56 protein-coding genes, 1 tRNA gene and 1 pseudogene (2 of these 58 cut by a window edge) are annotated in these 57,671 nt (G+C 37.2%); 21 read left to right on the top strand and 37 right to left on the bottom strand.

The genetic code is table 11. The features are described from left to right. Positions 1 to 264, top strand: the 3' end of a protein-coding gene (locus tag GHC26_RS10145; RefSeq protein WP_163971152.1) for a LysE family transporter. 366 nt of this gene lie to the left of the window's left edge; the window shows 264 of its 630 coding nt (coding positions 367-630); the start codon falls outside the window, past its left edge; it ends in the stop codon at positions 262 to 264. Here GHC26_RS10145 and GHC26_RS10140 read toward each other — a convergent pair. The 3 genes from GHC26_RS10140 to GHC26_RS10130 all read right to left on the bottom strand — a co-directional run bounded on the left by GHC26_RS10140 (position 261) and on the right by GHC26_RS10130 (position 4,924). Further along, a complete protein-coding gene (locus tag GHC26_RS10140) occupies positions 261 to 1,592 on the bottom strand; it encodes an amino acid permease (RefSeq protein ID WP_163971151.1) in 1,332 nt (443 codons plus the stop codon). The genes GHC26_RS10145 and GHC26_RS10140 overlap by 4 nt on opposite strands. Positions 1,593 to 1,735: 143 nt before the next feature. Next, entirely contained in the window at positions 1,736 to 3,127 is a 1,392-nt protein-coding gene (locus tag GHC26_RS10135; protein WP_163971150.1) for an FAD-binding oxidoreductase, read from the bottom strand. Between the two features lie 162 nt (positions 3,128 to 3,289). Then, positions 3,290 to 4,924 (bottom strand): BCCT family transporter, encoded by a 1,635-nt coding sequence (locus GHC26_RS10130; RefSeq protein ID WP_163971149.1) that lies wholly within the window; start codon positions 4,922 to 4,924, stop codon positions 3,290 to 3,292. A 254-nt stretch (positions 4,925 to 5,178) separates the two neighbouring features. Between GHC26_RS10130 and GHC26_RS10125 the strand changes: the two genes are divergently transcribed. Beyond that, positions 5,179 to 5,655, top strand: a complete 477-nt coding sequence (locus GHC26_RS10125) for a YusW family protein (RefSeq protein WP_163971148.1) — start codon at positions 5,179 to 5,181, stop codon at positions 5,653 to 5,655. Between the two features lie 181 nt (positions 5,656 to 5,836). On the opposite strand, the gene glpK is transcribed toward GHC26_RS10125, so the two are convergent. From glpK to GHC26_RS10075, 10 genes and pseudogenes are all read right to left on the bottom strand, one after another. Further along, the gene (gene glpK / locus GHC26_RS10120; RefSeq protein ID WP_163971147.1) at positions 5,837 to 7,330 is read right to left on the bottom strand and encodes a glycerol kinase GlpK; all 1,494 of its coding nucleotides are present in this window, start codon (positions 7,328 to 7,330) and stop codon (positions 5,837 to 5,839) included. 62 nt (positions 7,331 to 7,392) lie between these two features. Next, positions 7,393 to 7,842, bottom strand: a pseudogene (locus GHC26_RS10115) (MIP/aquaporin family protein); the annotation flags it as partial. Between the two features lie 121 nt (positions 7,843 to 7,963). Beyond that, positions 7,964 to 10,948 (bottom strand): type III restriction-modification system endonuclease, encoded by a 2,985-nt coding sequence (locus GHC26_RS10110; protein ID WP_163971146.1) that lies wholly within the window; start codon positions 10,946 to 10,948, stop codon positions 7,964 to 7,966. Positions 10,949 to 10,962: 14 nt separating this feature from the next. Beyond that, the gene (locus GHC26_RS10105) at positions 10,963 to 12,858 is read right to left on the bottom strand and encodes a site-specific DNA-methyltransferase (protein ID WP_163971145.1); all 1,896 of its coding nucleotides are present in this window, start codon (positions 12,856 to 12,858) and stop codon (positions 10,963 to 10,965) included. 97 nt (positions 12,859 to 12,955) lie between these two features. Continuing rightward, the gene (locus tag GHC26_RS10100) at positions 12,956 to 14,830 is read right to left on the bottom strand and encodes a site-specific DNA-methyltransferase (RefSeq protein ID WP_163971144.1); all 1,875 of its coding nucleotides are present in this window, start codon (positions 14,828 to 14,830) and stop codon (positions 12,956 to 12,958) included. Between the two features lie 203 nt (positions 14,831 to 15,033). Further along, positions 15,034 to 15,127: transfer RNA gene (locus tag GHC26_RS10095), tRNA-Ser, on the bottom strand. 340 nt (positions 15,128 to 15,467) lie between these two features. Further along, complete coding sequence (locus GHC26_RS10090; RefSeq protein WP_163971143.1) at positions 15,468 to 16,067, bottom strand: thioredoxin family protein; 600 nt, start codon at positions 16,065 to 16,067, stop codon at positions 15,468 to 15,470. Between the two features lie 156 nt (positions 16,068 to 16,223). Next, positions 16,224 to 16,763, bottom strand: coding sequence for a GNAT family N-acetyltransferase (locus GHC26_RS10085; RefSeq protein WP_163971142.1), 540 nt, complete (start codon positions 16,761 to 16,763; stop codon positions 16,224 to 16,226). 261 nt (positions 16,764 to 17,024) lie between these two features. Then, positions 17,025 to 18,677, bottom strand: a complete 1,653-nt coding sequence (locus GHC26_RS10080) for an FAD-binding dehydrogenase (RefSeq protein ID WP_163971141.1) — start codon at positions 18,675 to 18,677, stop codon at positions 17,025 to 17,027. A gap of 231 nt (positions 18,678 to 18,908) precedes the next feature. Then, positions 18,909 to 19,061, bottom strand: coding sequence for a small acid-soluble spore protein P (locus GHC26_RS10075; RefSeq protein ID WP_163971140.1), 153 nt, complete (start codon positions 19,059 to 19,061; stop codon positions 18,909 to 18,911). A 174-nt stretch (positions 19,062 to 19,235) separates the two neighbouring features. On the opposite strand from GHC26_RS10075, the gene GHC26_RS10070 reads away from it, so the two are divergent. Continuing rightward, positions 19,236 to 20,033, top strand: coding sequence for a glycoside hydrolase domain-containing protein (locus GHC26_RS10070; RefSeq protein ID WP_163971139.1), 798 nt, complete (start codon positions 19,236 to 19,238; stop codon positions 20,031 to 20,033). 323 nt (positions 20,034 to 20,356) lie between these two features. Here GHC26_RS10070 and GHC26_RS10065 read toward each other — a convergent pair whose 3' ends face one another. The 3 genes from GHC26_RS10065 to GHC26_RS10055 all read right to left on the bottom strand — a co-directional run bounded on the left by GHC26_RS10065 (position 20,357) and on the right by GHC26_RS10055 (position 22,549). After that, positions 20,357 to 21,334: an NERD domain-containing protein gene (locus tag GHC26_RS10065; RefSeq protein WP_163971138.1), complete on the bottom strand. Its 978-nt coding sequence runs from the start codon at positions 21,332 to 21,334 to the stop codon at positions 20,357 to 20,359. Between the two features lie 205 nt (positions 21,335 to 21,539). Then, positions 21,540 to 22,091 carry an SLOG family protein gene (locus GHC26_RS10060; protein ID WP_163971137.1) on the bottom strand — a complete coding sequence of 184 codons (552 nt, stop codon included), beginning with the start codon at positions 22,089 to 22,091 and terminating at the stop codon, positions 21,540 to 21,542. Positions 22,092 to 22,210: 119 nt separating this feature from the next. Further along, a complete protein-coding gene (locus GHC26_RS10055; RefSeq protein ID WP_163971136.1) occupies positions 22,211 to 22,549 on the bottom strand; it encodes a CotD family spore coat protein in 339 nt (112 codons plus the stop codon). Positions 22,550 to 22,793: 244 nt separating this feature from the next. On the opposite strand from GHC26_RS10055, the gene GHC26_RS10050 reads away from it, so the two are divergent. From GHC26_RS10050 to menC, 4 genes are all read left to right on the top strand, one after another. Continuing rightward, the gene (locus tag GHC26_RS10050; RefSeq protein WP_163971135.1) at positions 22,794 to 23,636 is read left to right on the top strand and encodes a MurR/RpiR family transcriptional regulator; all 843 of its coding nucleotides are present in this window, start codon (positions 22,794 to 22,796) and stop codon (positions 23,634 to 23,636) included. Between the two features lie 335 nt (positions 23,637 to 23,971). Next, a complete protein-coding gene (locus GHC26_RS10045; protein WP_163971134.1) occupies positions 23,972 to 25,087 on the top strand; it encodes a M20 peptidase aminoacylase family protein in 1,116 nt (371 codons plus the stop codon). Positions 25,088 to 25,105: 18 nt separating this feature from the next. Further along, the gene (locus tag GHC26_RS10040) at positions 25,106 to 25,900 is read left to right on the top strand and encodes a GNAT family N-acetyltransferase (protein ID WP_163971133.1); all 795 of its coding nucleotides are present in this window, start codon (positions 25,106 to 25,108) and stop codon (positions 25,898 to 25,900) included. 19 nt (positions 25,901 to 25,919) lie between these two features. After that, positions 25,920 to 27,029, top strand: a complete 1,110-nt coding sequence (menC, locus tag GHC26_RS10035) for an o-succinylbenzoate synthase (RefSeq protein WP_163971194.1) — start codon at positions 25,920 to 25,922, stop codon at positions 27,027 to 27,029. Between the two features lie 862 nt (positions 27,030 to 27,891). Here menC and GHC26_RS10030 read toward each other — a convergent pair. Together GHC26_RS10030 and GHC26_RS10025 are read right to left on the bottom strand one after the other, a co-directional pair. Next, positions 27,892 to 28,821, bottom strand: a complete 930-nt coding sequence (locus tag GHC26_RS10030) for a manganese-dependent inorganic pyrophosphatase (RefSeq protein ID WP_163971132.1) — start codon at positions 28,819 to 28,821, stop codon at positions 27,892 to 27,894. Positions 28,822 to 28,891: 70 nt separating this feature from the next. Then, complete coding sequence (locus GHC26_RS10025) at positions 28,892 to 29,455, bottom strand: hypothetical protein (RefSeq protein WP_163971131.1); 564 nt, start codon at positions 29,453 to 29,455, stop codon at positions 28,892 to 28,894. Between the two features lie 224 nt (positions 29,456 to 29,679). Here GHC26_RS10025 and GHC26_RS10020 point away from each other — a divergent pair, with 224 nt between their 5' ends. Further along, complete coding sequence (locus GHC26_RS10020) at positions 29,680 to 30,795, top strand: NAD(P)/FAD-dependent oxidoreductase (protein ID WP_163971130.1); 1,116 nt, start codon at positions 29,680 to 29,682, stop codon at positions 30,793 to 30,795. 630 nt (positions 30,796 to 31,425) lie between these two features. Next, positions 31,426 to 31,866 carry a cell wall hydrolase gene (locus tag GHC26_RS10015; RefSeq protein ID WP_163971129.1) on the top strand — a complete coding sequence of 147 codons (441 nt, stop codon included), beginning with the start codon at positions 31,426 to 31,428 and terminating at the stop codon, positions 31,864 to 31,866. Positions 31,867 to 32,251: 385 nt separating this feature from the next. On the opposite strand, the gene GHC26_RS10010 is transcribed toward GHC26_RS10015, so the two are convergent. Then, entirely contained in the window at positions 32,252 to 32,416 is a 165-nt protein-coding gene (locus tag GHC26_RS10010; RefSeq protein WP_163971128.1) for a hypothetical protein, read from the bottom strand. Between the two features lie 170 nt (positions 32,417 to 32,586). Between GHC26_RS10010 and GHC26_RS10005 the strand changes: the two genes are divergently transcribed. Continuing rightward, the gene (locus GHC26_RS10005) at positions 32,587 to 33,279 is read left to right on the top strand and encodes a hypothetical protein (protein WP_205599214.1); all 693 of its coding nucleotides are present in this window, start codon (positions 32,587 to 32,589) and stop codon (positions 33,277 to 33,279) included. Between the two features lie 46 nt (positions 33,280 to 33,325). Here GHC26_RS10005 and GHC26_RS10000 read toward each other — a convergent pair whose 3' ends face one another. From GHC26_RS10000 to GHC26_RS09975, 6 genes are all read right to left on the bottom strand, one after another. Beyond that, complete coding sequence (locus GHC26_RS10000; RefSeq protein WP_163971127.1) at positions 33,326 to 33,724, bottom strand: VOC family protein; 399 nt, start codon at positions 33,722 to 33,724, stop codon at positions 33,326 to 33,328. 51 nt (positions 33,725 to 33,775) lie between these two features. Continuing rightward, entirely contained in the window at positions 33,776 to 34,204 is a 429-nt protein-coding gene (locus GHC26_RS09995) for an RDD family protein (protein WP_163971126.1), read from the bottom strand. Between the two features lie 34 nt (positions 34,205 to 34,238). Then, positions 34,239 to 34,625 carry a hypothetical protein gene (locus GHC26_RS09990; protein ID WP_163971125.1) on the bottom strand — a complete coding sequence of 129 codons (387 nt, stop codon included), beginning with the start codon at positions 34,623 to 34,625 and terminating at the stop codon, positions 34,239 to 34,241. Continuing rightward, positions 34,622 to 34,834 carry a helix-turn-helix transcriptional regulator gene (locus GHC26_RS09985; RefSeq protein ID WP_163971124.1) on the bottom strand — a complete coding sequence of 71 codons (213 nt, stop codon included), beginning with the start codon at positions 34,832 to 34,834 and terminating at the stop codon, positions 34,622 to 34,624. The genes GHC26_RS09990 and GHC26_RS09985 overlap by 4 nt, the downstream gene beginning before the upstream one ends. Positions 34,835 to 34,980: 146 nt before the next feature. Beyond that, positions 34,981 to 35,397 (bottom strand): universal stress protein, encoded by a 417-nt coding sequence (locus GHC26_RS09980; RefSeq protein WP_163971123.1) that lies wholly within the window; start codon positions 35,395 to 35,397, stop codon positions 34,981 to 34,983. A gap of 36 nt (positions 35,398 to 35,433) precedes the next feature. After that, entirely contained in the window at positions 35,434 to 36,894 is a 1,461-nt protein-coding gene (locus GHC26_RS09975; RefSeq protein ID WP_163971122.1) for a SulP family inorganic anion transporter, read from the bottom strand. 254 nt (positions 36,895 to 37,148) lie between these two features. Here GHC26_RS09975 and GHC26_RS09970 point away from each other — a divergent pair, with 254 nt between their 5' ends. After that, positions 37,149 to 37,289 carry a hypothetical protein gene (locus GHC26_RS09970; protein WP_163971121.1) on the top strand — a complete coding sequence of 47 codons (141 nt, stop codon included), beginning with the start codon at positions 37,149 to 37,151 and terminating at the stop codon, positions 37,287 to 37,289. A 363-nt stretch (positions 37,290 to 37,652) separates the two neighbouring features. On the opposite strand, the gene GHC26_RS09965 is transcribed toward GHC26_RS09970, so the two are convergent. Beyond that, positions 37,653 to 38,303 (bottom strand): YczE/YyaS/YitT family protein, encoded by a 651-nt coding sequence (locus GHC26_RS09965; protein ID WP_163971120.1) that lies wholly within the window; start codon positions 38,301 to 38,303, stop codon positions 37,653 to 37,655. Positions 38,304 to 39,256: 953 nt separating this feature from the next. On the opposite strand from GHC26_RS09965, the gene GHC26_RS09960 reads away from it, so the two are divergent. Further along, positions 39,257 to 40,423, top strand: coding sequence for a putative glycoside hydrolase (locus tag GHC26_RS09960; RefSeq protein WP_163971119.1), 1,167 nt, complete (start codon positions 39,257 to 39,259; stop codon positions 40,421 to 40,423). A gap of 299 nt (positions 40,424 to 40,722) precedes the next feature. Here the strand turns inward: GHC26_RS09960 and GHC26_RS09955 are convergent, their stop codons facing one another. The 3 genes from GHC26_RS09955 to GHC26_RS09945 all read right to left on the bottom strand — a co-directional run bounded on the left by GHC26_RS09955 (position 40,723) and on the right by GHC26_RS09945 (position 42,948). Next, entirely contained in the window at positions 40,723 to 41,736 is a 1,014-nt protein-coding gene (locus GHC26_RS09955; protein ID WP_163971118.1) for a DUF3231 family protein, read from the bottom strand. Positions 41,737 to 41,765: 29 nt separating this feature from the next. After that, positions 41,766 to 42,143: a hypothetical protein gene (locus GHC26_RS09950; protein ID WP_163971117.1), complete on the bottom strand. Its 378-nt coding sequence runs from the start codon at positions 42,141 to 42,143 to the stop codon at positions 41,766 to 41,768. A gap of 199 nt (positions 42,144 to 42,342) precedes the next feature. After that, complete coding sequence (locus GHC26_RS09945) at positions 42,343 to 42,948, bottom strand: hypothetical protein (RefSeq protein WP_163971116.1); 606 nt, start codon at positions 42,946 to 42,948, stop codon at positions 42,343 to 42,345. A 444-nt stretch (positions 42,949 to 43,392) separates the two neighbouring features. Between GHC26_RS09945 and GHC26_RS09940 the strand changes: the two genes are divergently transcribed. Next, the gene (locus GHC26_RS09940) at positions 43,393 to 43,974 is read left to right on the top strand and encodes a Maf family protein (RefSeq protein ID WP_163971115.1); all 582 of its coding nucleotides are present in this window, start codon (positions 43,393 to 43,395) and stop codon (positions 43,972 to 43,974) included. A 108-nt stretch (positions 43,975 to 44,082) separates the two neighbouring features. Here GHC26_RS09940 and GHC26_RS09935 read toward each other — a convergent pair whose 3' ends face one another. Continuing rightward, on the bottom strand, positions 44,083 to 44,229 hold the full coding sequence (locus GHC26_RS09935) for a hypothetical protein (RefSeq protein WP_163971114.1): 147 nt from the start codon (positions 44,227 to 44,229) through the stop codon (positions 44,083 to 44,085). 151 nt (positions 44,230 to 44,380) lie between these two features. Between GHC26_RS09935 and GHC26_RS09930 the strand changes: the two genes are divergently transcribed. Both GHC26_RS09930 and GHC26_RS09925 read left to right on the top strand, forming a co-directional pair. Then, positions 44,381 to 45,034, top strand: coding sequence for a spermine/spermidine synthase domain-containing protein (locus GHC26_RS09930; RefSeq protein WP_163971113.1), 654 nt, complete (start codon positions 44,381 to 44,383; stop codon positions 45,032 to 45,034). A 131-nt stretch (positions 45,035 to 45,165) separates the two neighbouring features. Beyond that, positions 45,166 to 45,624 carry a DinB family protein gene (locus tag GHC26_RS09925; RefSeq protein ID WP_163971112.1) on the top strand — a complete coding sequence of 153 codons (459 nt, stop codon included), beginning with the start codon at positions 45,166 to 45,168 and terminating at the stop codon, positions 45,622 to 45,624. 510 nt (positions 45,625 to 46,134) lie between these two features. Here the strand turns inward: GHC26_RS09925 and GHC26_RS09920 are convergent. The 3 genes from GHC26_RS09920 to GHC26_RS09910 form a co-directional block, all read right to left on the bottom strand. After that, positions 46,135 to 46,935 carry a serine/threonine protein kinase gene (locus GHC26_RS09920; RefSeq protein ID WP_163971111.1) on the bottom strand — a complete coding sequence of 267 codons (801 nt, stop codon included), beginning with the start codon at positions 46,933 to 46,935 and terminating at the stop codon, positions 46,135 to 46,137. Positions 46,936 to 47,100: 165 nt separating this feature from the next. Next, complete coding sequence (locus GHC26_RS09915; protein WP_163971192.1) at positions 47,101 to 47,646, bottom strand: DUF2651 family protein; 546 nt, start codon at positions 47,644 to 47,646, stop codon at positions 47,101 to 47,103. Beyond that, the gene (locus GHC26_RS09910) at positions 47,643 to 48,146 is read right to left on the bottom strand and encodes an RNA polymerase sigma factor (RefSeq protein ID WP_163971110.1); all 504 of its coding nucleotides are present in this window, start codon (positions 48,144 to 48,146) and stop codon (positions 47,643 to 47,645) included. The genes GHC26_RS09915 and GHC26_RS09910 overlap by 4 nt, the downstream gene beginning before the upstream one ends. A 278-nt stretch (positions 48,147 to 48,424) precedes the next feature. On the opposite strand from GHC26_RS09910, the gene GHC26_RS09905 reads away from it, so the two are divergent. From GHC26_RS09905 to GHC26_RS09885, 5 genes are all read left to right on the top strand, one after another. After that, a complete protein-coding gene (locus GHC26_RS09905) occupies positions 48,425 to 49,768 on the top strand; it encodes a YndJ family protein (RefSeq protein WP_163971109.1) in 1,344 nt (447 codons plus the stop codon). 76 nt (positions 49,769 to 49,844) lie between these two features. Next, the gene (locus tag GHC26_RS09900; RefSeq protein ID WP_163971108.1) at positions 49,845 to 50,102 is read left to right on the top strand and encodes a hypothetical protein; all 258 of its coding nucleotides are present in this window, start codon (positions 49,845 to 49,847) and stop codon (positions 50,100 to 50,102) included. A gap of 87 nt (positions 50,103 to 50,189) precedes the next feature. Then, positions 50,190 to 50,525 (top strand): hypothetical protein, encoded by a 336-nt coding sequence (locus GHC26_RS09895; protein WP_163971107.1) that lies wholly within the window; start codon positions 50,190 to 50,192, stop codon positions 50,523 to 50,525. A gap of 564 nt (positions 50,526 to 51,089) precedes the next feature. Next, the gene (locus GHC26_RS09890; RefSeq protein WP_163971106.1) at positions 51,090 to 51,371 is read left to right on the top strand and encodes a hypothetical protein; all 282 of its coding nucleotides are present in this window, start codon (positions 51,090 to 51,092) and stop codon (positions 51,369 to 51,371) included. 30 nt (positions 51,372 to 51,401) lie between these two features. Next, a complete protein-coding gene (locus GHC26_RS09885) occupies positions 51,402 to 51,662 on the top strand; it encodes a hypothetical protein (protein ID WP_163971105.1) in 261 nt (86 codons plus the stop codon). Positions 51,663 to 52,865: 1,203 nt separating this feature from the next. On the opposite strand, the gene GHC26_RS09880 is transcribed toward GHC26_RS09885, so the two are convergent. Together GHC26_RS09880 and GHC26_RS09875 are read right to left on the bottom strand one after the other, a co-directional pair. Beyond that, positions 52,866 to 53,633, bottom strand: a complete 768-nt coding sequence (locus tag GHC26_RS09880; protein WP_163971104.1) for a hypothetical protein — start codon at positions 53,631 to 53,633, stop codon at positions 52,866 to 52,868. Between the two features lie 438 nt (positions 53,634 to 54,071). Next, positions 54,072 to 54,728: a carboxymuconolactone decarboxylase family protein gene (locus GHC26_RS09875; protein WP_163971103.1), complete on the bottom strand. Its 657-nt coding sequence runs from the start codon at positions 54,726 to 54,728 to the stop codon at positions 54,072 to 54,074. Positions 54,729 to 54,992: 264 nt separating this feature from the next. Here GHC26_RS09875 and GHC26_RS09870 point away from each other — a divergent pair, with 264 nt between their 5' ends. Next, the gene (locus GHC26_RS09870) at positions 54,993 to 56,420 is read left to right on the top strand and encodes a hypothetical protein (protein ID WP_163971102.1); all 1,428 of its coding nucleotides are present in this window, start codon (positions 54,993 to 54,995) and stop codon (positions 56,418 to 56,420) included. A 290-nt stretch (positions 56,421 to 56,710) separates the two neighbouring features. Here GHC26_RS09870 and GHC26_RS09865 read toward each other — a convergent pair whose 3' ends face one another. Continuing rightward, positions 56,711 to 57,277 (bottom strand): NADPH-dependent FMN reductase, encoded by a 567-nt coding sequence (locus GHC26_RS09865; protein ID WP_163971101.1) that lies wholly within the window; start codon positions 57,275 to 57,277, stop codon positions 56,711 to 56,713. 14 nt (positions 57,278 to 57,291) lie between these two features. Further along, on the bottom strand, positions 57,292 to 57,671 hold the 3' end of the coding sequence (locus GHC26_RS09860) for an LLM class flavin-dependent oxidoreductase (protein WP_163971100.1). It continues 679 nt past the right edge of the window; 380 of the gene's 1,059 nt are visible here — the last part of the coding sequence; its start codon lies off the right edge, out of view; the stop codon is at positions 57,292 to 57,294.

Genomic DNA, 57,671 nt, shown 5'->3' with positions numbered 1-57,671 from the left:
ATTTTATTTTGGTTAGGAATTTATGGATCTGTTTTAGCAAAGACTGCAGCTACCTATGGTACACAAGCACTCATTTTTTATAGCGGTGCCATCTTTTTAGGATTATTAACATGGGATCTCTTCATGGCAGGTGTTTCCAGTGGGTTTCGTAAAATACTAAATGAAAAAGTACTTCATTTAATTGCCATCCTATCTGGTATCGTGCTAATCGGTTTCGGTATTTATTTTGGGTATCAAGGGATTGTACTATTACTAGATCATTAATGTTTGTCATTCTTTTTCCATTTTCGGCGCATGAACAAAACAACAATTCCAATAACTACTAGGATTCCAATACTGATAAAAAAGCCTGGGCGGTTTGTCTTATCTGAAATCGTCCCACTAACCCCCGCTAGGATTAAAACGATACCCGTCATATACTTTACGCGGTCTTTGATAGCGGGGTCTCGTAACTTTTGCGCCGACATAATGATAAACGACCAGTTATACAATAACATAAGGCCTGCGCCTGTAGTGATATAAGTGTAGATTTTCTCTGGTAAAGCAAGCGATAAAATAATCGATGCAATTAAACCAATGATCAATATGCCTAATGCTGGTAGTGGAATTGCTAATTTTCCCTGTTTGGCAAACACTTTTGGCGCATCACCATCTTCGGCTAATGATACAAGAATCGTGGTCACCCCATAAAACGACGCAACCATTGTGGAAAACCCCGCAATAATAATGGCACCATTAAAGAGATGAGGAATAAAATCCATATTAAAATCACCAAGTGCTACGACAAATGGACTTTCATCTGCTGTAAAATCATTCCAAGGGACTAATAGTAATGCAAGACCAAGAGATATAACATAAATGATAACTAATGTTAAGATCATGACTTTTCCCGATTTTGGTGCTTCTTTAGGATCCTTTAACTGAATAGCCATTAACCCCATTATTTCAATGCCACCAAACGCGTAAAATGCGAATATCAGAGCAGCCCAAAAACCAGTCCATCCAGTCGGAAAGAAATCTCCAATAGATTGTGGTGTATTTAATTCACCTACGCCACTAAAGAAACCAAATACATATAGAGCTGCAATCACAATAAACATAAGAATGGCTGCAAGTTTCATTACGGCAAATATATTTTCCAAACGGCTTAATGCCTTCGAACCGACCAATAAGACGATAATTCCTAACACTGCATAGCCTGCCGCAAATACCCATAATGGAATATGTGAAAACCAAAACCGAGAAAAAATCGATAATGCTGTCAATTGACTTCCCATAATTAATATTTCCGAAAACCAGTACATCCAGCCAATACTGAAACCAGCCCACTGTCCATAGGCTTGCTTCGCATACGTACGGAATGCACCTTTTTCTGGGTGGTCCGCTGTCAAATTAGCCAACGCATCGAAGACGATATACGTAGCGATCCCTGCGATAATAATCGCCAAAAGCATAGCTGGACCACCTAATTGAATCCCTAGACTAGTCCCTAGAAAGAAACCTGTACCAATTGTACACCCTACACCAAATAGGGATAATTGCCACCATTTCATATTATGGCTCGATTGACTAGAGTCTTTTGCTTGTCCCATACCTATATCCTCCTCACCTATCACATCTATCACATCATTTACATTCCCCTATATTAGGAAAAATAATGATGTTAATTTATGTGAAAAGGATGGGGAAATACAAAAAGAAAACCGTTCCATGATGGAGACGGTTTTCAAGAATTCTATTTATCCAGTTGTACTGCTTTATCCGCTACATTCACAATTTTAGATGGATTTAAGAGTGCTTTTGGATCTAATGCTTGTTTAATCCGTTCCATGATATTTAACGATGGACCATGTTCTTGTACTTGATATTTTTGTTTGCCAATTCCTACACCATGTTCACCCGTACACGTTCCTCCACGTTCTAATGCATAATATACAATTCGTTCATTTACTTTATTTGCCCGTTCTATTTCATCTGGATCATCTACATCAATCATTAGCAAAATATGATAATTACCATCTCCAACATGACCAACAATGCCTCCTGAGAGACCGGACTCCTCCACAGCTAGTCTGGCATCTTTGACAGCACCAGCAAGTTCAGAAATTGGTACACAAACATCAGTTACCATTTGTTTTCTTCCTGGATGACCGTGTATATAGGCATAAGCTACGTTGTGTCTTGCTTCCCATAACTGATTACGTGCTGCTGTTTCGGTTTCAAATTGGATATCACGACAATTGTAGTCCATCACAATCTCTTTCATAAACGCAACATCTTGTTCTAAACCTGCTTCATTTCCATGTAGTTCCAGAAATAATGTCGGTACTTCTGGATAGGTCGTTTCACTATAATGATTCATTTGTTTGAGAGAGGCTTCATCTACTAGTTCCACCCTTGCAACAGGAATCCCAGCTTGCATAAGCGCAATCACTGTCTCCACTGCATCATCAACCGTATCAAAAGAGGCTCTAGCTGCCATAACATGCTCTGGAATCCCATAAACATGTAGCGTTAACTCTGTAAAACAGCCTAATGTTCCTTCAGACCCAACAAACAGCCCGTTTAGGTGGTAACCTGAGGAGGATTTCGCTGCCATGTTACCTGTATGTATAACACTGCCATCTGCTAACACTACTTCTAAATCCCGAACTTGATCACGCATGATTCCGTAACGAACCGCTGTTGTCCCACTAGCATTGGTTGCTGCCATTCCACCAACTGTCGCATCAGCACCAGGATCCACTGAGAAAAATAACCCATACTTTTTTAACTCTTTATTGAGTTGTGTACGTGTAACACCTGGCTGAACTTTTACTAGGAAATCATCAGGTCGCACCTCTAGTACTTGATCCATATAGGAAAAATCAATTGTAATCCCACCTTTACTCGGTATGACACTTCCCTCAAGGCTGGAACCTAATCCATATGGGACAACTGGAACATTGGCATTATTAGCCAATCTCATTACCTTTCTCACTTCTCCCGTATTTTCTGGAAACACAACCACATCTGGTAAATGTGGTGTATGATAAGATTCATCTGAACTATGCTCCGTTAAAACAGTATGATTGGTCGTCACACGCTCCTTATCTAATTCATTAACTAGCTCCTCAAAAAGTTGCATTCTAAACGTCCCCTCTCCTATTCATTATGTTATTTTCTTTATTATAACAGAATCATTTGAATTTTTTCGCCAACATAAACGCGGGCATCCTGACAACGTCTACTAGCACGTCCTCGCAAACGAAAAGCATGTGAGAGTTGATTAACCCACATGCCTTTTCGTTTAACCATCTATATTTTTATCTTGTAACGCTTCCATAGCAGTACGTCTTCTCTTTCGCTTTAAGTGTTCCATATTTTCTTTACGATCAATAAAAATGGTTGGTGGTTCATAATTTTTGGATGCACGAATATCTTCATTTGATGCACGCATAAACGACCATGCAAGTAACAGCATAATAAAAATAACAGGAAACCCTGCAACAATACTAGCTGTCTGTAAGGTTTCTAAATCGCCGATATACATCAAAACTAGTGGTAAAAAGGATAAGGTGAATGCCCAAAATAGGCGATTCCATCGTAAAGGTTCAGACTGCACTTCTTTTTGAACGACTGCTGCCAAAATATAAGACGAAGAATCAAATGTTGTCGCTAAGAAAATAATCGCCAAAATCGTAAAGAGTGCTACAATTACATTCGCAAATGGGAGTTGTGTCAGAATGGCTATAATGGCTGCAGGTGCTCCATTTTCACCCATAAATCCTATGACATCAAAGCTACCTGTCAACTGTAAGTACAGACCAAAGTTACCTAAAATGCCAAAGAATAAAATACACCCAATGGTACCATATATCATCGTCCCTAAAATCATTTCGCGAATGGTTCGTCCACGCGAAATACGTGCAACAAAGAGTCCAACAAATGGTGCATATACAAGCCACCATGCCCAATAAAATACAGTCCATGCCTCTGGAAATCCTGTTTCTTGATAGGCACCAATTGTTCCTAATGGTTCTAGCCATGTAGCCATCTGGAAAAAGTTATCAAGTATAAGCCCAATACTCGTAAATGTTGTTTCACTAATAAATAATGTTGGCCCAACGAAGAAGACAAAACCAAGAATAAATAACGTCAACCATAAATTAATATCACTCAAAAATTTAATTCCTTTTTTTAATCCAGAATAAGCACTGAATGCAAAAATCCCTGTACAAATTAACATAACCGCTGTATTTAATCCAATAGTTGCGGGAATCCCTGTAATTTCATTGATGCCTTCCGATATCATTGGCGTTCCTAGCGCTAACGTGGTACCAGCACCACCCATTAGTCCAAACATAAATAAGACATCAATTATATTTCCTAAAGGACCGTCAACCAGTCGACCAAGAACAGGTCTTACTGCCTCACTAACTTTTAAAACGGGTTTTTTACGTACATAGTAAAAATAAGCAATTGGTAATGCTGGAAGTGTATAGATTGCCCATGCAATCGGCCCCCAATGGAAAATTCCATAAGTAGGTGCCCATTCGAGTGCTGCTTGTGATTCTGCTTGAAGACCAAAAGGAGGACCTTGATAATAGTAAGCCCACTCTATCATTCCCCAATATAAAATACTTGAACCAATCCCAGCGGCAAATAACATCGCCGCCCAAGAAAATGTACCAAATTCCCTATCCTCATTTTCTTCTCCAAGCTTTACGTGTCCATTCTTACTAAACGCCACAAATAAAAGAAATGCAAAGACTACAAGGCCCATAATTAAATATAAAACACCAAAGTTTCCCGTCATAAAATCATTTGCCATATTGACAACCGCTGCACCTTCTTCAGGAAAAATCATCAACGGTATTGTTACTAATAATAGTAACAAAAGCGCACCAATAAACGTTGGCCAATCAATTAAATTTGTTTTCATATAAGACTTCACCTCTTTTAACTAGCATTACAAGAAATAAATAGGTTATGCCTTATAGTAAAGGATAAAAATTTGGTAAATTTGTGGTTTAAATTGTTAAAATTGGTAATTTGCCTATTGGTAGTTTCGCTGACTTCAGCGACTTCCGCGATCATCTTTAGAACTACTTTTTGAAGTCACTTCCTCATCATGTTTATTTCCATACTTGTCTGGAAATAGTAAGAAATGAAGTTTTCTGGTTAGGAGTGATCCCGTTGGTTAATAAAATGAAGTGGACAGGATTAATACTGTTCTTCGTAACCCTTGTAGCCTGTGGAGAGGATGATAAAGTAGAGAATCCTCCACAAAATACAGCTGATACGGAGCAAGAAAATCCAAATGTTGAAAATTTAAGTTCGACCACCGATACAGAGACTGATTACATTTTTGTAGAATTTGAGCTGGAACTTAATTATAATAACGAAGATGATGATATCATGATTCACTATAAAAATGATGAGGATAGAATGGAAGCATCTTACGTTGACGAGACAAAAGATATTGATTTAGCTGGAGATTATGCAATGGAAGAATTACATGGCACTTTCACAACGTTTGATTTTAATAAACATACACCAGATAAAGTTGTTATAAGTGATGTTCTAGAGGCTTTCGATATTACAGAAGACACCGAAGAAGTAGAGCTAGAAATTACATTTCCAGATGGAACGGAAAAAGAATATCATCAATAAATAACGAATATACAACTACATTAGAAAAACTCGCATTCGCTCGTCCTTTAGCGAATGTGTTCGTTTTTCTTATACTTGGGACATTAAAATTTTAGCTACGTCGAGTCTACTTCTTAGCTAAAATTTTATACTTTCCTAACGTGCTAAAAAGCTATCCAAACTCGGATAGCTTTTTTGAAACTTATTTAAATGTTCTTGTTGCCTCGATAGCCTTTTTCCAGCCAGCATAAAGGTTATCGCGTTTTGTATCATCAATGTCTGCATTAAAGGTTTTATCAATTTTCCATTGGTTTGCAATTTCTTCTTTATCTTTCCAATAACCAACTGCTAACCCTGCTAAATAGGCTGTTCCAAGCGCTGTTGTTTCTTGTACCATAGGACGTTCAACTGGTACATCTAGCATGTCACTTTGAAACTGCATTAAAAAGTTATTTTTCACAGCTCCACCATCCACACGCAACTTCTTGACATCTATGCCAGAATCGGCAACCATTGCGTCTAATACATCTTTTGTTTGGTAAGCCAATGATTCTAATGTAGCGCGGATAAAATGATCCTTCGTTGTACCACGAGTCAAGCCAAATACTGCTCCACGTGCATCACTGTCCCAATAAGGTGTACCTAATCCTACAAAAGCTGGTACCATGTATACTCCATCTGTCGATTCTACATTTGTCGCAAATACTTCACTTTGTGGAGCATTATCCACTAGCTTTAATCCATCTCGAAGCCATTGAATAGCAGATCCTGCAATAAATATACTTCCCTCTAAAGCATATTCCACTTTACCGTCTACTCCCCATGCCAATGTCGTGAGGAGCCCGTGCTCTGATGCAACTCCTTCTTCGCCAGTATTCATTAACATGAAACAACCAGTTCCATATGTATTTTTTGCCATACCTTTTTCAAAACAAGCTTGCCCAAACAATGCTGCTTGTTGGTCCCCAGCAATACCTGCAATTGGGACTTCTTCCCCGAAAAAATGATAGTCAACTGTTTTCCCATACACCTCTGAGGATTGGTGAACTTCTGGTAGCATGCTCTTTGGCACCGTTAAGATGTCTAATAATTCGTCATCCCATTCTAAGTCATAAATGTTAAACATTAATGTTCTTGATGCATTCGAGTAATCGGTAATATGTGTTTTCCCACCAGTTAACTTATAAACTAACCATGTGTCAATTGTCCCAAACAAGAGTTCTCCGTTTTCGGCCTTCTCTCTAGCTCCTTCAACATGATCCAGAATCCATTTTACCTTTGTGCCTGAGAAATAAGGATCGATTAATAAACCTGTTTTTTCACGGAATAAATCGTTATAGCCTTGTTCTCTTAACGCTTTACAAATCGGATCTGTTTGTCGAGATTGCCACACAATTGCATGGTAAATTGGTTTATTTGTATGTTTATCCCACACAACCGTTGTTTCACGCTGATTTGTAATACCAATACCAGCAACTTGGTTTGCCTCAATATCTGCTTTTCGTAGTACTTCTGCAATACAGGAAAGTACAGACGTCCAAATCTCTTTTGCATCATGCTCGACCCAACCAGGCTTTGGAAAAAATTGTTCAAATTCTCGTTGTGCTGTTTTGACAACCTCCCCAGCCTGATTAAATAAAATAGCACGTGAACTTGTTGTACCTTGATCTAATGACAAAATGAATTTTTCACTCACGTAAATCGCCTCCTATGTAAACTTTTCTTCCACCTTTTCTGCTGTCAATTTATGCTTACTCAATAATCGTTCACACCGATAAACGTCAGTCCCATTAACAAGATAAATGTACCGATTTCTTCACTTACTAAGTTGGAAAAGGGACTTCGTATCGCAGGGTCCGTCGAAAATACTTTTCGCCGTCTTACCCTCTGTTTCCTTCTAGTGTTGTAAATAATTGAGGAAAACAACCACTGCTCCAATAAAAGCACCAATCATCTGTGCTAATATATATAATGGTACTTTTTCCCACGGGAACTCATCTGCTACTGCAAATCCTAATGTTACAGCATGATTAAGGTGTGCACCTGTAAAATTCCCAATAGCATATACTCCCATTGTAACACCAAGACCCCAGCCGACTGTAATGACGATCCAACCCGCACCTTCAGCTTTAGATATTCTTAAAACAACTCCGCCACCTAATATAATCCAAATCATCGCCCAATAATTACGGCTAAAAATTCGGACATTGTGCACAAATCCTCATTACATTTTCATAGTAAAATGGATGAGCACATTAGAAATTTATATACGTATAGAATTTATAGTAAAAAACACCTATTTCTGATGATGAATAGGTGTTTTTTATATTTAATATATTTCATCTTTAAAAGTGGAAAAGTCATTTGCTAGTTTGTAGTCCACTTCTGTATGTAACGCTTCAAAATGCTTGTGACCACATTTGATCTTATCTTGCTCGACAATCCGTAAATTTTCCCGATCCATAGTCCCTTTCGTCTCCACGACAAAATACAATCGTTCCACATTTTCTTTTTCAATTAATACCGCCCAGTCCGGATTATAATGACCTAGTGGGGTTTCAATATAAAAGGAAGATGGCAGCTTAACAAACAATTTCACATCCTCGTCGGCATTTAACTTTTCAGCAAACTCGCGCTCCACCGTAGAATCATAGCGAATATGATCAAATACAGATTTACGATTTGATACCTTTAACGCATTTACTTTCATATAGCCGATTAATTCTTCATTCTCGAATAAGGATTGCTCGTAATATGCATGGTCACCAATTCGTTCATACTTAATGCCATCCAGCATTAATTTTCGCTTCTCTTTATTAATAATTTTCATGACCGTTTCCATGAACGCTTGTGGATTTTTTTTAAAATCATCTAACCGTTTTGACTGAACTAATATGTCGACCAATGTACGACGCTTCAAATTCGTCTGCTCTTGTAAATAACGAAGAATGTCAGGTAATCGTTTTTGCTCTTCTAAAACTTCCTCTGTTCGCATTGTTTGGCCTTGGCCTGTTACACCAGATCGATCCACCTTGACATACGCATTTTCCCGCCGAATACGTCTAGCTCGAAATGGCTCTAGCTTCTTAATCTGTACTACAGAACGTTTGATCAATGTATCTGAATCAATTTCAACTGAATAGGTTGTCTTATGTTTGATTTGGTCCCATAATGCTTTGAAATCCTCACTTAACAATACTTCCTTATTCAATTGGATATCTACTGCATCTTTTTTATTGAAAACAGGGAGCTTTTTGACAGATCCTTTGACGACTTCTTCAATCTCTTCTTTCACTGCTTTATATTCCGCTGGGACCTCTAACTTCCCTTCTGCAACAGCTTCTTTTAATTTATCTGTAATTTTTCCCTTAGAAGTAAGGTATTCCTGATGTACAAAATAGTCATATAATACTTCCGATTTTTCATAGTTGTTTGCTGATGAATCTTGTGACTCATCTTCCCATATTGCAGAAAATGTGTGCTTTTCCAAATAACCAAACTTAAGGCCTGTCTCTTCTTCCATCTCTGTTTGTAATGTCGCAGCAAATTCCTCATATGATTCATTCGCCACAACAGTTAATACATTAATATTTTCATCATATATACGCTGTCCCTCTTGATTGACAGGTAAGCGCAGGCCACGGCCGATTTTTTGACGTTTTGTTAATATATCTTTTGTATCAACAAGGGTACAAATTTGAAATACATTTGGATTATCCCAACCTTCTTTTAAAGCAGAATGAGAAAAAATAAACCGTAATGGTGTATCAAAGCTTAATAAGCGTTCCTTCTCTTTCATAATCAATTGGAATGTAGATTCATCATCTTTATTCGCACGAAGGGTTCCCTCTTTAGTCGTTCGGCTATTTTTATAGTTTCCTTTCTTATCTTTGGAAAAATAACCATCATGGACTTCATCTGCTCGTTGATTTGCAATATAGGCATCTTCTTCAAATAATGTTTTGTATTTAGGTAAGCGAATTAAGGCATTGTACTCTTCTTCAAACATAAGAGCATATTTTCCTTTTTGCCACTCGCCATCTTTCGGATAAACCCGGTAATTCTCAACCCTATCCAAGAAAAATAACGTTAACACTTTGACCCCTTGATGAACGAGCTTTAATTCCTTATCAAGGTGTGCACGAATTGCCTCTCTAATTTGATACCGTTTTAATGTATCATCATCTAATCCTCCAATTACTTCGCCTACATGTAACACCTGTCCATTTTCAAATTCAATCGATTGATTGTCTGGATGGGCATCAATCCCAGCAACCACATAGCCACGGTAAAGGTCGCGCTCACCTGATAATGTATACAGATTCGTTTTCCCCTTCATATTAATCGTTTTGCGAGCTCGTTTGACTGTCCCATTTTTCTTTTGTTCATCAATTTCTACGGTCGCTTTGTAGCCATTTTTATTCGATACATCAAGTAGTTTAATATAAGGTGTATTAAAATCATCGTCAGAATTAATCGAGAGTACTTCAATTTTTTTGACAAGCTTTTTCTCATAGGCATCAACTGGATCTAGCTTATACATTAAATTATAACGGTCGCGATGAGTCGCAGAATATCGTAGTTTACATAATGGATGTAAAGACGCAATGGCTTCTTTTGCCTTGTCGGTATTATCGACACTTTGCGGCTCATCAATGATCACAATCGGATTCGTTTCTTGAATAAATTGGATCGGCTTTTTCCCATTCATGGAATCCCGCTCACGATGAATCAAGTTAGCTTTGCTTTCTTTCTTCGGATCATCAAAGCTTTTTCGAAAAGCATCAATATTGATAATCATCACTTCAATATTCGTACTAGTTGCATACTCTCTAACTTGTTCCAGCTTGGACGAATCATATTTAAAAAAGTGACAGTGTTGGCCTGGATATAATTCATTAAAGTGAGATTCCGTCATTTGAAACGATTTATAAACCCCTTCTCTTATCGCAACACTGGGAACAACAATAATGAACTTTGAAAACCCGTATTTCTTATTTAGTTCAAAAATAGTCCGTGTGTAGACATACGTTTTTCCAGTACCTGTTTCCATTTCTACCGTAAAATTCCAATCATGCAGGTGACTACTTTTTGGAAGATAGTTATTCATTTGGATGTTTTGGACATTTTCGAGCACTTCTTCTTCGGATAACTCCAATTTATTGCCAATGCCAAGTTCTGTTATTTCTTGACCAATTATATCTCCCATACTAACCGAAAAATTAGAGACATTAGTTGTTTGTCCTTCAAAAATGTTTGTAATTGACTCCATTGCATCGAGTTGGTATTGTTGTTCATCGAATTTAATTTTCATCGTTTTCCCCCCTTTTATATCACTCGAATATCTTCTATTCCAAATCGTTTCAGGACTTGTTGTGCATTCACTCTAACCGTATCAGAGGAGAATCCCTCATCATAAAACACCACTCGCTCACAATCAGTGTACTGTTGAATCAATTCTTCCACGAATGCTGCCGTTAAGTTCCGTTCGAGGCAGATGACTAAATAGCCATTTCCAACCGAATAGACTGTTTTCCCTTGAAGCTCTTTCTCTTCAATTGGCATCGATAGATCGATACCATATTTTAGTAAGATTTCAAAAACGACATCTTCAGTAGACCGTCCCTCTTTGATCGGGTCAATCATATTTAACAAATCACGTTCAACATCCTTTGTTTCTTCATCCCAATGTTTTAAATTCGTATCCGTTAAACGAAAAACACGAAATCCAGTGTCTACGTTACTATTTGTCTCCGATTCTTCCTGTAATTGACTACCAGCTCGGCGGATCCGCTCTTTTGCAATGTCGCAAATTGTGTTATAGCCATTTTTTCGTGCAACTGATTTGTCATCCGTTTCTTCTGGGATTTGGACCATAATAAAACGTCGATTACCATTGTCTTCTTTATTTAAATCCATCACCGCATGGGCTGTTGTAGAAGAACCAGAGAAAAAATCTAGCACAATCGAATCTTTATCTGTTGTAAGTTTTAACGTATCTTTTATTAAATCTAATGACTTAGGAAAATCAAAAGCTTTCATTCCCATTAAGTCTTCTACCACTTTTGTACCGCGATTAATGGCATTGTACTTCTTATCCACCCAATGTGTTTTAATTAATTGGCCTTTATCCACACGGTACTTCTCGAAAATCCTTACTTCATCATTTCTATCTCGTTCCGCAACAATTTCTCCAGCTTCAATTAGTTGTTTCAATGCTTCTGGCTTTGTTTTCCAGGTTCTTTCTTGTCTAGTTGTATTTGGATACACTTCATGGTAGCCTTCTTGTTTAGTCAAGGTAATATGTGCAAAATCTGGACTAACATAAACTGGATAATAGAAGTTAGGTTTATTTTCCCTTAGGTTATGATCACCACCACCAAGTCGAATATAAGGATTTAACTTATATTTTCCCTTTTCATCTTCACGGTCAAATTCTTTTAATTTTTCCTCATCCAAAATAACTGAATTAAAAGAGAAGTTTTCTTTGTTTTTACTATAAAACAGTGCATATTCATTAGATGTTGCAAAAAACTTCTCTTGATTTCGGCCTTCTGGCTTATGTACAACTGTTACGATTCCTAGTCGATTAAACTCCCCAAAAATTTCATCACAAATCGTAATTAAATGGGCTAATTCATTATGATCAATCGCAATTACAATACAACCATCATCGGTTAATAAGCTCCTAGCCAGTCTTAGACGTGCATACATCATGCTGAGCCAATCACTATGAAAACGACCGTTCGTACGGAAATTGGTTTGGTATGGTGTTCCCGTCTCATCAAGGAGATCATTTTCCTCCATGAACGTCTTTTTATCTTGATAATAATTATTTTTATAAATAATATCATTACCCGTGTTATATGGTGGATCAATGTAGATCGTTTTTACTTTATTCGTATAACTAGTTTGTAATAAGCGTAAGACTTCTACATTATCTCCTTCAAGATAAAGGTTCTTCGTTTGGTCCCAGTTTACACTTTCTTGTTTTTTCGGTAATAGGGTTTTCGTTGATTGTTGTTGAGCAAATTTGATGGCTTCTGTTTTGCCATTCCAGGTGAAATCGAAACGTTCCCTATCCTTTTCCACTTCCTCTCCTAAGAGAAGGCGTAATTGATCAAAATCGATGTTCCCTTCTGACACTACATCTGGGAAAAGTTTTTTTAATGTATTGATATTTTCTTGTATAATATTACGTGTTTTGCCTTCCAGCTTTTCCATCTAAATCATCCTTTGTGGTAACATATTTCCTTATACGTTTTGATCCGTCAAAAGCTATTTTCTACAAATTGTTGCTTATCCTAAATGTACAGCTTCCCTATATAACTCGAATGTCTTCAACTCCATAGCGTTTCAGAAGTTGTTGTGCATTGGTCCGGATGGTGTCGTCTCGGAACCCTTCATCGTAAAATACAATTCGTTTACAGTCCTTATACTTCGTGACGATCTGTTCGATAAAGGAAAGACTTAAATCACGTTCTAAACAGATGATCAAATCTCCTGCACCAATGACGTACACAACTTTTTCATCCATTTGATCAATCTCAATTGGAACTGTTAACGCAATCCCGTATTTTAATAAAATTTCATAACAAACATCTCTTTGAGTTCGTGTTTCTTTAATGGGATCTAATTGATCTAATAAATTTTGTTCGACATCTGCTGCTTCTGTATCCCACATCTTTAAATTCGTTGAATCCAACTGAAAGACTTTGAAACCTACATCGATATTGGTTTGGCTTTCTGTTTTTTCTAAAATACTTTGTCCAGCACGACGAATTCGCTCTTTCCCAATATCGCTAATGGTCCGATATCCTGCCTTATATGCAGCTGATTTTCCCTCAATTTCTTCTGGTAATTGGACCATCATAAATTTTCGATTGCCTTGATCTTCTGCATTTAATTGCATCACTGCATCTGCTGTAGTGCCAGACCCCGAGAAAAAGTCGAGGATTATCTCATTTTCATCTGACTTTACACTTAATTGCATTAAATGCTTTAGTAAGTCAGTCGGTTTTACCGTATCAAAATAGGAAACACCATCAAATAATTTCTGTACTTCCTTCGTCCCTCTAGTTGCCGTGCCATACATATCCCCTGTAAACCATGTGTTTGCAACCGAGCCAAACGCCTTCTTTTCCTCATAAAACACTTTCAATTGTGGTCTTGATTCTCCTGTTTTACCAAAGACAATTCGATTGTCACGCAGCAATTCTTGATACTTTGTTTTATCAGTACGCCAACAACGACCAGCTGGAGGCCAGAATTTCTCCCCAGTGTTTGGATTTTCAATGTCATAGGTTAAATTTGGTCGTACATTTGGTGCGTCAAATGGATCTGTCTTCCAAGGACCACGTGGATCATTATCTGGATTTGAAAACTTATCTTCACTTAATGGGAGTGGAAAACAAGCAAAACTATCCATCGAAAACCATAGATCGGCATTTGACTCCTTTAGTCGTCTATGCTCTTTTCGCCGCTTTTTCGCATAGGCCAAAATATACTCATGCGAAATACTAAGATCCGTATCATTTTGAATAGATTGACGAGCTTGCCAAGGAATTTTGGCTACCAAATTATCTTCCCCAAATATTTCATCACAGACCTTTGATAAGTTAGACTCTTCATTCTCATCAATACTTATAAAAATCACGCCATCCTCTTTCAATAAATTCTTAGCGATCTTCAGACGGGGGTACATCATATTTAACCAGTCAGTATGAAAACGTCCATTCGTCTCTGGATTAGTCTTCATGTTTTCCTGATTTTTTTCTATATAGTTGGTGATGTTGTCTCTGTAATTATCATTATAGATAAAATCTCGTCCCGTATTATAGGGAGGATCGATATAAATCATTTTTACTTTGTTTCGATACGCATTTTGCAGAACACGCAGTACTTCTAGGTTATCCCCTTCTATGTAGAGGTTTTCTGTATGCTCCCAATTTACACTATCTTCTTTTACTGGTCGAAGCGTCCCGGTTGTTTGTTTTTGCGCAAGCTGGATTGCTTCAGATTTCCCATTCCACGTAAACTCATATCGTTCTTTCTCTTGTTCTACCTGATCTCCTAACAGAAGACGTAATTTCTGAAAATCAACCTTACCTTCTGTTACAACTTCTGGAAATAACATTTTTATCTTTTGCGTATTGTTTTGCACCTGGTCAAATGACCTACCATCCATTTTCCGCATTGGGACAACTCCTTACCTTCCATCTTTTCCCGTAATAGTCATGCATTCTTCTCTTACTATACCAAAAAGTCTTCGTTTACATGAATCTAAGTCTTAGGATACTGAAAAAGGTATACAATTTTTTGCCATACTAGCTAGAGCAAAAAAAGCATACCTATTTGTGATAGATATCCTTTGTACGACTATTTTTTATATGATTTTAATGGAGGAGAAGGTGGGATTCGAACCCACGCGGGCACATAGTACCCCTAACGCATTTCGAGTGCGTCCCCTTCAGCCAGACTTGGGTACTTCTCCAAAAAAGGGGTGATACTGGTGAGAGGACCCGAACCTCCAACCCCTTCATTATTAGAAAAACTCACATTCGCTCGTCTTTTAGCGAAGGTGTTGGTTTTTTTATACTTGGGACATTAAAATTTTAGCAACGTCGAGTCTACTTCTTAGCTAAAATTTTATGCTTTCCTAACGTGTTAGAAAAACCCACATTCGCGCGTCCTTCAGCAAATGTGTTAGTGCTACAACAGCTATTATTAGTAATCTAGTAAAATCACATAGAAAATAATAATATATTTTTTCGATTTGTTCAAGCATTTGAGATGGATCCAACCTCATTTTCACTGGAAGTCTTACCAATTGTTCACTCTATATCCATATACGTATACATCATTTCCTCTAACTCGTCGGTTGTATAATAACCTTGTGTACTATGAACAATTTCTGCCTTATTAAAGAGAATCGTATATGGAACATCCGTAACACCAAAGTATTCTGCTAACCCTGGAAATTCGTTAATATGAATATCGACAAAAATCATATCCGGAATTCGTTCTACCAAGTCTTCTTGTCCATAAATCATATTGTAGGAATCTTGGGTTTGTGCAAAACAATAATTATCGTAAAATATAATCGCCATATATTTCGTGTTATTGGCAAGGACCTCAATATCTTCGGTAGTTTTCACATTAAAGATATTCCCCTGCTCATTAATAGCCTTATGCCGTTTCGCTATCTCTTCCTCCCATAATGCTTGAAGCCGTTCTAATTCACGCTCTTTCATATCCGTAAAATACGGGGAATTATGAGACGCTTCTAGATCAATGCGTAAATCATCAATTGACTTAGTCGCATGATTTTTTACTGGTACTATTTCTTCCCCGCAGCCTGCTAAGAAAACAAATAATCCAATCAATATAAGTTTGTATCGTCTATAGGTTGCTTTATGTTCTCGAATTTTCATGACCCCCGTGTAAAAATGTAACTCTAGTATATCATGTTCACACGAGGGATCTAGAAGAATGATAGAAACCTTTTATTGGAAATACATCAATCGTTGGCACATACATAATCGATTGGGGTTTATACATAATTCCTTCATTCTTTTCAATCTAATACATTATTTCTCTTCATATTCTTTTTGAGTAACCCCATAAATACATACATCATAAAAAGTACCATCCCGATTTATATGCTGTTTTAAAGTACCTTCATAGTTTAATCCAACTTTTTCCATCACCCGATATGAACCTGGATTTATTGTAAAGGCTTGGGCAAAAATTCGATTTAACTGCAGTTCCTTAAAACCAAATACAACCATTGCTTGAGCTGCTTCTGTACCAAATCCTTTTCCCCAGAAAGGCTTCCCAATCCAGTATCCTAACTCCCCTCGTTTATGATGTTTTTGAATCGTTATATTGATCAAACCAATTAATTCCGCTGTCTCTTTTAAGGTAATTGCTTGTATGAAAAAATTCCTTTTAGCATGACCATCCATACTAAATGCTAAAAATTCCTCAGCAGCTCCTTTCGGGTATGGATGTGGTATAGTAGAGGTTGTTTTAGCGACATCATAATCACCTGCATACTTTTCTACTAATGCTGCATCATCTAAGGTAACATCGCGTAACACTAAGTTTGCTGTATGTAATCTCTTCAACTATGAGTCCTCCTCTTTTAATTGGTAGTTACGAGCTTTTCCAGATTTACTTTTGGGTGCATTTTATGTTTGTTTGTGCATTGACTGGTGGACTCGATTCACACTTCTTGGTGCTTTCCTTAGTTGTTTCTGCACTGACAAGTGATCTCGATTTACTACTGGCTGCTTTTCATGCTTAATTGCACCTTGAAAAGTGTTTTCGATTTATTTTCAGATACTTTTCTTTACCGTCTGTGCATTGAAACAAACTCACAAAGAAAATTACAATACATCAGCCAGAGACCGTCCAACTACACGACCTGTAAATAAACAACCACCGACAAAGGTACCTTCTAATGATCGATATCCATGAACACCACCACCACCAAAACCTGAAGCTTCGCCTGCTGCATACAATCCAGGAACTGCATCACCTGCTTCATTCAATACGCGACCAGATAGATCTGTTTGCAGACCACCTAATGTTTTCCGACTAAGAATGTTTAATCGAACTGCGATCAGTGGACCATTTTTCGGATCAAGTATTTTATGCGGACTCGCTGCTCGAATTAGCTTGTCACCAACATAATTTCGTGCTGTACGAAGAGCTGCGATTTGCAGATCTTTTGTAAATTTATTCTCCAATTCTCGATCTCGTGCCTCAATTTGCCGTTCAATGGATGTAACATTTAATAAATTCTCGCCTACTAATTTATTCATACCGATCACAAGATTATCAATGTTGTCTGCAACCACAAAGTCTTCTCCATTATCCATAAATTTTTGAACTGGATCTGGTGCACCAGATCGTACACGACTTAATACTTTACGAATACTTTTTTCTGTTAAATCAGGATTCTGCTCAGATCCAGAAAGTGCAAATTCTTTTTCAATGATTTTTTCGGTTAAAATAAACCATGAATAGTCATACCCTGTTTTCTGGATTGCCTCTAGTGTACCTAGTGTATCAAAACCTGGAAAGTTTGGCGCAGGAAACCGGTTTCCTTCTGCATCAAGCCAAATAGAGGATGGGCCTGGCAAGATACGGATGCCATGTTTCGGCCAAATTGAGTTCCAATTTTTAATCCCTTCTGTGTAATGCCACATCCTATCCCGATTGACGATTCGACCACCAGCTGTTTCAGCAATTTCGAGCATTCGTCCATCGACATGTGCTGGAACACCTGAAATCATACGTTTTGGAGGTTTACCTAGGCGTTCTGGCCAATTTTTACGGATTAAATCAAAGTTAGCCCCAATTCCACCACTTGCGACAACGACTGCTTGGGCATAATAGTAAAATTCATCTACTACCTCTCGTGAACTTTCCTCTCCACGTTTAGCATGACTAGGTTTTAGAACAGATCCCCTAACACCTGTAATTGAGCCATTTTTTTGAATAAGCTCATCGACACGATGACGAGGCAAATAGTTCACTAATCCATTTTCCATATGTACTCGAACACGGCGTTCAAATGGTGCCACAATTCCTGGACCTGTCCCCCATACAATGTGGAATCGAGGTACAGAATTTCCGTGACCTTCTGCTAGGTATCCACCACGTTCTGCCCAACCTACTACTGGAAAAAAACGAACTCCCATCTCCCGTAACCATTCACGTTTTTCGCCTGCTGCAAAATCCACATATGCTTTTGCCCACATTTTCCCCCAATAATCTTCATCATTTTCCCGGTCAAAGCTAGCTGTACCAATCCAATCTTGCCAAGCTAACGCATGGGAGTCCTTAATTCCTAGCCTGCGCTGTTCAGGTGAATCCACAAGAAATAAGCCACCAAACGACCACCATGCCTGTCCACCTAGTGAATCTTCTGGTTCTTGATCTAAAAGCAACACTTTTTTGCCAGCATCAGCTATTTCAGCAGTTGCTACAAGTCCTGTAAGTCCAGCACCAACAACGATCACATCATATTCCATTAAAGCTCCCCTCTCCAATTACTGCTAAATTCAGATAATTATTATCATTATATCATTTCTAACATTTAGAATATACCATTAGAAAAACTCGCATTCGCTCGTCCTTTAGCGAATACGTTAGTTTTTCTTATACTTGGGACATTAAAATTTTAACCACGTCGAGTCGACTTCTAGCTAAAATTTTATACTTTCCTAACGTGTTAAAAAAGGCAGCTATTAACTGCCTTTTTCCTACATGCCATGTCCAGGATTGTTCTTTTCTCTTGTATGATTTCGTTGTTTTACTTTATGAGATCCATCTAATGATTCACCATATGGTAATTTCGGGCTTTTTGGTAGGTTTGGTTGTTTTTGCTGCTTTGGACCTTTTGGTTTACCAGACATTGTCATGCTCCTTTCCTAAGGCTATTTACAAGGGGACATCGTTAGTTTGTGCGATTTTTGCAAAGCTATTTATCCTTATTCGGCAGATGCCTTTTTTCAAATTTACTAGTTATTTGCCTACACTCATTCGATTCACCCTTAATACACTGCTATAGGTGCGAAGGGAGGATCGAAATGAAAAGATACCAAATTTGGTCACTAATCGGTTTAGCGATTGTAATAGCAATCCCATTTTTGTTAAATGTGTTCTTCTTCGATGATTCATCATCCGATAATGGAAATGGTAACGGAAATGGTTCTAATGGGAATGGCAACGGTAACGGAAATGGGGATGAAATTCATTGGGGTGTCGATTCGGCAAGTTATACAGATGATAACATGTATCAATGTGTTGTCGATAACTTTGGAGAACCAGAAGTTTGGGGTCGCTATTTAGGTGACCGTGAAGGTGTTTCACAGGGGCTAGATACTGATGAAGTAGATCGTCTGCATAATCAAGATGTACAAATCCTTGTTATTTATAACCACGCAAATGATGTTACAGGCTATGATAACGGGGTTAGCCACGCAGAAGAAGCGATTAGTTATGCCGAGGATCTTAATATTTCAGATGGTGTAGCCTTATTTTTGGATGTTGAACCTAGCTATCCTGTCAATGCTGAATTCCTAGAAGGCTGGTATGACACCTTATCCGATTCACCATACGAACCAGGAGTCTACGGTGTATTTGATGAAAGTAGTAGTGATTTATTAAACGCGTTTAACGGAATGGATCAACAAAAGCAAGAAAACACTGTCGTATGGACTGCTTATCCTCAAGAAGGAATTACCACAAAAGATAACGCTCCTGAATTTAACCCACAAGGACCTGATAACGCAATGGTATATGGTTGGCAGTATGGATTAGAAGCTGAAGCATGTAATATTGACACCAATCTATTTACTGGCGACATGTTAGATTACTTGTGGTAACACTACAAAGCGAGATGCTCCTGAAAATGTGGAGAGTCTCGCTTTTTTTATGATGGGAGCTTATGCTTGTGTTGAGCGCTTTAATTGTGAACTTGAGCCGATTTGCTGTGAACTTGAGCGCTTTGCATGCGGTGTTGAGCAATTTAGTTGGTAAGATGGGCGCTTGTGCTTGTGTTGAGCGCTTCAATTGTGAACTTGAGCCGATTTGCTGTGAACTTGAGCACTTTGCATGCGAAGTTGAGCAATTTAGTTGGTAAGATGGGCGCCCTGAACACGGTGTTGAGCGCCTCAATTGTGAACTTGAGCCGAACACTAATTTTAGTCTACTCACTTAGTAAGGTCTCAACATTCAACCTATATCGGGAACCGCTTGTCGTGCCAAATTGTTTTAGTTTTGCCTTTTGTAGTAGCTTTCTCATTGTACTAATGGATGTTATTTGTAAAAATGAGCGAGCTTGTCTATTCGTAATGAAAGGATTGATTAGTAAAGCATAATCAGCAAGTCCATTTAGATAGGCAGTCCGAGATACTGCACCACACTGGTCACAATACCATTTACCCCTATGATATGGAATAGAAATTGCCTTGCAACATGGACAAACTATCCCTTTTATAAGCTGTTCACTTTTCACCTGATACTTTTCCATTATGTCCGTTTTTACTGGGGTATGTTGTGAAAGGAGTTGTGCGGAAATCTCCCTTAATTGATCTTCTGAAAAGCGTTTGGAAGGATATTTATTAGATAACTCGTGGATTTTGGAGAGCATTTTTTCTTTATGCATGACTTTTTCGATTATATGTGGGTTATCCGTGAGATTTTTTAATATAGTAGTCGGATTCGTATAGACGACGATACCCTCTATGGGAATAGGTGGATAGTGCTGTTCTGTTAGCCACCGTGAAAGGCGAAAATGCTGCAAGTTCACTTGGTCAATCGGATTATCAAACCGCTCTTCTGTTTCACCCGTTTGGCGTATCATTTGTCCCATGTTATCAAAAATGACATTCCCATATATATTTTTAACCTCGATAATTAGAATAAAATAGGGTGAAAGAATCAGTGCATCTAGTTGAAAAAATCCAGAAGAATCGGGAATACGGAGATTATGAAAGATGAGGTATTTATCCTTTGGAAGAAAACTGAGTGGAAAATCTAGAGATTGCTCACCATGAAAACCAGCTCGAAGGATCTTTGCTTTACTGCTTACATTATCTTTTTGCGGATGGTACGAAGGGAGTCTTCTATCTAACGCTTCTGTTTGGAGGAGTTGACAGGGGAAATCGTGAGACTTAATAATCACATCGACACTACCTTTCTTTTTTATGCATTTATATTCGACAATATTAAACAAAGATCCTTCATTTTACTTAAAAATAAAGGTGAATTGTGAACTTTGAGCGGCTCAATTGTAAACTCGAGCCGAAAAATTGTGAACTTGAGCCATTAAACTGTGAACTTAAGCGCCTCAACTTAGAACTTGAGCCACTCCTCCTCCAACAACAAAATCAATCCCAATAATTAGGGTCAGCCATCCGAATTTCTTCAACAATATCCTCTAAATCAGCCGGTGTGATCAAATAAATTGGATAATCAACTTGTTGTTTTGCTTCATTATAAAAATAGCGATTACTTCCTGGGAATTCTTCATCCAATAAGATTAAGCATCCATCACTTTTATCGATTAACCACTTGTTTTTCGCTTGAAATTGATAAGGACCTTTATAATCTCCTTGATATAATGGCTTGTAAAAGTCTGCGATCGCTATTAATTCTTGATAATGATGCTGCATTGGTTCAGGCCAGCGACTTTCTTGGTTTTCAAATGGCGGGATAATCGCAAATTTTATATCATATGTTTCCTGCAGTTCTAAAATGATATCAGCCGTCCACAATTCCACTCCCATTTGGCCAGAAAGGATTACCCAATCCAACCCTTCCTCTATAAAAGGGATCAGTCTTTTTTGAATAGCAGCCTTTATAAAATGAATTCGCTTATCATCCTGTTTAAAAATCGATAATTCCATTGGTTTATATCCAGTAACTGTTAAAATTTTCATGTATTAACCACCTAACCTTGTCCCATTATATCGATATTATTCCATCACATCTACTACTATGCAGTGTTCAACAAAGAAAAAGCTGGCGATTTAGTGCCAGCTTTTTCTAAATCTCTACTTTACCAAGGTCTTCTTCTTGGGACACCAGGTGCAACGCCTGGTCCTGGTACCGGTCCTGGTACTGCTCCTGGTACTCCTGCTCCTGGTCCTGCTACTGGTCCGACACCTGGTGTTGGACGTGGTGGTGCAGGAACTTGGTAGGAACCTCCATATACATCTACACTATTTGCTGTATTAACTACTGAAGTAGAATGAGGATACACATGCTTATTTTTCGTTAAGTGATGATTCATCACTGTTGTGTGTGATGGATGAACATGCTCCACCATATCGTGTGTGCAATGATGAACCATATTATGCTTTGTAGGATAAACTATTCTTCTTGGGCAATGTGACATATAATTACTCCTTTCGTATGGGATCATTCACTAATAACGTATGGCAAAGACCCTTTATTTGTATGAGCAAGTACCTAGATATCCAGTAGTTATTAATAATTTGAAAATTTTTTATTGAGAAAATAAGCGAATTGTGGTAAAGTACACCTAATAAATAAAGCGTTTCCTTTCTCATAAAAACTGTTGAAGGATACACTTTACTTCCTACATAATGTACATGGTTGGATGAAGCGAGGGATAATAGATGGATAAAATTTTCAACAACATCAAACAACAACAAGCCAATTTTTCCAAGGGATTAAAAAAGACCGCAACCCACTTTTTTCATGATCCAAAAGTTTTTGCTGTCAAGTCTGCAGCACAAGCTGGAAAACAAATTGGTGTTAGCGAAACAACGGTTATTCGTTTTGCAAATGAGATTGGATATACTGGCTATCGTGCACTACAAGAGGATGTACAACATCATTTATTTCAAAAAAGTAGCTTAAGTGACTATTTAGAGCCAAAAATCACAGACAATCCTAATAAGCATTCTGTAAAAAGCTTCATGCAGAATGATAGTTCTACAATTCAAGCATTTGCTGAGCATATGTCTGAACAAGACTTGGAAATGGCCGTTACCAAACTAGCACAGGCTGATCAACGACTAGTGGCAGGTGTTCGATCATCTCATGCGATGGCTAGTTGGTTTGCTTTTGCATTAGATCTGATACTTGGGAACACCCGCCTTTATCAACCAACTACGGATGACGTACTTTTACGAATAAGTGATTTAACAAAAAACAGTGTAGTGATCGTCTTTTCCTTTCATCGCTATGCAGTCGACAGCCTTCACATTGCGAAATTGGCCAAGCAACAGGGTGCTTTTGTATTAGCTTTTACCGATACATTCTACGCACCAATTACTGACATTGCTGATTTATCGCTTCATGTACAGTTAAATGTGAAATCCACATTAGATGCAGCACCAGTTGTCTTTTCACTAATGAATGGTATCATATCGTCTATTTCATTACGCAACACCGAAGACTTTCAACAGCGTGTTAAACAATTTGACGCGATGAACGCAGAAGATTTCTTTGCCTAATTAATCAGACAGGACCTTTTCGTATTCTTTGTTGTTTTTTTCCGTCGCAACATTTATATAATACGTCTTAAAAGTGTAGTTGATTTCCGCTTCGGACAGTCGCTTTCACCGCGGTCATAAGTGCGACATCTATTCAAACTTTACGTTTTCACAGTGTCCTCTTTACCGCGGACAGATGCTTTTAGCTTCCTCTATAGAAAAGCGGAAGCACCTTAGTCACCCCCGAATATAAAACTTGGCTTGTCGCCGAGATCTATCAACTATTCATTAAAATTTATACTTGAAAAAGCAACAGTCTTTAAGCGAACAGCCATTATAGAAAAGGAGTAGTTTTCATGGAAACAACGATTACGAACAAATTAGAAGAAGTATTTCGTCATTTACACCAACATCCTGAAATAAGCTGGGAAGAGCATAATACAACACAATACATCAAGTCTTTATTTGAATCATATGATTGTACTATTAACACATTTGGAGACAATCCAGGACTCGTCATAGAAGTTGGAGAGGGAAAACCCGTTGTCGCCTTACGAGCAGATATAGATGCATTATGGCAAGAAGTAGATGGAACATTCCAAGCCAATCACTCTTGCGGTCATGACGCTCATATGACAATTGTAATTGGCAGTATTTTATCTCTATTGGAAAATGGTGTACCTGACGAAGGAACATTCCGATTTATTTTCCAGCCAGCTGAAGAAAAAGGAACAGGTGCGCTTGCACTTGTAGAAGAGGGAATTATTGATGATGTCGACTATCTATATGGCATGCATTTAAGACCAATTCAGGAATTACGGAATGGCCAATTTGCTCCAGCTATCCGACATGGTGCTGCACGCTTTGTTGAGGGACACATTCGAGGTGATGATGCGCATGGTGCACGTCCTCATTTAAATGCTAATGCGATCCAAGTGGGAACGGAATTTTTTCAGCATTTAAACAACATTCATCTTGATCCTATGATTCCATACTCGGTAAAAATGACATCCTTCCAAGCAGGTGGTAAAAGCTTCAACATCATTCCAGGAAATGCGACATTTGCGATTGATATGCGGGCGCAAACCAATGAAGGAATGGATATATTGATGAAAAAAGTGGAGGGAATTGCCTATATGCTATCCACTTACCATAACGTTGACATTGACTTAAACATCGGTGCCAACATAGCTGCTGCCGTTATCAATGATGAAGCAACAGCCATTATGCATGAAGCTATTGTAGAAACCGTTGGGGAAGCAAACACAAAACCAATGATCACTACAACAGGTGGCGATGACTTTCATTTTTATACGATAAAACGACCTCAAGTAAAAGCGACCATGTTAGCAGTCGGATGTGACTTAGAACCAGGTTTACATCATCCGAAAATGACCTTTAACCATGATAGTATTCCTGCAGCTGTTGATGTGATTACAACGGCTCTACGAAAAACCGTTAAAAAGAAATAATTCAAGGGAGGAGAAATGATGACAGATCACATTAATATTCGTCAACTGACCTCAATGGATGAAATGAAAGACATGCAAGTGGTAGAGGAAACGGTTTGGCAAATGCCGCCTACCCCTGTTCATCAAACGTATACAGCATTAAACAATGGCGGGATTATATTAGGTGCTTTTGACGGAGAAAAAATGATTGGCTTTCTTTATAGTTTTGCAGGGTTTGATGGAGAGAAGCCTTATCTCTGTTCCCATATGCTTGGCATTTTACCAGAATATCGTAAAGATGGCCTTGGACGAAAAATGAAACTGAAGCAGGCAGCAATTGCAAAAGAAAAAGGCTATTCCATGATCACGTGGACATTTGATCCATTAGAAAGCTTGAATGCCTATTTAAATATCCACAAACTTGGTGCCATTGGTGCACATTATAAAGAGAATCATTATGGTTCAATGAACGATGGGCTAAATCAAGGATTGCCAACAGATCGAATCCAAATTGAGTGGAACATGGACGATACCTTTACATCCCCGAACCTATCATTGGATACGAACAAGTTATTAGTAGATGTTAATGAGAATGGGGTGCCAAAAGTTAGCGAACGCTTTACCTCTGATTTTACAGGGGATCAACATAGCTGGTTCGTCCCAATCCCAACACATTTTCAAGACATTAAAAAAGAAAACATTGAACGAGCTAAACAATGGCGGTATGAAACACGTCGAATCTTTCAGGCATTATTTCAACACGGGTATGTTGCCAAAAATGTTATACGAGATGACAGCAATGCCTTAACGTACTATTACTTTTCCAAAAAATAGGGAGGAAATGATATTGTCTATTCCAATAAAACAAATCAAGCTACATAAGGTGAAAATGAAGCTAAATAGTCCATTCACAACTAGTTTCGGCACAATGGAAACCAAGGAATTCTTTATTACTGAAATAATCGATGACAAGGGAAATCGTGGCTTTGGAGAATCAGTTGCCTTTACCAGTCCATGGTATAGTGAAGAAACCGTAAAAACGAATGAACATGTGATCGAAGACTTTTTAATTCCATTATTAAAGGAAAATACGATCGAGCATCCTGATGAAGTGCTGGAGGTTTTTAAATCTATTAGACGTCACAATATGGCGAAATCTACTTTGGAAGGTGCTATATGGGACCTTTATGCAAAGCGCAAAGAAATTCCACTTGCAGAAGCACTGGGTGGTACGAAAAGTGAAATTGATGTTGGAATTAGTATTGGAATCCAACCAACAGTGGAGGATTTAATTAATACTATTGATCACTATGTCAAAGAAGGATATAAGCGCATTAAAATAAAAATCAAGCCAGGCTGGGATGTAGATGTATTGCGGGAAGTTCGCAAACAATTCCCAGACACACCAATTATGGCAGATGCAAATTCTGCCTATACCTTAAATGACATAGACCATTTAAAACAGTTAGATGATTTAAATTTAATGATGATTGAACAGCCTCTAGCACATGATGATATTATCGATCACGCAACATTACAAGAGGCAATGGAAACGCCAGTTTGTTTAGACGAAAGCATTCATTCCTTTGAAGATGCCCGTAAAGCAGTTGAGTTAGGTAGCTGTAAAATTATTAATGTTAAGATTGGCCGTGTCGGCGGACTGACTGAGGCAAAACGAATCCATGATTATTGTAAAGAAAAAGGTATCGATATATGGTGCGGAGGAATGTTAGAAGCCGGTGTTGGCCGTGCACATAACATTGCCTTAACAACCCTAACCCAATTTACTCTTCCAGGTGATACCGCAAGTTCAGCTCGTTATTGGAAACAAGACATTATTGATCCAGAAGTGACCGTTACAGATGGTGTCATCAAAGTTCCAACAAAACCTGGAATTGGCTACGAGATTAATGAAGAAGCATTAAAATCCTATACTACAGAAGTTAAAACATTCGACTTGTAATGAACGAAGGAGACAGTTTTCTACTAAAAGACTGTTTCCTTTTTTATCCTTGGGACATTAAACACGTCGAATCCACTTCTATGCTAAAATTTTTCCTAACGAGTAAAAAGGAAGGATAGAATCATTTGAAGAGACTACTGGAAGGCCGATTTGGTAAGTTTATTTTGCCAGCCATCATCCTGCAATCTGTATTGATAGGGGTAGATTTGTAACCGGCCGAGAAATTGTAGAATTTTGTGCTCATTATGGAACACTAGAATTGCTGGGAGTCTTTCTTTTCATTTAACCGTTGATCAATATGGAAAATGACAAAATTACATTCTTCAACCTCGAATTTATTTGGATATTTTAAATAATAATCCAAACACTTTACAGCATGCTTTCTCCACGCTTCTAATTCATCTATTGTGCAATTGTTAATTTGTTGCTTTACTAATTTCCGATTAATATAAATCACCACCTATATTGAGCAGTCGGCCCTATTTTATACTTCTTAATTATGGGGATATAAACTGCTGTTAAAATGAAGGGTTTCTAAAATGAATTATTACACACCTTATTTCACTATAGAAGTGATAGTTGCAAACAAACACCCCATATAAAAATAATTAAGAAAAAACGTTCAAAATCGTTTTAATTAAAATCTTTCACACATAAAGCTTAACTCATTCCTGGGGGCTTTTCGACTCGACAGGACGTGTTAGTGCTGACGTTCTCGATTAACGTGGCGTTTCTTAGTCAGCCTTCCATTTAACACACGATAAATACCTCCTTAAAAATATGAAAAATCTTTAAATAGGTTTCTAGGTTTCATTAAAAAATGGCTACTAATTGATTACAAATTTAGTAGCCATTTTCTTCTTTACTTAGTAAACGCTTCGGTTAATACTGTTACAATTTGTTTCTTACGGGATACAACGCCTTTTAATAAAGCACGATTATTTTCTAAGGTAACGTTAAATGCCTCTTCTACTTTGTCCGCACCATTTCCAAGTGCTAACACTTCGGAATCGTTGTTGACGATATCTGTCACGACAAATAAGAACAAGCCAAGACCTTTGTCCTCGATGATATTATTCATTTCTTTTTCAATATCAGCTTGTGTTTCATATACTTTTGCCGTATCAACCGTATTAACTTGTGCGATCTGGACCTTAGCATCACCCATGGTAAACTCTTTTGCATCCATCGTTAATAATTCAACAGTTGACTTGTCACTTAAATCAGCACCTGCTTGTAACATTTCAAAGCCATATGTATCTAAGTCTACACCAGCCACCTCAGCTAATTCATGTGCTGCATCCACATCTTCTTGTGTGCATGTAGGCGATTTTAATAACAAGGAATCGGAAATAATTGCGGATAATAATAGTCCAGCAATCTCTTTTGTGACCGTCACATTATTTTCTTTATACATTTTATTCAAAATTGTTGCTGTGCAGCCAACAGGTTCTGCGCGAAAATAGAGCGGTTCTTTTGTTTCAAAGTTTGCTACACGATGGTGATCGATTACTTCTGCAATACGCACATCTTGGATATTGTCCACACTTTGTTGGAATTCGTTATGATCTACTAAAATAACGTTCTCATAAACATCATCCACTTCTTCGATCAATTGTGGTGCTTCCACCCCAAAATAATCTAGTGCATACTGTGTTTCTTTATTAACCGCTCCAAGTCGTGCAGGATCTGCGTCAACTCCTAATTTGTTCTTTAAATTAGCATAGGCAATAGCAGAACAAATCGTATCTGTATCAGGATTTTTGTGCCCGAAAATGACTGTTTTACTCATATTCCATTCTCCTTCTCCTACTGTAATATAGCCTGTTTTTAGATTACCATATCATTTGGCATGATGCGTACTAATTTGCTGATTTTAATGTTTCGGTAACACCCCAAATTTTATCATACCCATCATAGCTATTCAAAGCGATGTCCAAGTCATGAAATAGGCGATGCAAATTTCGGACATAATCAGCATCTTGTGATTCTAATGCATTTTGTGCAAGTTCTTGTATATGCTGTAAATCGTTCAGAAGTGCCTCATTATTTACCTCAGAAAGAAAATCACTAATCATTCCATCTACGTACTCTGCCTGCTCGGCTTGCTCATCCCAATTTAAATTATTAATTCCGCCATAGCCTGTTGTATCATTGTAAAAGTCATGCATGTCTGAGACAAAATCGCCAATTTCTTGGTGATCTTGTCCAACGGTCTCTTGTATAGTTTCAACTTCCTCTATGGTCTCTTCAGAGGCAGCTACCTCTTCTTGTTGTGAATCTGCTTCAGCACTTTCTTCTTCACCATTTACCAATGACTTCATATCCAAATCAAATAGATTAAAAAAGAATATACTAGCCCCTATAATCGTTATAAGGATAACGGTTGTGAACGTCCATCCGAACCAACCTAATTTTTTTAGCAATCAAGACACTCCTTTTTTGACACATACTATATCAATTCCCAGTATATCAATATTGTTATACATTTTTTTGCCTACACTTTCTCCTAGAAACTGATATTCTAACTAGCTTAACATACAAACAACACATGTACCTTTTAAACCCTCTCATTTTACTTTTCCTTCTATAATTTTTATAGTAATTAATGAAACAATAGAACTTCATAAACTAAAAAAGGATTTTTCATATGCAAAAAACAATTGTAATCGGAGCAGGTATTGTCGGTGCAACAGCTGCCTATCAGTTAGCTAAAAAAGGTGTTGATGTTGTTGTCGTTGACCGTGGGAAGAGCGGACAAGCAACAGATGCTGCTGCAGGCATTATTTGTCCATGGCTTTCCCAAAGACGGAACAAAGCATGGTATTACTTAGCAAAAAATGGTGCGAGAATTTATCCATCTTTAATCGAGGAATTAACCAAAGATGGTGAAGAAGATACAGGTTATGCAAAAGTAGGCGCAATAAGCCTACATCATGATGAAAAGAAATTAACTGGTATGCGTGATCGTGCATTAAAACGTCGTGAGGATGCACCTGAAATTGGGGAAGTCACGATCTTAAGTAAGGAACAAGCAAGAGAGAAATTCCCACTACTCAAAGAAGGCTATGGAGCTGTTCATGTCAGTGGTGCGGCACGTGTGGATGGAAAGAAATTACGCCATTCTCTATTACGTGCTGCCGAAAAGCATGGTGCAACTTTTATAAAGGGAGATGCGATTTTACTTTATGAAGGAAACACCATCAAAGGCGTTTCGGTTGATGGAGAAGATATCAAAGCAGATAGAGTTATTGCTACATCTGGTGCTTGGATGAAGGATTTATTCGCTCCTTTAGGTATTGACTTTAAGGTGACACCGCAACGAGGACAAATCATTCATTTACAGCTAAATGATCAATCAACAAACAACTGGCCATTAATTATGCCACCAACAAGCCAAAGTATAGTCCCAACCGACGATAATCGAGTCATTATTGGCTCCACACATGAAGATGGTGTGGGATTTGATGATCGAATTACAGCAGGAGGGCTGTATGATATTTTAAACAAAGCAATATCCATTGCCCCAGCATTGGAAAATGCCACTGTTCTCGAAACACGTGTTGGCTTTCGACCATACACACCTGGATTTTTGCCTGTAGTTGGTCCTCTTCCAGGATTTAAGAAACTCTACCTTGCCAATGGATTAGGTGCTTCAGGTTTAACAACAGGCCCATATATTGGAATTGAATTAGCCAAACTTGCATTAGGAGAAGAAATAGACATTCCGTTAGATCAATATGATATTAGTGGGGCTATTGAATAACATAGATCGCAAGCGGAATCGCATGATTTCGTTTGCGATTTTTGTTTGGATAAATGAAATCGCGCATTATCTTACTAATTGTTTTAGCAGCATAAACAGCAAGCAAAAACGCTCAGAATTTTAATTTAATCTGAGCGTTTACTTACGTTAAAATTGCTATCCTTCTTCAACTAAAGGACCCCACCTCTTTATATATAATTGCTAAAGGATTATCAACGAGTACGTCAATCAATCCATTCGTATGTCTTCTGTAAACGTGAATTTCTTCCTTTAATACATATTCAGAACTATGATTAACTCTTTCTGTTTATCTTTGTTGATATTTTCAACGGAGTATAGGTATGATTGTTAGCAACACTTACCCAGAAAGGACGTGGGTAAAGTGTTCCCTTAATTGTTCTATTATTAAACTCTACTGCCGTTAGCACAAGAGACGACTCCTCTTATTGAGCAATCGCTCCCCCTTAATGCAACATTATTTTAACTACCTCATATGTATTAATAAGAGGAGGCCTAACTTGATCTAGAAATAAAACCTAGTGAAAGTGATGCATATCCATGCATATAAAAGTTGAAATAGTCTTTTTTTTGTGGATTCTTTTAATACAATTCTTATAGAGGTGATGAGAAGTGACAAGAGTTGCATATACCGAAAGTGACATTGATTTAATAGCAAGGATGATGAGAGCAGAAGCCGAGGGTGAAGGGCAACTAGGAATGCTTATGGTTGGTAATGTAATTGTAAATCGACTAAAAGCTAATTGTTTAGACTTTAAGGATTTACGGTCAATACGGGATGTGATATTTCAAATTCAAGGGGGAAATTATTCTTTTGAAGCAGTGCAAAAAGGCAATTTATTTTATAACCCAGCAAGAGGTGTAGAAAAAAAGTTAGCCAAACAAGTCTTAAAGTATTGGAGACAACATCCTTCTAAGTATGCTCTTTGGTATTTTAATCCATATGCAGAATGTCCACCTACGTGGTACGGTCAACCATTTACTGGTCATTATAAACAACATTGTTATTATGAACCGGTAGCTGATACATGTGAAGGTGCTTATAGATGGTAAAAAAATCCCCATATATAATTAAATATATATAGGGAATTAGTTACCGAAAGATAAAGCCTGTATCAAGTAATAATTGATACAGGTTTTTTTCTAAATTTCTTATTAAACTATCGCACCCTTACGTTAAGTGAATTATTTAATATATCAACCACTACATTATAATCATCGATATCCCACTCTGTATATCCCAATTTTTAGCACGTTAATTAACAGGCGTATATAAATCCTTGTACTCTTGTTAAAAGGGTTGTTAATTACGATGTTTTTATGTTAAAACACTGTAAACGTTGATATATCAATAAAAAGGAGTGTGAAACGCTATCCGACTTGCAATCCTAATTATTATGTTATTTAATGTTTTCTTCCCTATAACTGAACCCGTTACTTAATACAGTTGCCTATTTTTAACCGTTTCAAGGTCTTTCGTAATCTTAACAATCTGCTTCTCCAACCATTTAAATCTTTTGAAACTCAACAAATACAACGTTTTAAATAAATAAAGGTCAAATTTAGATGCACCTATCTTATCTTGATTTGCAATAATATTCACATTTTCACCTCCGAAAAAGATTAATTCCTCTCTTTCACTTGAATCATTACGTAATAATACGAAATTCCTTTCCTAAAAGTTTCATTGAAATCATTGAAGTAGGAAAATATGCGTATATATCAAAAACGTTAGCAAAAAATAAGAACAGCACTTACGAAAGAGGGGTCGGTATGGAACAAGAAGAAAAATTAAAAACAACTGCAACGACAATGGGAAGTAATTTAAAGGTACAAACGTTTGGAGGAGCTGAAAAAACAACTGACACTGTGGTTGCCATGAACACGGTTGAACATATCATCAATAATTGGAATGCGATGTCTAAAAAAGCGGCCAACCTTACCATTGAACAATATGGCGCTCCAAACGAAGCTACCGAAAGCCGTTTAATTTGGTATAACAATGGTCCATGGAAACGCACCATCGTTTATCGTGATGAAATTCCGCATGATTTTCCACAACCACATACAGATGTCATCGAAAACTATATTAACTATATGGTTCCACCCGAAAAGTTTAGTGAAATTGCAGAATTTGATGGAAGTGTCATTGTGGAACGAACAAGAGGTGAGGTATCTTCTCGTTGTGACATGGAGGCAGCAAATATTCTTGCACTAAATATAATGAACGAAATTGTGACAGGGAAATTGAATGCCGAACAAGCACGTGATAAATATTGTGAAATCTTTTCGGCTTTTACGATGAATAGACCAGCACCTTATGCAGAAAAACTTCAATTCGATGTTTCCACAAACGAAAATTATGATACTGACGTTGTGATGATTACTGATGAAATGGTAGAACAAGCTAAAGAAAAAGTGAACGATGTCGTGAACAATCGTAACAATAAAGATAAACTTCACTAAAATGGACTTTCTTCTAAATAAACTATCTTCCCAGATCATTTTTAGTTTAGTTAGGAAGATTTAATTGCCAGGAAACGCCAAAGCGATCATTTAGCCACCCAAACTTTTTACTAAATCCATAATCATCTAAAGGCATAAGTTCCTGACCACCATCCACGAGATTGTTATAAAGCCTATCCATTTCTTCCTCTGTATTACACATAACATATATAGAGAAGGACGGGGTAAAAGAAAATTCATGTTTTATATTACTATCAATGCACATAAATTCTTGATCATTTATCGTGAAGGTTGCCTGCATGACCGTTCCTTCTTCCCCAGCTTCATCGGGTCCGTATCGAACAATATTGGTAATGTTAGAGTTCTCAATAAGTGATGTGTAAAAGTTCATTGCCTCTTCAGCCTGGCCATCTTGAAACATTAAAAATGGGGTTACCTTTGCCATTGTAAAAGTTCTCCTTTCTATATTCTAAACTCAAGTTTACATGACTCCTCACTATTGCACTTTTCGTGGAGGACTTGTTGTCACATACGTTTGCGCAATAAAGTCGTGAATCGCTCGTTTATCTTCTCTTATCCCTACCATAAAGGCACTTACAACTAATCCAATTCCTAATGTAAAAGTATAGGCAGCTCCTGCTACTATATCCCTTAAAATCATAGTACCAATTCCAACTTTTCGACCATCAACTCGAACAATTCGATTTCCAACCATTCTTCTTCCTAAAGTGTACCCATACCAGAAAATAGGTAGTAACAAGGTATAGAAAAACCCAAAACTTTCAATAAGTCTATAACTATCACCATCATAAAATGCGCCGTATAAAAACTGTGAGATAATACCAGTCACCAAAAATATAATCATTAAATCTAAAATTCTAGCCAAAAATCTGTTCCGAAAACCTGCTGGGTTCGTAAAATCCATTCAATTCTCCTTTCATTTAAATATTGAAAAGGTATTACATATGCCTTTTCACTAATATAAACTGAATAATTGGTTGAGTAATATACGCTATACATAAAGCAATGAATAATGTATAGTTTTCCCCTTTACTGATAAAGAAAAAGTCTATCACCCAGAGGGTTAACAAGGAGAATAAAACGACATTATAACTAACGTGTGCACTGCTCTTCATAATGGTTTTCCCCATTTCATCTTTTTGCACTTCCCTGCGAGTTCCCCAGGTAAATACCTGTCCCCAAGCCACTAATAAAGCTATAATTAAAAGAAATTCAGTAACATCATACGTTGCGCCATCAATGACAAAATAACTTAGAAGGGTTCCTCCAAAATAAAGCGTAATCACGATTAAAAATACTAAACCTACAATATCTTTCTTTGTCATTGTTTATCTTCCCCTTTCCCTTCATATAAAAATAATTGGTCAACTGTCACATTTAAACAATGTGCCAATTGAAAGGCAAGCGTTAAGCTTGGATCATATTTATTGTTTTCAATCGCATTGATCGTCTGTCTGCTCACATCACATAAGTCAGCTAACTTCCCTTGTGACAATCCTTTTTTATCCCGGAAATCTTTTATTTGATTTTTCATACAACCACCGCCGATAATAATAGGTGTAAAATAGGTTTTACACCTATATAATAAAATATGGAAGGATAAATGTCAAATACTTTTTACATCTCTATAAAGAAAAAACACCTGTGAACGTCTAGCTCACAAGTGTTTCGTTATGATCCTTATTTAACAATTAATACTGGGCAATTGACACGTTTCGCTACTTTATGACTGACACTTCCTAAGATGAATGTCTGAAATTCATTTAACCCTCGGCTACCAATGACAACACAATCAAACTCATTTTTATTTGCAAATGAAACAATTGTCGGTCCAGGTTCGCCATGTAAGATATGAATCTCGTACTCAATTCCCGTATTCTGTAAAACGTCTTCTACTTTTTTAATTTTTTCTTTTCGTTTTTTCTTCACTTCGAATTTATCTGTATGATGCAATACATCTGTTTTCGATGTACTCCCATCTACTACATACACGACACCAATGGTTGCTCCAAACTTTTCAGCTAGCTCAGTAGCATAATGCGTCGATCTAACAGAGTGATCTGAACCATCTGTAGCTAATAAAATTTTTGTAAACATACTCCACCTCTAATTTAGTTTACCATGGGCACTTTATTAGTGACCTGAGGCTTTTGATAATCCACCAATACGATTTTTCAACTGCTTACTTGATTCGTTTAACCCACTATATTCAACCATTATACCATTTTGTTCAAATTTCATCTCTATTTTGTCTAATGCACCTATTGCAGAATCATCCCATAAATGTGCACGTGTTAAGTCAATCTCCACTTCTTTAACAGAGTCCTGATAATTAAAGTTGTTTGGAAAATCACTTACGGACGCAAAGAATAGTTGACCTTCTACTCGATAAACTTTCTTTTGTTCTTTAAATAGCAATTCTTCGGTTACTTTTACTTTCGAGATTTTTGCTGCAAAGAAGATGGCACTTAATAGTACCCCTGCAAGAACCCCTTTCGATAAGTCGTGCGTGATTACAACGATTGCTACTGTTGTAACCATTACAGCTGCATCGGTTTTCGGTAATTTGTGTAGTGTTCGGATCGATGACCAATCAAACGTACCAATTGATACCATGATCATAACGCCCGCTAGTGCCGCCATTGGGATTTGGACAACAACATTTCCTAAGACGATAATTAAGAACATCAGGAAGATACCAGAAACTAAAGCGGATAATCGTCCACGTCCACCAGATTTAACATTAATTACAGATTGTCCAATCATCGCACAACCTGCCATTCCACCAAAAAATCCAGTTACCACATTCGCAATCCCTTGTCCACGGCTTTCTTTATTTTTGTTACTTTCCGTGTCTGTCATATCATCCACAATATTCGCTGTTAAGAGCGACTCTAGTAAGCCAACGATTGCAAGTGCTAAGGAATACGGGAATATAATCATGAGTGTTTCCCATGTCAACGGAATATCTGGAATAAGAAATAATGGCAGTTGCTGTGTGAGGGAGCCTAAGTCCCCAACTGTTCGTACTCCAATATTCCCAAATATCGCAATAGCAGTTACCACAATAATGGCAACTAATGTAGAAGGTACTGCTTTTGTAAAACGCGGTAAAATATAAATAATAGCGAGTGTTAACGCAACTAATGCATACATGACCCAGCTTTCCCCTGAAAAATGCTGCAGTTGGGATGTAAAAATCATAATCGCAAGTGCATTGACAAATCCGACCATCACCGAACGTGGCACAAATTTAATCACACTTGCTAACTTAAAAACTCCAAATAATATCTGGATGATACCCGTTAAAATTGTTGCTGCAAACAAATATTGTAGTCCATGATCGGCAACTAGTGTAATCATTAACAATGCCATGGCACCTGTGGCACCAGAAATCATTCCAGGTCGTCCACCTACAAATGCAATGACAACGGCAATACAAAATGATGCATACAACCCAACCATTGGATCAACACCAGCAATTATCGAGAAGGCAATTGCTTCTGGGATAAGTGCTAATGCAACAACAATTCCTGCTAGAACGTCATTTCTAACATTACCAAACCATTCTTGTTGTATTTTTTCTAGATTCAATGTTTTACCTCTTTCTATTTAAAGTTTGTTTTCCAGGCTTCCATAAAGCCTGAGGCGAGAACAACTTTAAAATCATACCATAGAAACGGGTTTCTACAAAATTGCAAGTAAGCGTCATCTTTTTTCACATGCTCTTGTTTCCTTCCATTTTCGTGTATTTTCTATTAAACACTACGAATATGGTGTAAACCTCGATAAATATTTACAGCCTGCGAGCATTTTGCTACATTAAAAACGAAGGGTGGATGAATGTTATGAATAAAAACAAACTCATCGTTATAGGCGTTGTATTCGCAACAATTGTAGTTCTCCTATTAGGTTGGTTTTATTTGCAAGACGTGATGATTGAACATGATATAGATGAAAAACAAGATAATAATTGGAATTTTCATTAGAGAAGATGATGAGGGGGTCACCTAATGAGGGTAGCGGTTGGTCTGGTGGGGTGTCTCTGTTCCTGTTTTGGATGCTCTCTTTCTCATTTGGGCACTGAGGAGTGAGCTCTATTACTTTTTTACTGGTGTTCTTGGTAGTTTGGGCATTGACAAGCGTGCTCTGTTCCCTTTTTGCTGTTCCTCTTGCTGGCTCGGGCACTGACAAGCGTGCTCTGTTCCCTTTTTTCAACTTTCTTCCATTGTTTCGGCACTAATGCCAAAATCATTACCAAATAAAAAAGCTTAGGGTGAAAGAAACTATATCCCTAAGCTGTTTAACTAAGAAAATGATTAATTATCGTACCGCTCAACACAAACCTCATATTACCTAGCTTGTGACCGTGAGATTTGTGGTTCATCGACGTTCCGTGCAGCCAATTGGTCAACAAGTTGTTTAAAACGTAAATAGGTAAATTGGAAAATAGGACTTTGCACAAATGTAAAAATAAAACTGAAGATAAAAACAGGTCCACCTAATATAAGTCCTACAATTAACACACCACTTTCGGTTACTATCCGAACGCGACCAATTGAGGTATTTAATTTATCTGATATGGATAGCATAAATCCATCCCTAGGACCTGACCCAACACCAGCAGCATTATAAATTCCGCCACCAAGGCCCATGATAACAATTCCCAACATAATCAGGATGACATCTGTCCATGTATGACTTGCCTGTGGTAAAAAATCTAACCACAAATAACAATCCACAAAAATTCCGACCAAAAATGCATTAAAAAAGGTTCCAATTTTGATATAGCTCTTATCTAAAATCCAGGATACAACAATTAGTCCTATCCCGATTATGATTGCCCACGTGCCAATCGATAACCCCACTTTATCGTATAGTGCAACATTTAACACATCCCATGGGTGAAGTCCTAAATGCTGTACATTGATTGCCATGGTGATCCCCAAACTAAAAATCATCAGTCCAACGACAAAAAAGGACCATCGAATAACATTTCCCATAATACGCCTTCTTTCTATTTATTCGAAATTTATTTCACATGTATTTATATTGCAATATAGTTTAAAAAGTTTCAAGGGAACAAGCAATTATTTTTCAAACAATATGTACAGTCCTTATGGTGAACTTCGCAAAGAAAAGAGTATGACCCAAGAAGATTTATCAAAGCTTGTAGAAGTTTCAAGATAATCCATCATCTCAATAGAACCAGGAAAATACAATCCGCCATTAGAATTAGCATACAACATTGCAAGACAGTTTCGTTGGTTAATTGAATGTGTATTTTTATTTGATGAAAAGGAGTGAATGGCTAGTGGAATTTTCAATTGCTGGTTTAATAAGCTTATATGGTGGAATAACAATTGGGATTTTAGGTTGGTGGTTTGGTCGCAAAAAGGTTAGAAACCTTCACATTCACCAGGCCTTTAATGGAGAATGCCTTAGTTGCCCTTATGCAGTAGGAAAGTTTATTTATACTTTCCTATCTGCCAAAGAAAGAACGAAGACTAGACGAACTATACGACCATATTTGGCAAAAGGCAAGACCTACATCCTGGTATGCATCACACTACTTCCATTTACATTCTTTTTCCTTCGTTCTTTTTTGACTTAAGTATAACTATGGTATTAGGTATTCTCTTATTTGTGCACCTGGGAAGTTGGTTATTAATGGAATACAAAAGAACACCCCTGATACCTTTCACCCAACTCGTGTTATTACTGGCATCACCATCTTATAATTTTCACCTCATGACAAATGACTATGACCTTTTACTATTATTGCCCTAATCATTGCTCTATACATCAAAACTCATCAACAAATAATGTTTAACCATATCCTTTTTATGAAAAAATTACCGAAACCGATCATGACATTATCTACGCTGTATTTCCCGAAATTGGCTAAATAATTTCCTTTTTATCCGTACATCGTAGAAATAAAGGTGATGATCTGATGAAAAGAACAATGATGTATATTATAGCACTCGTAACCATAATGATTGCTGGATGTGGAGCAACAATTAAGGATGAAAGTTCTGGAGAAAATACAACAACTATCAATAAGATGTCCCATCATCCAGAACGACAAGCCGAAGAACGAGAGAAAGAAGAATTTATCAAGCCAGTCGAAAAACCAGAACCAAGAGAAGTGAAGGGAATTTATTTAAATCGCTATGCATTTAAAGAAGATTCAATTGACGATTATATTGACTTAATAAAATCCACCGATCTAAACGCCGTTGTCATGGATGTCAAAGACGATTTCGGCATGTTAACGTATGATTCAGAAGTGGAACTTGCCAATGAAATAAACTCAGACCAAAACCCAACTGTAGAAGACATGACAGCTCTTTTAGAACGATTAAAAGAAGAAGGGATATACACGATTGCACGGGTTGTCGTTTTTAAAGATCCCTATTTAGCCGAGCAAAAAAGTGATTTTGCCATGAAACGGGATGACGGGACCGTATGGCAAGATCAAAAAGGGGTTAGTTGGATTGATCCTTATCACAAAGAAGTATGGCAATATGTCACAAATATTGCAGAAGAGGCTGCTACACTTGGTTTTGATGAAATTCAATATGATTATGTCCGCTTTCCAGACAATGCGCAAAAGGTAGATCAAGAAGTGGCTTTTGCCAATTCAGATGACTTAGCGAAGGATGAAAACATTGCATCCTTTCTTCGCTATTCAAACGAACAATTAGCTAATCAGCCTGTGTATGTGTCAGCAGATGTATTTGGATTGGTTACAACAGCTGAAGATGATATGGGAATTGGGCAAACATGGGAAAAGATTTCACAAGAGATCGACTATATTTCTCCAATGACCTATCCATCCCACTACGCACCTAATTCTTATGGGATCGCTAATCCAGATGATCATCCTTATGACATCATGAAACAAGCGATGGAAGATGCCGTCCGACGTAATAATGCATTAGAAGAAAAGGGAGAGGATCCTGCTATAATACGACCATGGATTCAAGACTTTGACTTTAAACGGCCTTATACGGAGGTTGACATCCAAAACCAAATTAAGGCATTAGAAGAACAAGGAATTACCCAGTATTTAGTATGGAATGCATCTAGTGAATATACCGAAAATGCATTTCAGTAAGAAAAATAAAAGGACAGGATGCCACGTGCAATATCCTGTTCTTTCTCTGTTGTGCATGTTTGGTCACTAGCTTTTATGAATTAATTTCTTTAGCAATGTGGGGAAGTTATAGGGAGGACGTGCTCTGTTACCTTTTAGTAATATTTCTAGATATTTCAGGCACTGATAGCCTCCCTCTGTTTCCTTTTAACCATAATTTCATCTTTTTCAGGCACTGACAAACGTCCATAGCAGTGGAATGCCTAAGTCTGATATTGGAGCCAAAAAGAGATAGGCATAAACCTACCTCTTTAGAACGATTACACTCGTTTTCCTTGGGATAAATTTCTGCGATCAGTTGCTAATGGCGGTTGCTCTAACCAGCCTTCTCCAATCATCAAATTTCCTCCGTCCTCCGAATACTTCGCAAGCTCACCTGTTAATTTTGTGTACTTTCCACTAAGGTCCCGTCTGGAATTAACACTAAAGGCCGTACCATAAAAAGCAATCTCAATCTGTGTTGACAGCTGTACTTGATACATCATTAATCGATCTGAAAAAGGAGGTATGGTGGAATCGGTAACAAAGGATTGCCAAGACATTGGGTAATTTAGTTTTTCCTCTCGTAATATATTTTCAAATTCTTTAATATGCTTATTCGATATCTTCAGGCCACGATTCACATACTTACGAAACTTATCCGATTTTGCCACCTGGCTAAAACCAACTTTTAATGCAACATGTAAATGCATCTTATTCATGTTAAAGGTGATATCCCCGATTTCCATCACACTAAGTGGACGACGTTCGCCAAACCATCCATTCAAAAAGGTCTGCTCTTTCACCCAGTCCACTGATTGAGGTGGAGTTAATACAGGTGGGCGTGTATACAATCCTTTATTTAGCATAGCATCAATTGTCTTATCAAATAATCCCATCGTTTCGGTATTACATGCAATATAATATTGGCGAAGGTCTGGTCGGATAGATGTACCAACCGAAAGACCATATCCCATTAAGCCTTGTAACGACATAATATATAAATAGTATAAGTAAAATGGATCCTGAAAAAGCCGGGGTGCTTTTACATTCACATCCTCATCTGTAAAACCATGAGGGACAGGGAAATTTTCCCCATTAAAAAAAACCTCTAATTTTTCCACATGGCCTTCTGCTACTTCCAAAGATGTATGATAAAGCTCGCGGATATCTTCATCTTCTATGTGTTCAAGTGCATATTTAAAGAAGCAAATTGACATCGTATCGAATAGGTATTGCGTCCACATGCTTGCTATCTCAGATGCTGTTAATGGTATGTGATTAGATTGTGCCATGGATGTCGTAACCTTCCCTTTTTATATTGTTAGTTATATCGTTTGATTGTTTTTGTTATTTTATACTTTTGTAGAATGACTATTGACTTGAAAGGTTCCTTTCGCAAACGTTTCAGCTGTTCACCATAAAAAGAAGCACAATCTCTTCTTTCCCACTCAAACCAAAAATCACCCCCTCTTCCCCGATGTTTAACATCTACTGCTTCAATCCATTTTTCCTCAGAAAAGGTTGCAGATGGAAGGATAAGTGTACCCTGATCACAGACGTAGTCAATATTTACTCTATCGAGGCCTTCCAATAGAAAATCAATGTTTGTTTCTGTTTCATTTTTATAATCAAAAATAGTTGTTTCTCCCTCTGTAAGCAACCACCCATGACGAATTAACAATTGATTCCACGTTTTCATTCGATATCGTCTCCCTTTTGGTTGTGCATCCATTATCGCAAAAGGTCGATGACACCCCTGTCATTACTATTGTCATTATTGACATATGAGGTCGGAAACAACTATCGCGTGATCACTACCGGCTGTTAATGCATCTTCCAAACGATAGGTTACCTGTTCTATCTCAAATGATGAAGAGGAAAAAATATAATCATACCGTTTATGAAATTGGCCCTCTTAAAATATGGGAAGTTGTTAATGGCAGGTATTTTAGTGCTTTTTCGTCTGTCGTTTGATCCTGCTGTTGCTGAATTTCATGTAATACTGTTGGATTCTTTTTCAAAAAAACCCTATATGTATCCTGCATATTATGGACAGGATCAGCACCCATTAGAAGCGCAGCACCTGTTCCGCGATCACCTCGTTGATTGAAAAATTTCACATTTTCCAAATTATAATGATCCACTTCTGGTTCATTGGCATCAAAACAGCAAATCATCGGCTCATCCTTATGTGCAGCTAAATATTCTGCTATCCCAGTATATTGAGCTGACTTTGTCTTCTTGTAGCCAACACCTGTAAGTGAATGGAAACAAACTGCTGTAAAGGCTATTCCACTACCCTCTATTTTGGCTACTATTGTCCTATCTGGAAAAGGCGTTCGCCTCAGGACATCTGACTGTTTTAACTTAAGTGATTCTGTTACACCAATAAAACACCCAAGCTTACGATTAGTACCGTCAAAGGGACCCGCCTCTCTTATATCAGGAGAAAATGCATGTTCTGTAAAATGATTCCTAAGGTATTTCCGATCTTTTTCGGTCACCTCTTACAAGGCAACAATCGTTGGTTTTGTTGTTTCCTTGATAACAGACATCAAATATGCTGTCTTTTCCTCTATAGACTCTCTTAGTGCAATATTCCAACTAATGACTCTAATATGTTCCATCCCAATACACACCTTTTTATTGAAATTGCATTGCTATTATGGTGTCTATCGGATCATTTGAGGATTAATATATTTTCTCTCTTGTGAAATCCGGAATAACCGTATTCCGTAATTCCACTTTTACCTCACATTTTTCTTTGCTGCAGTTTCCTTTGCCACTAGAAGGCGTTCGTTCTTACTTATCGGGTAACGCTTCCATTGTCATATCCCTTAAAGTCATTAAGGCACCTATTTTCATAGATTTTTGTATAGCTTTATATTACCATAGGTATAAATAGTAAGCCTTGTCATATACCAAATAGTTTCAACAGGAGGAGACCTATGCCAAACAACTTAATCTTAGCGTCATCTTCGCCAAGACGACAGGAACTCTTACATCAGGTGAACATACCATTTACAATTCGTAAGCCGAACATAGACGAGTCCCAAATCACAACTCGTGACCCAATTGAAAAGGTAAAACAATTAGCTATTCGAAAGGGTGAGCATGTACCTATTCAGGGTGAGCATGAAGTCATCCTAGCTGCTGATACAGTCGTTTCCTATCAGCAACAAATTTTCGAAAAACCTCAGGATAAGGATCATGCCTATAAAATGATTACCGCATTAAGTGGAGACGTTCATGAAGTATTTACTGGTGTTATGATTCGTTCGCACAAGGAAGAGAATGTATTTATCGAACGGACAAAGGTTGCATTTTGGCCATTGTCTGAATCAGAAATTAACTGGTATATCGCTACAAGTGAGCCGTACGATAAAGCAGGTGCTTATGGCATCCAAAGCCTTGGTGCCATATTTGTAAAAGAACTAATAGGGGATTATTACAATGTTGTTGGACTGCCGATTTCGCGAGTTGTGAGGGAGCTAAGTGGGTTTTCTGTTTTTCCAGATATGGATGTCTGACGTTTTAAGCTGGAGAATATTTTATAAGGAAAATTCTGTAAAAGTAAAAAGCAAGACTGGGTGGAACAGCCTTGCTTGTCACTAATGGGTTACAAATGACTTATACATTTATGAATCAGATTTTTTATGTTTAATTGGTTTTTCTGTCTTTGGCTTTTTATGCTGTTTGGTAATATCATGGTTCATTTGTAACGTGGCATCATCTAGATTATTGTTTAGTGCAGCTTCTTCATTCAGTCTTTCTTCCTTATCCATGATAGGTTCCCTCCAAATTTATAAGCTGCACTTATTTTACCCCTTATAGGTTGATTTTAGTCCACTTTACAATGAAACATAGATGAGTTATTAGTAAAGACAATTCGACAAAATTCGGGAAGTGACAGGCACTAAAGAGAGGAGTATTTCGATGTATGTTTCTCCAACAATAATTGATAGTGCTGAAACAGATAGAGGCGTCATTCAATTACAAAAACGTGGTAATGACTACGAGGTTATTAGTAATGGAACTTTTTTAATGGCAACCTATAATGGGGAATCAGAGCGATTGCTCGTTAATGCAGCAATTGAACAAGCATCAATGCCAAAACATGTATTAATTGGTGGTCTGGGGGTTGGGATGTCCTTAGCCGAGACATTATCTTATTCTAGTATTCAAAAAGTTACCGTAATAGAGATAGAGGAACGGATCATTGAATGGAATAAAACCTATCTAGCCGACTTTTCGTCTCAAAGTTTGCAAGATCCACGGACCAACATTGTTCATGCGGATTTCACCAAATGGATGTATGAAACCGATGAAACGTTTGATGCTATCTGTTTGGATATTGATAATGGACCAGATTGGACGGTAACAGATTCAAATGATGCTTTATATCAGAAGGACAGTCTGATCGTATTAGCTTCCCTTTTAAATGAAAACGGTATTCTCACCTTTTGGAGTGCAAGTGCTGCACCAGACTTTGTAGGAAGTCTTGAGCAATTATTCTCTCGTGTGGAAGTCCGAACAGTACCAATGGAACGCGGGGAACCGGATTATGTTTTTTTAGCTAGTAATACCTAATACTATAAAAATGGTGCAACTTCTTATGCGAGTGGCACTAATTGTAGTGATTAGTTCCGAGTAATGCTTCCTTATTGCGACCTTGCTCCAATATGTCTTATACTGGTGGTGATCGAATAGGAGGAAAAAACATGGTACCACTAAAACAATTTAATTTAGCAAGAACATCGTTGCTAACCTTTATAAAAGAATTAGATGAGGAAATAGTAGATAAACAATCCACATACTTTGATAACACCATTCGTTGGCATATTGGCAATATATTACTAATGGATGAAAAGCTATTATTTGTGAGCAAAGAAAAATCACAAAAAATCGCAAAAGAATATGCAGAGCTTTTTAGTTCTGATGTTAATGTAACTGACTGGAATATCGAAGCGCCTAGCCTAGAGCAATTAATAACCGATTTAGAAGAGCAGCAAAATCGAATTAACCAATTTGATGATCTCTTCTGGAAATCGAATGTGAAATTCAAAGCACCATATGGCCATATTGAAACACATGGTGACCTACTAATTATGCTTGCACATCGGGAATCCGAAATGCTTGGGAAAATTAAAATGATGAAACAAGTATTAGATGTATATTGATGTGAGTTAACTTATTATAAGGTAGTTTAATCTAATAATAGGTAAAGGAGTAGTGATATGTTTAAAAAGGCTTTAAAAAAAATTTCACGTGAAATGAAAAAATACGGTAGTAGTAGAAAAAAATCAGGATACTACCGTTACAGTTCCAGCAAAAGAAAGAAACGATACATTTATGGGAGCAGTAGTAGACGAAAAGGGCATTATCCGTATCATGGCTCACGCCGATATAAGCGACGTGGTTTCTTCAGAAGTAGTAGCTAAATTTCCCAAATTCCCCATTATCTAAGGGGGCCTCCCCTTTAGGGATCGCAATTACTCCTCACTGATTGAAGTTCCACCTTATTAAAGTACGTGTTAAAAAGGAGGATAACAATTAATACGTGAGCACAAGGAATGCTCACGAATCTACATCGCACGCAGGAAAAGTGTAGTTCTTTTCCGAGGAGCTAAAAAAGTAAGCCAACGAAGAAATTAGATGTGTCGTTTTTACCGGACTTTTTGAACATCCTCTTAAAGTGAATTATTAGATGAAAGATTTTTAATTGCTTGATCAATGTCTTTTAAAATTTCTTTGTCACTACGATAAGGCTCATCAATCTGTAGTAGTCTTTTTAAGATACTTGTTGTTTTTGAATGTAATATTAATTCTTCTGTCCAAGGTTGATCTTTTTTTGATTTATCATCATAGGTAGAGTATAGGAGGAAAAGAAGAAATTCTCCTAAGTCATAAAAGTCTTCTTGGACTAATTTTTTTTCCGTTTCTTTATTTAGATAGTCTGTATTAAGGTCGTGTGCTAAACCAAAATCTATCACATATAACCGATCTTTATTGATGATTACATTTGGAATCCTTATATCACCATGTACAATCCCTTTTCCATGGATATAACAGGTAATTGTGGCTAACTCTTTAAATAATACCAAACAATCTTTTTCGTCATATTGCTTTTTCAAATCAAATAAAATACTTTCTAGATTTTGCCCTTCTATAAATTCCATCGAAAAAAATTGATTGTTCTGATACGTAAATGTTTGCATTAGTTTTGGGATACACGAATGGTTTAGCATATTAAGAATAGCTGTCTCTTGCTTGTAATTTTGCTCATTTTCCTTTTTCTTACTTTTGCGCATTTGCTTTACCACGCATTTTCGACCTGAATCAAGATCAAGACATAGATAAATAATGCCATAACTCCCATTACGTAAAACTTCTTTTATCTTATATTTACCAGCTAACGTTTCATTAATAGAATATTGGCGGTCTAACATCGCTTGACGTAATTTTTTTATGATCCAGTGTATGGCTTCCATAAGCACCTCTAGTTTTTACAATTAATCGTAACTACATTATATCAAATATACCGCAGTGCAAACGCCCGCAATAGTTCATTTACTAAACAAACTCATTTCTTATAAAAATTACTCATACAAGTACATATTGACCTCCCTATTCTCTATAGTCCCAGCTGCATATCTTTATTCAAATAGTTTTTTTCGATTAAAAAAATATATTACTCCTTTACCAATTAATGAACCAAGTAAACTAATAGCTGTATAGACAATCATCCAAGTCAAAAATGTTATATTAACAAAAATAAACACACTGAAGAGGCCTCCTACTAATGTAGCAACAGGTCCTATCCAAATGTTTTTAAATAGGATATAGCTTAAAAAACCTATCAAAAATGTTGCAATAGGATAGATGATTAGGATCGATTGAAATTCATTCATATTAAAGAACATCATGGAACCGTAAATTCCAATCAGAACACCGATTAAAATAGCAAACAGCGTCATACGGTTGACCTTCTTCTGAATGCCTTTCACGATCTGTTGATCACTTTTATCCATTTCAACTTCACCCGAATCCTTAGGTAAATCTCTTTCAACATTCATTAGATAGTTCGTACAATCTTGACAATCATTAAGGTGACGCTCGATAAATTGATTACTTTCTTCACTTGTTAGATTTTCGACATACGTCGGTATTAAATCCTTTACAATATCACAATTCTTTCTCATTTTTGATCACCTCCATCCATCATTAAGGACAGTTTGTTTTTCGCTCTATAGAAATTAACTCTTGCCCAAGTAGCGGACTGATTAAATATTTCTCCGATTTCGTTAAAACTCAATTCGTTATAGATCCGTAGAATGATAATCTCTTGATGTGTCTGTTTCAGTTTTTTCATAGCATGTATCAAGTAATCTAATTTTTCTTTTTCCTCATATATATTTTCTGGTGTTTCTTCATTTAAACGTATATTTTCCAATGGGGACGTATCTCCTACTTGCTGAACTTTCATATTCTTTCTTAAATGGGAATAAAACGTATATTTTGCAATTTGAAATAGCCAAGTAGATACTTTACTACGTCCTTTAAACTGATGAATTGCTTTAAAGGCCTGAAAGAATGTTTCTTGTGTCAATTCCTCTGCCGTAAATTTGTCTCCTGATAGATAAAACAAATATTGATAAATCTGTTTCCTATATTTAATATATAACTGTTTAAACTCATCCAATTATGTACCTCCTTTCGAAAGCCTTCACTATATACGTGTTTGAAGTAAGTAAAACGTTACAGTTGTTTCATAAACATTCAAAAAGGGTTAGGATATTCAATCTTTAATCGTCCATTCCACTGTTAATAATATCTATTATCGTATGAAATTCCTGGTTAAATCAAATAGAACTTTATAAAACCTTTGCACATTCAATTGATTTAAAATAGTTAATGTTAAAATAGAACTAAGAATGTGAATGTGAAAACGAAACTGCTTTTAACCTGGAGGTTCTATTCATGCCACAACGCTTATTACAAATCATTCATTCTTATATTCCGATTGGTTTTGTTAGTTGGTTACTTACTTGGCCTATTCCGAGTTATCAGTCAACAGAGCGAATTATATTGTTCGCCGCCTTTGTTGTCGTACCGTTAACGTTATTCCGTGTTTTGTTATCATTCGAGCAACTTCAGCAGCACGTTGTATTTATCAAGCTATGTATCTATCTTTTACCAGTTAGTGCCATTTCGCTAATGTTTTCTTTTCTAATGACTCCAGGAATTTTGTCAGGATTTCTTTCTATACCGTGGTGTGTCGTAACGTTTGCAATTGCATGGAAGGGAACTCAGTTAATTAGAAGTGCTTCAACCCTCGCTGAAATATCCAAAGCAATTGCTTTTATCTATATAAGTATTGGTGGCATTTGGTTAGTAGGCCATCAATTCTCCATGCCAATTTTGGGATTTAAAGGAGAAATTATGCTACTAACCGTTAACCACTTTCACTACGCTGGATTCGTTGTTCCTATTTTACTAGGGTATTTATATCCATACATAAAACAGCTCCGTTTATCTAAATTTATCGTCATTTTGGGAATGTTGGCTCCCATTGCTATTGCGCTTGGAATGACCTATTCCTCCATACTCGAGTGGATATCTGTTATTCTCTATACAGCAACATTACTTTTTTACAGCACACTCGTCTTTATCTATATTATTCCAAAAGCAACAGGCTGGACAAAAGGATTTCATATCGCTTCTAGTGGCATAGTTTGGGTAACGATGGCACTCGCAGTCATTTACGGATACGGGCAATGGATCGGAAGTAATACCATTTCGATAGCCGCCATGGTTTTATGGCATGGATGGGGAAATGCGATTATTTTTGCCTTTTTAGGAATACTCGCATGGCATACTACCATAATGGATGAGGAAACTGAAAGAATTCCGTTTAGCAAAATACAAGGAAAAGGAAAAATTGGTCATGCTATTTTTGACAGGTTACAGGTTGTCCATCATTCTTGTGAAACCCCTCCAACAGGACTAATTGACAACATGCAAGATTACAAAAGCGAAACATTTGACCCTTGTATACTGGATGAGGAAGTCATTGATTTCTATGAACATACCGAAAACTATGAGTTACTTCTCACTCCGCATTGGAGTAAAGCCTTTGCTATTCCTGCAAAATTGTATAAGCTATTTAGTAATCGGGTGGAACAAATGAATTTTCCACTTAAAGCAGAAACAACTGAGCAACAAGTAGCAAGTAGAATTTTACCTATTATCGACGGGAAAGATAGTCGCAAAAGTGTCAGAGCATGGGTTCGCACTTATACGGAAATAAATAAAACCATATAATGCAGCACTTTATTCGACACATGTTTCGAACCAAATTAGATATATGAATATTGCCTTTCCCCTGCCTTTTTCGCAAATGACAAGTATTCTTTTCCTAGAACATGGTGATCATCATTCGTTATCCCTAACCTCTTGGTCGACTACATCCAAACAAGACCAAGGAGTATATCTTGTCTTTAACCAAAAAGCATTAAAACTGCCAATCAACGAAACGATAACCGTTTGGAAAGATCCCAAAAAGCCGCATGGTCAAATCGAGGCAACACATGATATGTGGCTGTTCGGAATTAAATTTCTTCGTCTAGACTACCGTATTCGATCGTTAAAGAAATGACGGAGGAGCTTAGTTATGTTGATTTGTCTCACTGGAATATTGTAAAGTGAATACAATAAATTCAACTAGAGGCTTGGAGGAAAAACAATGGCAGAGTCCGTCTCACTCAACGGTTTAAAAGTGTTAATTGAACAAAAAATGAAGAAAAAAATCCTCATTAAAGTCATGTGGAATGAGACAGAAAAGATTACGTTATTCATTGTCCCTAATATGAAAATCAACTCGTTTATCTATGATGAAAAAGAAGGTTATTTATTTTATGATTTAGAAGGACAGCCAATTGAATACGTTATTCCTTGTGTATTAACAGAGGATCATTTGGAAAATGGGAAGGTAAAACTGGACGGAGGAACTGATCAACCAATCAAGATAAATCATCAACCTTTATCCAAAGAAGATAAACAATTTTTACGGGAATACTAAAGGATGTGTTAAGGCTGACATTGCCAAAAGAGGTGGTATTCTTAGTCAGCCTATCACGTTAACTAAAGGGTAAAAATTTCAAGTTACATATATGTTTCAGAGATTATCCACCATACAAAAAGCCTTGAAGTCTGTCTATTTAAAAACATGGTAGTATTAATAAATCAGTGTGTAGCGATACCGCGGTACCAGCTAAAATGAAACTTCAATCAGTGGGGGTTTCCTTTCCTCCCCCCACTGATTGTTAGTTGAACGAATCGGACATTTACGGGCAGTTTGATCCCCCACTTATCTTTCTTAGATCTCCTAAGAAATCTTGAAGTGGGGGTCTTACTGCCCGTTACATGCGGGATAAAGTGGTTCGCGTTTTTTGTACTTAAAAAAATAAGTCTTTTGTTTAAACAGCTAAACCTTTAAATAGCCGATTGATTTAGTTATAAAATCAGTCGGTTTTTTAGTACATTATATATATGAGCTAGAGCATATCAATAGTCCTTCAGCATTAAATTAGTTGAAACTATTTGGTACTGGTTTCGTATAGAAAGGAAAGGAGGAGATTAATAAATGGAATACATGCTAATAAGTACATCAATCCTTGTACTATTGATCGTAATCAATTTATGGATTAAGGTGGATAAATTAGAAGGTCGTATAAAGGCGATACAATACACGCTAGATCAATTAGCAAGTCAATCGGGTGTATATGAAAACCCAATAAATGACGATTTACGTAACCTAATAAAAGCTGGTAAAGAGGTAAAAGCGGTTAAAAAAGCAAGAGAAACGTTAGGTTTATCATTAGTAGAAGGAAAAGAATACATTGATAAGTTAAAATCAGAGAAATAAAGCTCACAAAATTCTAGGGAGTGTCATCAAGTGAAAAAGTATATTATTTTTGCCACCAGTTTTATTTTGCTGTTTTCATTACTCCACATCTTATCTGGAATTCTGCTTACATATGCATATACTCCAGATATAACAGAGGCATGGAATTTGAGTGCTAATCTATCTCAAGAAGCAGTTATCAAAAGTCGTCAACATCCATTTTTACTAACATTATTTATTGCTTTTCTTTCTGCCACAATTGCATATGCTATCCCCAAAAAAACTACCAAAACCAACAATCGTGCCAAATAAGATAAAGGAGGACCCGATGAAATCTCAAAGTATAAAAAAGCATTTTGTCACACTAAACCAACAACGAGAAAACCTTCTTCCGATACTTCAATCACTATCAAGAGCACAGTTATAGGAAAGGCCTAAAGAAGATAAATGGTCTATTGGGGAAACGATGTATCATTTGTACTTAATAACTAAAATGCTACAAATTGCAGCAATCATAACCATTCCATGTACAAAGATATTTGCTCGAATGGTACGAAACAAACGATTTAATAGAGAAATACATGATATTTATAAGGAGTATAAAGAAATACATGGTAAAGGGATGAAGGCTCCTTTTATATTAAATCCACCAGCTAAAGTTTATAATACGATGGACTTTAACGAATTATATGGTAAAAATATCGAGAATAGTGGAGGATATGGAAGAAAGTGTTGTAGGACATATTGTTTTTTTGGAAAGGTAAGAAAGTATAAAAAGTTGGCCTCATTACTGTCTTATATAGGAAAGGCCACGTCCAGCTTCGAGCGATTGACGTCCTAGTGCCGATAGACATAAGGACGCACGAGTTTTCATCGGCCAGCGCCTACCCCCTCGAGGTCATAAGCCAATCCACATTACGCGCAAAAAACGCCACGTCGAGGCTTGGCTTATGCTTGGCAGATAAGAAAACCTTCTTACTGCATAAGTGCAACTAAGGCTTTCGCCACATCACTTGGCGACAAGCCAAGTTTTCTAATCGGGGGTGATCAAGGCGCTTCTAGCTTTTGTTCATCCTATTGCAAATTATCCTAATCTTATTCAAGCAATTCAGCTTTTTAGATACATGAAGCACATCATTTCGCTTATCATAAAAAATCCACCAGTCCACTTTTGTCAGATCTTATGATTAATTATCTCAAATAGCACAATAACTATCCCAGCAATCGAAAAACGTTTAATATTACGCTTTCCCATCAATAATACGGATAACCAACGAGTTACGATGATCATGATATTAAATATAATTTTAGGTATCCAAAGAAACAATTTGTGTTACGTTTATTTATTCGAATCCTGTCCCTTTACATTACGTTTAAACCTGTAAATTCACATGATCACTTCTAAAAATTTACCAAATCTAAAAAACACCGAAAAAATCAGCGTTTACAATTAGTATACCTACTTAACTTTTAGTTGTATTAGTTCTAGTTTAACTATCTATAAATTCCTCTATTTTACGTGTTCACCTTAAAATCTACTTTTTCATGTTGATACACTTTTTCAAAATCATCATTTTCCTGCAAATGTGTAAATAAATCTTCAGGTGAAAACCATAGATAGTCATTTTCCATCTTATAATCTGCACCATGAAAGTAGCTTAACCATACTAATTTTGAACAATAAATGTACTTCCAAGGATCCTTTAATGATTGGTCTAACGTCATGGAAAACAATGGTTTCTCTTCACCATTATCCAACTTCTCCTTATACTCTGTTAAATACTTTTCGGCATAACCTACAGCCGCCTCACCTATTTCTGAAGACTTAGGCCTAAATTGAGCATGATGTGGGTGCTTTTCAAGGAATTGATGAATGGTATCTTTTTGAATAGCTGGATGCCCCCCTGGAGCCTCAATTAGATTGGACTCATCCACAACAAGGGCTGAATGACCAATATACCCAGTCAAATCCTTATTAACATTATCACTTGCTACCAAAATATCACCAGGCTTAAAATCTCGTTCTTGTTGGTTTCTTGGAGAGCTAAATGAGTACTGTTCGCTCAATCCCATAGGCACTCCATTTATGACATAGAATCCACTAATAGTTAGATGATTAAGTTGATATCTATCACCTACATAAAGATAAAAGGTATTGCCTTGGTAGTATGTTGCTACCAACTGATTGTCAATATATATACAAACATAATAAAACGGTAGTTTGGATAGCTGTCTTATTTTCACCCAATCATTTTGATGTCGAACATCAAAATATTTTTCCATTTTACCACCACCCATCATAGCCTATTCCAGAGTGGTGAAAAATGTTCAAAGTTACATCAGTGAAACTTCAATCAGGAGAGTTCGACGCACAGGACAAGGAAAGCTACGAAAGCAAGACATCGCACGAAGCAAAAGTGCTTTTCTTTTGCGAGGACGTTCTAGTACGGACAATGTGGCAGGACAACCGTGTTTATGTCGGCCTGCCCGTTACATGCGGGATAAATTAATCTAACAGATCTTGGGATAAGGCAATTCGAAAAAAAACAGAGCGTGCTTATCAGTTCCTCAACTAGTATGGAAAGTCATTATAAGGTAGCAGAGCAGCCTTATGTGTGACTTAACTAGTCCAGAAAGTCTTTATAAAGTAACAGAGCAGGCTTATCGTACCTCAGGCTGGTCGGGAAAGTAATCTTCCCCTTTTTTATATGGTAATATTATCTAACTTTCTTGGTAACTTTGAATCATATTCGCCATATGAGCATAAGGTCCACCTGCCCGTATTGCGGAAGTTACCGTAATGGCTTCTGCAAGCTCCTCACTAGTTGCACCTTGACTCACCGCTTTTTGTGTATGAACATCAATGCAATATGGGCATTGCGTAGCGTTTGCAACAGCCACGGCAACTATTTCTTTAAATTTGGTACTTAATTTTCCAGCTTTTGTTGCAGCATTACTAAATGCTTGATAACCTCTAAAACCCTCTGATGCAAATTTGCCTAATTGACCTAAATTCTTTAAATTGGAACGAGCATAGAGCAAATCAGATGCCTCTTTATCTTTTGCATTATGAACATGTGTACTATGGGTGACTGTTCCTCCAGCTTCAATTGCAGCAGTTACAAATACAGCTTCTGTTAATTCTTCTAATGTTGCTCCAGCCTTTTTCGCATTTTTCGTATGAGTATCAATACAATAAGGACATTGGGTTGCGTGTGTTATCGCAACAGCAATGATTTCTTTCTCTTTTTTTGATAAAGCTCCATCTTTAAAAACAGCATTATTAAAGTCACTAAAAGCTTTTAATTGTTCAGGTGCCAAATCTTTTAATAAAGCTAAATTTTGTAGACTTTCTTTTGTATATAAGCTTGAAGACATGTTAAAAACTCCTTTTCTATTTTTAGGAATAGCCTGCATATTCCTGCATCAACCATTCAGTATAATAATAGTAACAATATTTGCTAATTTTTAACAACAATTAAGTATCAACCCCCAACTCTCTTCTATCGCATTAGCACGCTAGGGACTGGATCTATTTTCCAAGAACTCGGTTACTTAGATCTCCATTTTCACACCTGCCCAAAAAGCAACATAAAATAGTCTAGATTTCTATATTCCTAGATAAAGGAGATAGATTAAAACATGGAATTAACATTGGCACATTGGTTGTATTTAGCTGGGACATTGCTTATTATTCTAACGATGTTATTTAGGCAAAATGTTGTCGTTCCAGCTTTAGTCATGAGTTTTTTCGTCGTCTGGGCCTTTACTGGGTCTTTCCTAGACGGTATTCAAGCGATTTTCAATGCAAACTTAACCGCGGCGACTGAGCTATTTAACATCTTTTTAATCATTGCAGTTATGACTGCGCTACTAAGGTCGATTAAGTCGATTGGCGCTGATGAGCAAATGGTTCAGCCGTTCCAAAGGGTAATGAAAAACGGAACATTAGCTTTTTGGATTCTTGTCTTAGTCACATACTTTTTATCGTTATTCTTCTGGCCAGCACCAGCAGTTCCACTAATTGGAGCACTATTAATTCCAGTCGCTATTCAAGCTGGGCTTTCACCAATCGGTGCTGCAATTGCGATTTCGCTTGCTGGACACGGGATGGCACTATCATCCGATTTTATTCTGAAAGTTGCACCAGAATTAACTGCCTCTAGTAGTCGTGTACTGGAAGCTGGTGCTATTGGCGAGCAAACATTAATTTTGTCGCTGATTGCTGGGGCAGTTTCGCTAACAATTGCTTATTTAATTGTTCGTAAATCCATTAAAAAACCAGCGAAACAAAACCTTACTGAGTGGGAAAATAGTGGAGATGATGACTTAAACATTCGAGCAGATGACACCGAGGTTAAGACAGGTAAATATAGTCCCGTATTTGCTTTTCTCGTTCCTTCAATCTTTTTAGTCATTGTCACGTATGTAATTGTCGCAACATTCTCTGATGTTATACCAGCAATTGAAGATGGAGCTGGTTCTTCCCTTGTTGGTGGTACAGCAATTCTTCTAATTATTATCATGTCACTGTTCCGTGACTACAAAAAAACATTACAAGAAGTTAGCGATCATATCGTTAATGGTTTTGTGTTTGCCTTTAAAGTAATGGGTCTCGTTATCCCTGTTGCCGCATTTTTCTTTATTGGAAGCGGTGAACTAGCAAGTCAGATTTTCGGTACAGACCCAGATGCGACACCTTCTTTCCTATTTGACCTAGTTCAGGAAAGTCAAGGATTCATTCCAGATAACGCCTTTTTCACAGCATTAGGTGTATTGATTTTAGGAATGATTTCTGGTCTTGATGGTTCTGGCTTCTCTGCGCTACCATTAATCGGTTCACTTTCAGAGGCATTGGCCGCATCAACGGGAATAGACCCAACAACACTTGCTTCGATCGGCCAAATCGGTGCCATTTGGGTAGGTGGCGGTACACTTGTCGCCTGGTCACCAATTATCGCTATCGCAGGCTTTGCCAAAATATCCGTCATAGACCTCGTCCGAAAAAGCTTCATCCCAGTAGTGATTGGTTTATTTGTGGCAATGATTTCAGCAATACTCTTTTTATAAACAAGATTGGGATGGTTCGTTTCTTCCAAACTACGATACGGAAGAAACGGAAATCATCCCTCTTTGCTTCATATCAATTAATTAGTATCTATGTTGTTGCATCATGAAAAAAGACAATTCACCCAACTGGTGAATTGTCTTTTATTAAGGCTGTTTTATCATAGATTGTTGCTTTTTTTGTATAATACTTAATGAATAATTGATATATTATGCGTTGTAAATACGCATAATATAGAAGTTGCGAATTTAAGAAAGCAACAATGTATGCGAAAAGCACCTTCATTAATCAATTAAAAATCGTACATCGCATCTTTTTCTTCACGAATTTTGGCATAGGTTTCCGCTAGCATCATGGTATCCTCCACCAAACGCTCTATACGGAATAAGACATCATCATTGGCAATTTCTTTACGGTGAAAATCTTTTTCCTCAATAAACACGTATGTCTGAACGATGTTTGCTTTCATATAAGCCAAAATCGGTTTTAATTGCTGTTCTGCAATGAGATAATGCTTTGGTGAACCAGCTGTAACAAGCAAGCTAACTACTTTGTCCCGAAACGCATCAACTGGTAGTAAATCAAAAATATTTTTTAATGTAGCAGGAATAGATGCTTGAAAGATTGGTGTCCCAATAATAAGTACATCTGCTTCCATGATTGTTTTCGTGACAAAGCCTGTGTCACCCTCATATTCCAAATAATTACGTCCATCACTAAACTGAAGATCATATTCCGCTAGATCAATAAGCTGCATTTCCACATCTGGGTATTTTTCGATAAGTGACTGGACAGTATAATTCATCGCCGTTCTAGTTTTGGACCCTACTATAGATCCAGATAACCCAACAACTTTCATCTCTCTCCCTCTCCTTACTTTTTGGCCGTATATTTTCGAATAGCTGGTAAAATTTCGGTACCAATTATATCGATATTTTTCTGTAATTTTTCAAACGGCATGCCACCAAAATCGATTTGCGCAATATACCGTTGATGTCCAAACATTTCATGCTGATAAAGAATTTTTTCAATAATTTCTTGTGGACTTCCAATATTCATTACACTATGTGGATCAACACCTTGCGCAAAATTACGTTTTGGAAATCCTTGGCCATTTGTTTTCTTCATGCCTTCATTTATATGCGGATACATATCTTGTAATGCCTGCTGAGAGGTTTCAGCAGCATAGAAAAATCCCGCCGTCGCAACTGGTAGCTCCTCTGGGTCAAAGCCTCGGCTCCGAGCAGCATCTC

Source organism: Oceanobacillus halotolerans (genome assembly GCF_010993955.1).
GTDB classification, from domain to species: domain Bacteria; phylum Bacillota; class Bacilli; order Bacillales; family Amphibacillaceae; genus Oceanibacillus_A; species Oceanibacillus_A halotolerans.
The sequence above is the reverse complement of the archived record's forward strand: the minus strand, read 5'-3'. Positions and strand labels throughout refer to the sequence as shown.

What these genes read in the sequence shown, in the direction of transcription:
- GHC26_RS10050 (WP_163971135.1), top strand. Translation starts at nt 22,794, where the DNA reads ATGGATAAAATTTTCAACAACATCAAACAACAACAAGCCAATTTTTCC.
- GHC26_RS10080 (WP_163971141.1), bottom strand. Translation starts at nt 18,677, where the DNA reads ATGGAATATGATGTGATCGTTGTTGGTGCTGGACTTACAGGACTTGTA.
- GHC26_RS10100 (WP_163971144.1), bottom strand. Translation starts at nt 14,830, where the DNA reads ATGCGGAAAATGGATGGTAGGTCATTTGACCAGGTGCAAAACAATACG.
- GHC26_RS09880 (WP_163971104.1), bottom strand. Translation starts at nt 53,633, where the DNA reads ATGGAAAAATATTTTGATGTTCGACATCAAAATGATTGGGTGAAAATA.
- GHC26_RS09940 (WP_163971115.1), top strand. Translation starts at nt 43,393, where the DNA reads ATGCCAAACAACTTAATCTTAGCGTCATCTTCGCCAAGACGACAGGAA.
- GHC26_RS10020 (WP_163971130.1), top strand. Translation starts at nt 29,680, where the DNA reads ATGCAAAAAACAATTGTAATCGGAGCAGGTATTGTCGGTGCAACAGCT.
- GHC26_RS10135 (WP_163971150.1), bottom strand. Translation starts at nt 3,127, where the DNA reads ATGCAACTTTTTGAGGAGCTAGTTAATGAATTAGATAAGGAGCGTGTG.
- GHC26_RS09970 (WP_163971121.1), top strand. Translation starts at nt 37,149, where the DNA reads ATGAATAAAAACAAACTCATCGTTATAGGCGTTGTATTCGCAACAATT.
- GHC26_RS09965 (WP_163971120.1), bottom strand. Translation starts at nt 38,303, where the DNA reads ATGGGAAATGTTATTCGATGGTCCTTTTTTGTCGTTGGACTGATGATT.
- GHC26_RS10105 (WP_163971145.1), bottom strand. Translation starts at nt 12,858, where the DNA reads ATGGAAAAGCTGGAAGGCAAAACACGTAATATTATACAAGAAAATATC.
- GHC26_RS10030 (WP_163971132.1), bottom strand. Translation starts at nt 28,821, where the DNA reads ATGAGTAAAACAGTCATTTTCGGGCACAAAAATCCTGATACAGATACG.
- GHC26_RS09985 (WP_163971124.1), bottom strand. Translation starts at nt 34,834, where the DNA reads ATGAAAAATCAAATAAAAGATTTCCGGGATAAAAAAGGATTGTCACAA.
- GHC26_RS10070 (WP_163971139.1), top strand. Translation starts at nt 19,236, where the DNA reads ATGAAAAGATACCAAATTTGGTCACTAATCGGTTTAGCGATTGTAATA.
- GHC26_RS09990 (WP_163971125.1), bottom strand. Translation starts at nt 34,625, where the DNA reads ATGACAAAGAAAGATATTGTAGGTTTAGTATTTTTAATCGTGATTACG.
- GHC26_RS09980 (WP_163971123.1), bottom strand. Translation starts at nt 35,397, where the DNA reads ATGTTTACAAAAATTTTATTAGCTACAGATGGTTCAGATCACTCTGTT.
- GHC26_RS09905 (WP_163971109.1), top strand. Translation starts at nt 48,425, where the DNA reads ATGCCACAACGCTTATTACAAATCATTCATTCTTATATTCCGATTGGT.
- GHC26_RS10045 (WP_163971134.1), top strand. Translation starts at nt 23,972, where the DNA reads ATGGAAACAACGATTACGAACAAATTAGAAGAAGTATTTCGTCATTTA.
- GHC26_RS09955 (WP_163971118.1), bottom strand. Translation starts at nt 41,736, where the DNA reads ATGGCACAATCTAATCACATACCATTAACAGCATCTGAGATAGCAAGC.
- GHC26_RS10055 (WP_163971136.1), bottom strand. Translation starts at nt 22,549, where the DNA reads ATGTCACATTGCCCAAGAAGAATAGTTTATCCTACAAAGCATAATATG.
- GHC26_RS09915 (WP_163971192.1), bottom strand. Translation starts at nt 47,646, where the DNA reads ATGAGAAAGAATTGTGATATTGTAAAGGATTTAATACCGACGTATGTC.
- GHC26_RS09935 (WP_163971114.1), bottom strand. Translation starts at nt 44,229, where the DNA reads ATGGATAAGGAAGAAAGACTGAATGAAGAAGCTGCACTAAACAATAAT.
- GHC26_RS09960 (WP_163971119.1), top strand. Translation starts at nt 39,257, where the DNA reads ATGAAAAGAACAATGATGTATATTATAGCACTCGTAACCATAATGATT.
- GHC26_RS09930 (WP_163971113.1), top strand. Translation starts at nt 44,381, where the DNA reads ATGTATGTTTCTCCAACAATAATTGATAGTGCTGAAACAGATAGAGGC.
- GHC26_RS10040 (WP_163971133.1), top strand. Translation starts at nt 25,106, where the DNA reads ATGACAGATCACATTAATATTCGTCAACTGACCTCAATGGATGAAATG.
- GHC26_RS09950 (WP_163971117.1), bottom strand. Translation starts at nt 42,143, where the DNA reads ATGAAAACGTGGAATCAATTGTTAATTCGTCATGGGTGGTTGCTTACA.
- GHC26_RS09895 (WP_163971107.1), top strand. Translation starts at nt 50,190, where the DNA reads ATGGCAGAGTCCGTCTCACTCAACGGTTTAAAAGTGTTAATTGAACAA.
- GHC26_RS09890 (WP_163971106.1), top strand. Translation starts at nt 51,090, where the DNA reads ATGGAATACATGCTAATAAGTACATCAATCCTTGTACTATTGATCGTA.
- GHC26_RS10140 (WP_163971151.1), bottom strand. Translation starts at nt 1,592, where the DNA reads ATGGGACAAGCAAAAGACTCTAGTCAATCGAGCCATAATATGAAATGG.
- GHC26_RS10000 (WP_163971127.1), bottom strand. Translation starts at nt 33,724, where the DNA reads ATGGCAAAGGTAACCCCATTTTTAATGTTTCAAGATGGCCAGGCTGAA.
- GHC26_RS10075 (WP_163971140.1), bottom strand. Translation starts at nt 19,061, where the DNA reads ATGTCTGGTAAACCAAAAGGTCCAAAGCAGCAAAAACAACCAAACCTA.
- GHC26_RS10060 (WP_163971137.1), bottom strand. Translation starts at nt 22,091, where the DNA reads ATGAAAATTTTAACAGTTACTGGATATAAACCAATGGAATTATCGATT.
- GHC26_RS09870 (WP_163971102.1), top strand. Translation starts at nt 54,993, where the DNA reads ATGGAATTAACATTGGCACATTGGTTGTATTTAGCTGGGACATTGCTT.
- GHC26_RS09925 (WP_163971112.1), top strand. Translation starts at nt 45,166, where the DNA reads ATGGTACCACTAAAACAATTTAATTTAGCAAGAACATCGTTGCTAACC.
- GHC26_RS10090 (WP_163971143.1), bottom strand. Translation starts at nt 16,067, where the DNA reads ATGAAAATTCGAGAACATAAAGCAACCTATAGACGATACAAACTTATA.
- GHC26_RS09865 (WP_163971101.1), bottom strand. Translation starts at nt 57,277, where the DNA reads ATGAAAGTTGTTGGGTTATCTGGATCTATAGTAGGGTCCAAAACTAGA.
- GHC26_RS09920 (WP_163971111.1), bottom strand. Translation starts at nt 46,935, where the DNA reads ATGGAAGCCATACACTGGATCATAAAAAAATTACGTCAAGCGATGTTA.
- GHC26_RS10130 (WP_163971149.1), bottom strand. Translation starts at nt 4,924, where the DNA reads ATGAAAACAAATTTAATTGATTGGCCAACGTTTATTGGTGCGCTTTTG.
- GHC26_RS09995 (WP_163971126.1), bottom strand. Translation starts at nt 34,204, where the DNA reads ATGGATTTTACGAACCCAGCAGGTTTTCGGAACAGATTTTTGGCTAGA.
- GHC26_RS09875 (WP_163971103.1), bottom strand. Translation starts at nt 54,728, where the DNA reads ATGTCTTCAAGCTTATATACAAAAGAAAGTCTACAAAATTTAGCTTTA.
- GHC26_RS09900 (WP_163971108.1), top strand. Translation starts at nt 49,845, where the DNA reads ATGACAAGTATTCTTTTCCTAGAACATGGTGATCATCATTCGTTATCC.
- GHC26_RS10005 (WP_205599214.1), top strand. Translation starts at nt 32,587, where the DNA reads ATGGAACAAGAAGAAAAATTAAAAACAACTGCAACGACAATGGGAAGT.
- GHC26_RS10110 (WP_163971146.1), bottom strand. Translation starts at nt 10,948, where the DNA reads ATGAAAATTAAATTCGATGAACAACAATACCAACTCGATGCAATGGAG.